The 57,671-nt window shown below is 32.5% G+C and carries 54 protein-coding genes and 1 tRNA gene (1 of these 55 running past the window's edge); 26 read left to right on the forward strand and 29 right to left on the reverse strand.

Features of this window, described 5'->3' with window-relative positions:
- Window positions 1-245: 245 nt before the first annotated feature.
- The 6 genes from OD917_RS02920 to OD917_RS02945 all read left to right on the forward strand — a co-directional run bounded on the left by OD917_RS02920 (window position 246) and on the right by OD917_RS02945 (window position 4,646).
- Window positions 246-809, forward strand: coding sequence for a Crp/Fnr family transcriptional regulator (locus tag OD917_RS02920; protein WP_263522049.1), 564 nt, complete (start codon window positions 246-248; stop codon window positions 807-809).
- Window positions 810-874: 65 nt separating this feature from the next.
- Window positions 875-1,648 carry an acyl-ACP--UDP-N-acetylglucosamine O-acyltransferase gene (gene lpxA / locus OD917_RS02925; RefSeq protein ID WP_263522050.1) on the forward strand — a complete coding sequence of 258 codons (774 nt, stop codon included), beginning with the start codon at window positions 875-877 and terminating at the stop codon, window positions 1,646-1,648.
- Between the two features lie 48 nt (window positions 1,649-1,696).
- On the forward strand, window positions 1,697-2,290 hold the full coding sequence (locus OD917_RS02930) for a YdeI/OmpD-associated family protein (protein ID WP_263522051.1): 594 nt from the start codon (window positions 1,697-1,699) through the stop codon (window positions 2,288-2,290).
- Window positions 2,291-2,391: 101 nt separating this feature from the next.
- Complete coding sequence (locus OD917_RS02935) at window positions 2,392-3,486, forward strand: acyltransferase family protein (RefSeq protein WP_263522052.1); 1,095 nt, start codon at window positions 2,392-2,394, stop codon at window positions 3,484-3,486.
- A gap of 161 nt (window positions 3,487-3,647) precedes the next feature.
- Window positions 3,648-4,067, forward strand: a complete 420-nt coding sequence (locus OD917_RS02940) for a hypothetical protein (RefSeq protein WP_263522053.1) — start codon at window positions 3,648-3,650, stop codon at window positions 4,065-4,067.
- 219 nt (window positions 4,068-4,286) lie between these two features.
- Window positions 4,287-4,646 (forward strand): MerR family transcriptional regulator, encoded by a 360-nt coding sequence (locus OD917_RS02945; protein ID WP_263522054.1) that lies wholly within the window; start codon window positions 4,287-4,289, stop codon window positions 4,644-4,646.
- A gap of 94 nt (window positions 4,647-4,740) precedes the next feature.
- Here OD917_RS02945 and OD917_RS02950 read toward each other — a convergent pair whose 3' ends face one another.
- Together OD917_RS02950 and OD917_RS02955 are read right to left on the reverse strand one after the other, a co-directional pair.
- On the reverse strand, window positions 4,741-5,619 hold the full coding sequence (locus OD917_RS02950; RefSeq protein ID WP_263522055.1) for a DUF4932 domain-containing protein: 879 nt from the start codon (window positions 5,617-5,619) through the stop codon (window positions 4,741-4,743).
- The gene (locus OD917_RS02955) at window positions 5,567-5,872 is read right to left on the reverse strand and encodes a hypothetical protein (protein ID WP_263522056.1); all 306 of its coding nucleotides are present in this window, start codon (window positions 5,870-5,872) and stop codon (window positions 5,567-5,569) included. Before OD917_RS02955 ends, OD917_RS02950 begins: the two co-directional genes overlap by 53 nt.
- Before the next feature lie 191 nt (window positions 5,873-6,063).
- On the opposite strand from OD917_RS02955, the gene OD917_RS02960 reads away from it, so the two are divergent.
- The gene (locus tag OD917_RS02960; protein WP_263522057.1) at window positions 6,064-7,182 is read left to right on the forward strand and encodes a TlpA disulfide reductase family protein; all 1,119 of its coding nucleotides are present in this window, start codon (window positions 6,064-6,066) and stop codon (window positions 7,180-7,182) included.
- A gap of 83 nt (window positions 7,183-7,265) precedes the next feature.
- On the opposite strand, the gene OD917_RS02965 is transcribed toward OD917_RS02960, so the two are convergent.
- Window positions 7,266-7,661, reverse strand: coding sequence for a helix-turn-helix domain-containing protein (locus OD917_RS02965; protein ID WP_263522058.1), 396 nt, complete (start codon window positions 7,659-7,661; stop codon window positions 7,266-7,268).
- Window positions 7,662-7,863: 202 nt separating this feature from the next.
- Here OD917_RS02965 and OD917_RS02970 point away from each other — a divergent pair, with 202 nt between their 5' ends.
- A complete protein-coding gene (locus tag OD917_RS02970) occupies window positions 7,864-8,349 on the forward strand; it encodes a hypothetical protein (protein WP_263522059.1) in 486 nt (161 codons plus the stop codon).
- Between the two features lie 38 nt (window positions 8,350-8,387).
- On the opposite strand, the gene OD917_RS02975 is transcribed toward OD917_RS02970, so the two are convergent.
- The 4 genes from OD917_RS02975 to OD917_RS02990 all read right to left on the reverse strand — a co-directional run bounded on the left by OD917_RS02975 (window position 8,388) and on the right by OD917_RS02990 (window position 11,423).
- Window positions 8,388-8,951: a hypothetical protein gene (locus tag OD917_RS02975; protein WP_263522060.1), complete on the reverse strand. Its 564-nt coding sequence runs from the start codon at window positions 8,949-8,951 to the stop codon at window positions 8,388-8,390.
- A 97-nt stretch (window positions 8,952-9,048) separates the two neighbouring features.
- A tRNA-Val gene (locus OD917_RS02980) sits at window positions 9,049-9,126 on the reverse strand.
- Between the two features lie 160 nt (window positions 9,127-9,286).
- Window positions 9,287-10,084, reverse strand: a complete 798-nt coding sequence (locus tag OD917_RS02985; RefSeq protein ID WP_263522061.1) for a hypothetical protein — start codon at window positions 10,082-10,084, stop codon at window positions 9,287-9,289.
- Between the two features lie 112 nt (window positions 10,085-10,196).
- Entirely contained in the window at window positions 10,197-11,423 is a 1,227-nt protein-coding gene (locus OD917_RS02990) for a bifunctional folylpolyglutamate synthase/dihydrofolate synthase (protein ID WP_263522062.1), read from the reverse strand.
- Window positions 11,424-11,553: 130 nt separating this feature from the next.
- Here OD917_RS02990 and OD917_RS02995 point away from each other — a divergent pair, with 130 nt between their 5' ends.
- Window positions 11,554-12,249 carry a MotA/TolQ/ExbB proton channel family protein gene (locus OD917_RS02995; RefSeq protein WP_263522063.1) on the forward strand — a complete coding sequence of 232 codons (696 nt, stop codon included), beginning with the start codon at window positions 11,554-11,556 and terminating at the stop codon, window positions 12,247-12,249.
- Window positions 12,250-12,252: 3 nt separating this feature from the next.
- Entirely contained in the window at window positions 12,253-12,648 is a 396-nt protein-coding gene (locus OD917_RS03000) for an ExbD/TolR family protein (protein ID WP_008464192.1), read from the forward strand.
- 309 nt (window positions 12,649-12,957) lie between these two features.
- Here OD917_RS03000 and OD917_RS03005 read toward each other — a convergent pair whose 3' ends face one another.
- The 3 genes from OD917_RS03005 to OD917_RS03015 all read right to left on the reverse strand — a co-directional run bounded on the left by OD917_RS03005 (window position 12,958) and on the right by OD917_RS03015 (window position 16,124).
- Window positions 12,958-13,863, reverse strand: coding sequence for an energy transducer TonB (locus OD917_RS03005; RefSeq protein ID WP_263522064.1), 906 nt, complete (start codon window positions 13,861-13,863; stop codon window positions 12,958-12,960).
- A 316-nt stretch (window positions 13,864-14,179) separates the two neighbouring features.
- Window positions 14,180-15,406 (reverse strand): Glu/Leu/Phe/Val dehydrogenase dimerization domain-containing protein, encoded by a 1,227-nt coding sequence (locus OD917_RS03010; RefSeq protein ID WP_263522065.1) that lies wholly within the window; start codon window positions 15,404-15,406, stop codon window positions 14,180-14,182.
- 142 nt (window positions 15,407-15,548) lie between these two features.
- Window positions 15,549-16,124, reverse strand: a complete 576-nt coding sequence (locus OD917_RS03015) for a chalcone isomerase family protein (RefSeq protein WP_263522066.1) — start codon at window positions 16,122-16,124, stop codon at window positions 15,549-15,551.
- 221 nt (window positions 16,125-16,345) lie between these two features.
- Here OD917_RS03015 and OD917_RS03020 point away from each other — a divergent pair, with 221 nt between their 5' ends.
- From OD917_RS03020 to OD917_RS03045, 6 genes are all read left to right on the forward strand, one after another.
- Window positions 16,346-16,606: a hypothetical protein gene (locus OD917_RS03020; protein WP_263522067.1), complete on the forward strand. Its 261-nt coding sequence runs from the start codon at window positions 16,346-16,348 to the stop codon at window positions 16,604-16,606.
- A complete protein-coding gene (locus OD917_RS03025) occupies window positions 16,596-17,738 on the forward strand; it encodes an acyl-CoA dehydrogenase (protein WP_263522068.1) in 1,143 nt (380 codons plus the stop codon). Before OD917_RS03020 ends, OD917_RS03025 begins: the two co-directional genes overlap by 11 nt.
- A 140-nt stretch (window positions 17,739-17,878) precedes the next feature.
- Window positions 17,879-18,856, forward strand: coding sequence for a M28 family peptidase (locus tag OD917_RS03030; protein WP_263522069.1), 978 nt, complete (start codon window positions 17,879-17,881; stop codon window positions 18,854-18,856).
- A 35-nt stretch (window positions 18,857-18,891) separates the two neighbouring features.
- A complete protein-coding gene (locus tag OD917_RS03035) occupies window positions 18,892-19,569 on the forward strand; it encodes an SDR family NAD(P)-dependent oxidoreductase (protein ID WP_263522070.1) in 678 nt (225 codons plus the stop codon).
- A gap of 27 nt (window positions 19,570-19,596) precedes the next feature.
- A complete protein-coding gene (locus tag OD917_RS03040) occupies window positions 19,597-19,965 on the forward strand; it encodes a four helix bundle protein (protein WP_263522071.1) in 369 nt (122 codons plus the stop codon).
- A gap of 12 nt (window positions 19,966-19,977) precedes the next feature.
- Entirely contained in the window at window positions 19,978-20,586 is a 609-nt protein-coding gene (locus OD917_RS03045) for a SprT-like domain-containing protein (protein ID WP_263522072.1), read from the forward strand.
- An 85-nt stretch (window positions 20,587-20,671) separates the two neighbouring features.
- Here OD917_RS03045 and OD917_RS03050 read toward each other — a convergent pair whose 3' ends face one another.
- The 6 genes from OD917_RS03050 to gcvP form a co-directional block, all read right to left on the reverse strand.
- Complete coding sequence (locus OD917_RS03050) at window positions 20,672-21,433, reverse strand: ABC transporter ATP-binding protein (protein WP_263522073.1); 762 nt, start codon at window positions 21,431-21,433, stop codon at window positions 20,672-20,674.
- Window positions 21,433-22,179 carry an MlaE family ABC transporter permease gene (locus OD917_RS03055; protein ID WP_263522074.1) on the reverse strand — a complete coding sequence of 249 codons (747 nt, stop codon included), beginning with the start codon at window positions 22,177-22,179 and terminating at the stop codon, window positions 21,433-21,435. Before OD917_RS03055 ends, OD917_RS03050 begins: the two co-directional genes overlap by 1 nt.
- 79 nt (window positions 22,180-22,258) lie before the next feature.
- Window positions 22,259-23,107 (reverse strand): glycosyltransferase, encoded by an 849-nt coding sequence (locus OD917_RS03060; protein WP_263522075.1) that lies wholly within the window; start codon window positions 23,105-23,107, stop codon window positions 22,259-22,261.
- Between the two features lie 85 nt (window positions 23,108-23,192).
- A complete protein-coding gene (locus OD917_RS03065) occupies window positions 23,193-23,720 on the reverse strand; it encodes a methyltransferase (RefSeq protein WP_263522076.1) in 528 nt (175 codons plus the stop codon).
- Window positions 23,721-23,877: 157 nt separating this feature from the next.
- Window positions 23,878-24,936, reverse strand: a complete 1,059-nt coding sequence (locus tag OD917_RS03070; RefSeq protein ID WP_263522077.1) for a 3-oxoacyl-ACP synthase III family protein — start codon at window positions 24,934-24,936, stop codon at window positions 23,878-23,880.
- 404 nt (window positions 24,937-25,340) lie between these two features.
- Window positions 25,341-28,190 (reverse strand): aminomethyl-transferring glycine dehydrogenase, encoded by a 2,850-nt coding sequence (gene gcvP / locus OD917_RS03075; protein WP_263522078.1) that lies wholly within the window; start codon window positions 28,188-28,190, stop codon window positions 25,341-25,343.
- A gap of 194 nt (window positions 28,191-28,384) precedes the next feature.
- On the opposite strand from gcvP, the gene OD917_RS03080 reads away from it, so the two are divergent.
- A complete protein-coding gene (locus OD917_RS03080; RefSeq protein WP_263522079.1) occupies window positions 28,385-29,197 on the forward strand; it encodes a hypothetical protein in 813 nt (270 codons plus the stop codon).
- A gap of 251 nt (window positions 29,198-29,448) precedes the next feature.
- Here the strand turns inward: OD917_RS03080 and OD917_RS03085 are convergent, their stop codons facing one another.
- From OD917_RS03085 to OD917_RS03105, 5 genes are all read right to left on the reverse strand, one after another.
- A complete protein-coding gene (locus tag OD917_RS03085; RefSeq protein ID WP_263522080.1) occupies window positions 29,449-29,904 on the reverse strand; it encodes an SRPBCC family protein in 456 nt (151 codons plus the stop codon).
- Window positions 29,905-30,038: 134 nt separating this feature from the next.
- Window positions 30,039-30,944 carry a TIGR01777 family oxidoreductase gene (locus tag OD917_RS03090; RefSeq protein ID WP_263522081.1) on the reverse strand — a complete coding sequence of 302 codons (906 nt, stop codon included), beginning with the start codon at window positions 30,942-30,944 and terminating at the stop codon, window positions 30,039-30,041.
- Between the two features lie 57 nt (window positions 30,945-31,001).
- A complete protein-coding gene (locus OD917_RS03095; protein ID WP_263522082.1) occupies window positions 31,002-31,820 on the reverse strand; it encodes a hypothetical protein in 819 nt (272 codons plus the stop codon).
- Window positions 31,821-31,847: 27 nt separating this feature from the next.
- Window positions 31,848-32,588: a YqjF family protein gene (locus OD917_RS03100; protein ID WP_263522083.1), complete on the reverse strand. Its 741-nt coding sequence runs from the start codon at window positions 32,586-32,588 to the stop codon at window positions 31,848-31,850.
- A gap of 61 nt (window positions 32,589-32,649) precedes the next feature.
- On the reverse strand, window positions 32,650-33,153 hold the full coding sequence (locus OD917_RS03105) for a GbsR/MarR family transcriptional regulator (protein ID WP_263522084.1): 504 nt from the start codon (window positions 33,151-33,153) through the stop codon (window positions 32,650-32,652).
- A gap of 510 nt (window positions 33,154-33,663) precedes the next feature.
- On the opposite strand from OD917_RS03105, the gene OD917_RS03110 reads away from it, so the two are divergent.
- From OD917_RS03110 to OD917_RS03125, 4 genes are all read left to right on the forward strand, one after another.
- Window positions 33,664-33,885, forward strand: coding sequence for a hypothetical protein (locus tag OD917_RS03110; RefSeq protein ID WP_263522085.1), 222 nt, complete (start codon window positions 33,664-33,666; stop codon window positions 33,883-33,885).
- 110 nt (window positions 33,886-33,995) lie between these two features.
- The gene (locus OD917_RS03115; protein ID WP_263522086.1) at window positions 33,996-34,709 is read left to right on the forward strand and encodes a hypothetical protein; all 714 of its coding nucleotides are present in this window, start codon (window positions 33,996-33,998) and stop codon (window positions 34,707-34,709) included.
- Between the two features lie 90 nt (window positions 34,710-34,799).
- Window positions 34,800-35,537 carry a hypothetical protein gene (locus OD917_RS03120; protein WP_263522087.1) on the forward strand — a complete coding sequence of 246 codons (738 nt, stop codon included), beginning with the start codon at window positions 34,800-34,802 and terminating at the stop codon, window positions 35,535-35,537.
- Window positions 35,538-35,671: 134 nt separating this feature from the next.
- A complete protein-coding gene (locus OD917_RS03125) occupies window positions 35,672-36,934 on the forward strand; it encodes a cation:proton antiporter (RefSeq protein ID WP_263522088.1) in 1,263 nt (420 codons plus the stop codon).
- Window positions 36,935-37,032: 98 nt separating this feature from the next.
- Here the strand turns inward: OD917_RS03125 and OD917_RS03130 are convergent, their stop codons facing one another.
- The 7 genes from OD917_RS03130 to OD917_RS03160 form a co-directional block, all read right to left on the reverse strand.
- Window positions 37,033-37,692, reverse strand: coding sequence for a vancomycin high temperature exclusion protein (locus OD917_RS03130; protein WP_263522089.1), 660 nt, complete (start codon window positions 37,690-37,692; stop codon window positions 37,033-37,035).
- A gap of 143 nt (window positions 37,693-37,835) precedes the next feature.
- The gene (locus OD917_RS03135) at window positions 37,836-39,863 is read right to left on the reverse strand and encodes a M3 family metallopeptidase (RefSeq protein WP_263522090.1); all 2,028 of its coding nucleotides are present in this window, start codon (window positions 39,861-39,863) and stop codon (window positions 37,836-37,838) included.
- A gap of 126 nt (window positions 39,864-39,989) precedes the next feature.
- Complete coding sequence (gene purE, locus OD917_RS03140; RefSeq protein WP_263522091.1) at window positions 39,990-40,472, reverse strand: 5-(carboxyamino)imidazole ribonucleotide mutase; 483 nt, start codon at window positions 40,470-40,472, stop codon at window positions 39,990-39,992.
- Between the two features lie 393 nt (window positions 40,473-40,865).
- Window positions 40,866-42,014: a 5-(carboxyamino)imidazole ribonucleotide synthase gene (locus tag OD917_RS03145; protein WP_263522092.1), complete on the reverse strand. Its 1,149-nt coding sequence runs from the start codon at window positions 42,012-42,014 to the stop codon at window positions 40,866-40,868.
- A 149-nt stretch (window positions 42,015-42,163) separates the two neighbouring features.
- Window positions 42,164-42,715, reverse strand: a complete 552-nt coding sequence (locus tag OD917_RS03150; protein ID WP_263522093.1) for a hypothetical protein — start codon at window positions 42,713-42,715, stop codon at window positions 42,164-42,166.
- 23 nt (window positions 42,716-42,738) lie between these two features.
- A complete protein-coding gene (locus OD917_RS03155) occupies window positions 42,739-44,841 on the reverse strand; it encodes a TonB-dependent receptor (RefSeq protein ID WP_263522094.1) in 2,103 nt (700 codons plus the stop codon).
- 146 nt (window positions 44,842-44,987) lie between these two features.
- Window positions 44,988-46,262, reverse strand: coding sequence for a PQQ-dependent sugar dehydrogenase (locus OD917_RS03160; protein WP_263522095.1), 1,275 nt, complete (start codon window positions 46,260-46,262; stop codon window positions 44,988-44,990).
- Window positions 46,263-46,447: 185 nt separating this feature from the next.
- On the opposite strand from OD917_RS03160, the gene hpt reads away from it, so the two are divergent.
- From hpt to OD917_RS03185, 5 genes are all read left to right on the forward strand, one after another.
- A complete protein-coding gene (gene hpt, locus OD917_RS03165) occupies window positions 46,448-46,978 on the forward strand; it encodes a hypoxanthine phosphoribosyltransferase (RefSeq protein ID WP_263522096.1) in 531 nt (176 codons plus the stop codon).
- Window positions 46,979-47,044: 66 nt separating this feature from the next.
- Window positions 47,045-47,617: an adenylate kinase gene (locus OD917_RS03170; RefSeq protein ID WP_111285025.1), complete on the forward strand. Its 573-nt coding sequence runs from the start codon at window positions 47,045-47,047 to the stop codon at window positions 47,615-47,617.
- A 197-nt stretch (window positions 47,618-47,814) separates the two neighbouring features.
- Window positions 47,815-49,089: a hemolysin family protein gene (locus OD917_RS03175; protein WP_263522098.1), complete on the forward strand. Its 1,275-nt coding sequence runs from the start codon at window positions 47,815-47,817 to the stop codon at window positions 49,087-49,089.
- A 101-nt stretch (window positions 49,090-49,190) separates the two neighbouring features.
- Complete coding sequence (obgE, locus tag OD917_RS03180; protein ID WP_263522099.1) at window positions 49,191-50,192, forward strand: GTPase ObgE; 1,002 nt, start codon at window positions 49,191-49,193, stop codon at window positions 50,190-50,192.
- Window positions 50,193-50,370: 178 nt separating this feature from the next.
- Window positions 50,371-52,515 carry a S46 family peptidase gene (locus OD917_RS03185; RefSeq protein ID WP_263522100.1) on the forward strand — a complete coding sequence of 715 codons (2,145 nt, stop codon included), beginning with the start codon at window positions 50,371-50,373 and terminating at the stop codon, window positions 52,513-52,515.
- 75 nt (window positions 52,516-52,590) lie between these two features.
- Here the strand turns inward: OD917_RS03185 and OD917_RS03190 are convergent, their stop codons facing one another.
- Window positions 52,591-57,671 carry the 3' portion of a carboxypeptidase-like regulatory domain-containing protein gene (locus OD917_RS03190; RefSeq protein ID WP_263522101.1) on the reverse strand. The gene runs 1,192 nt beyond the window's last position, so 5,081 of the gene's 6,273 nt are visible here — the last part of the coding sequence; the start codon falls outside the window, past its right edge — the gene reads right to left on this strand; the stop codon is at window positions 52,591-52,593.

Consider the following 57,671-nt stretch of genomic DNA (forward strand, 5'->3'; position numbering starts at 1 on the left):
TTTTTGTTTTTGATGGGTTTTTGGAAATGATCCTCCGGATTCTTAAAGGATTTTCTTTGAGAAAACCTCCTAAAAACGATATTTTTTTAAAGTGATATTCTGCTTTGTGATCTAAGGCTGTGTTTTTAATAATTCGGCTTTAAATCGCAAAAAAAAGGCCTTGAATGAATGTTTTATAGGATATTATTGTTTTATAATTATCAAATTAAAAACTTTAAATTTGATAATACAATAAAGAAAAATAAATGAAAGAACTAATTCAAGTCATTAATGGTTTTCAGGAATTAGATTCAGGTACAGAACTTGCGCTGAAAAAATATTTTGTTGAAGAAACTTTTACAAAGAATGATTTTATTATTAAAGGGGGTAAAATCTGTGATAAGATCTATTTTATAAAATCGGGTGCGGTAAGACGATTTTGCATTGAAGATGGTATAGAGGTTACGAAGTGGATTTATACCGATAATCAGTTTATAACTTCGTTGAGTAGTTTTTTTGAACAAAAGCCATCATTTGAGAATTTTCAAACTTGTGAAGAAACAGTTGTTTATTCGTTGTCTTATTCAGATGAACAGGCTTTGCTAGAATATCCCTTATTTGTGAAGTTTCATATTAAACAGCTTCGATATTATCTTTCCAAAATAAATGAATTCAATCATTTATTTCGTTTAATGACTGCTGAGAAAAAATATTTGTTTCTGCTGGAGTCATTTCCTCAAATTATTAAAAAAGCCAAATTGAAACACATTGCATCATTAATTGGCGTAAGCCAAGAAACATTGAGCAGAATTCGAGCATCAATTATTTGATATTACATCAAAAAAAATGATTTAAACTTTTTCAACTTTTGTGTTTTACTTTAAAATACTAAAAATTGAAAAATACTTTCATTCATAAACAAGCTATAATTGGGACCAATGTAAATATTGGGAACTGCGTTACTATAGAAGAAGATGTAATAATTGGTAAAAACACTCAAATTGGGAATAACGTTTCCATTCTAAGTGGAACAAGAATTGGAGAAAATTGCCAAATACATTCTAATGCCGTTTTAGGAGGGATTCCACAAGATTTGAAATACAAGGGAGAATGTACTTTTTTAGAAATAGGATATAACAATATAATCAGAGAATTTGTCACGATTAATAAAGGAACTATTTCCAAAGGCACAACTAGTATCGGAAATTCTAATTTGATTATGTCTAATGCTCATATTGGTCATGATTGTGTTATTGGAAATAATTGTATAATTGGTTTTAGCGTTGGAATGGCTGGAGAAGTAACTGTTGAAGATTGGTCTAATATTAGCGGATTAACAGCCATTCATCAGTTTTCATCGATTGGTGAGAATACTATGATTAGTGGTTTAAGCCGAGTTGTGAAAGATATTCCTCCTTATATCATGGTTGCACATGAACCCTTGCGTTTTGCTGGGTTAAATGCTGTAGGATTAAAAAGAAGGGAATTTGATTCTTCTAAAATAAATGAGTTAAAAGCTATTTATAAAATTATATTTCAAGAAAAGAGAAATACAAAATTTGCGCTAGAATTAGTTAAAAGCGAGTTTGAGCAGACTGTGGAAAGAGATAAAATCTTAAATTTTATTCGCAATTCAAAAAGAGGAATTCTAAAAGGTATTGAATTTTAATTAAACGATTTACTATCTTTAGTAAACCATTTTTTAATAAAATTGTATATGACAGAGTATAGTGCTAATTCTAAAGTAGATTTTTATTTTGAAAAAGTAGAAAAATGGAAATCGGAACTAGAGCAAATGCGAGCTATTGTTTTAGATTGTCATTTGTCTGAAGAATTGAAATGGGGATCTCCTTGTTATACTTTTGAAAAAACGAACATTGTATTAATTCATTACTTTAAAAAATATTGTGCTTTTTTGTTTTTCAAAGGCGCTTTAATGAAAGATCCAGATAATATTTTGATTCAACAGTCAGATAATGTGCAGGCTGCTCGTCAAATTCGATTTACTAATGTTGAAGACATTTTGGCGAAAAAAGAAATTTTAAAAAAGTATATTTTTGAAGCTGCTGAAATTGAGAAATCAGGACAAAAAGTAGAACTGAAAAAAGTCTCTGATTTTGAAATTGCTGAAGAACTTCAGAATAAATTTAATTCTGATGCTAATTTTAAAAAAGCTTTTTATGCTTTATCTCCTGGAAGACAACGAGCATATTTGCTTCATTTTTCACAACCTAAACAATCCAAAACTAGAGAAGCGAGAGTGGAAAAAAATATTTCACGAATTTTAGCTGAAAAGGGATTGAATGATTAAATAGTTAGTAGTTTTGAATAAATCTGATTTTGATTTGAATATTAATTTGTAGAACTTGCAACGTTACCAAATCACCTAAATTATAAGTTTATTATAATCTAATGAATACAAGCCAGTCAACTACAACAATTCTTGAAACAAAACAGCATTTTGAAATTTTAGACGGATTAAGAGGCGTCGCTGCTTTTGCAGTAGTTGTGTTTCATTTTATGGAATGGATTTTTAGTGATCCAAGTAAAAATTTTATCGGACACGGATTTTTAGCTGTTGATTTTTTCTTCTGTCTCTCAGGTTTCGTAATTGGGTATGCTTATGATGACCGCATTGTAAAAATGGGACTTCGCAATTTTTTTATTGCTAGAATTGTCAGACTTCATCCGTTAGTTGTTGCGGGTTCAATACTTGGTTTATTGGCTTTTTTATTTGATCCTTTTGGAGGTTATTTAGAATTGTACAGTACTGGGAAAATTATTTTGACATTTATCTGTTCAATTTTTCTTATTCCGTTTCCAGTTATTGCTGATCGCGGATTTAATTTGTTTAGTTTTAATGCACCGGCTTGGTCGCTTTTCTGGGAATACATAGCCAATATCGTTTATGCATTTGTTCTTTACAGAATTACCAGAAGTTTTTTGTTGCTGTTAACGATATTGTCTGCAATTGCGATTTGTTACGTCGGATATAATTCTGGCAATTTATTAGGAGGTTGGAGTGGCCCGACTTTTTGGGATGGATGTGCTAGAATTTCATATTCTTTTTTAGCTGGATTACTTATTTATAGATCTAGTTGGATTATTAAAAATAAACTTGGTTTTGGTGGATTAACCTTTTTATTGCTATTAGCTTTTGTTATGCCGTTTTCAGAATGGAATTGGATTTCAGAACCGTTAGTTGTTTTACTTTATTTTCCATTATTAATTTCTTTAGGAGCAGGCGCTGTCTTAAAACCTGGATTGAAAAAAGCTTGTATTTTTTCAGGAAAAATATCCTATCCATTATACATGACACATTATGCCGTTTTATGGATGTTTGGAAATTATTATACCAATTATAAACCAAATACGACACAATTGACTTTAATTGTAATAACTTCAGTTGTTTTGTTGGTCGGATTCGCTTATTTAGTAATGGTTGTTTATGATATTCCGTTAAGGAATTATTTAAATGCTAAAAGAAAAGAAAGACTGGCGAAATAAAAATCTTTAGCCTAATCATAATAAAAAACTCCATTAGAAGTAATGGAGTTTTTTATTATTTTTTGTTTTGAGTTATGATCTTCTAATGGGTATTTAATCAGAAATTGGCTTAACTTGATCTCGATTTTCCATTCGTTAAAACTATTAGAACCAAATAAACTATGAAATTTCCAATAATTACAACTTTACTGCTATTACTAAGCACAATTAATATTTACTCACAAAAACTAAATTGCCAAGATTTTCGAACGGGTAAATTTGAATTAATAGATGAATTAAATCAGCAGAAATATATTTATGAGCGATTCGAAAATTTTCAAACTGAAGAAACATTCGATATGAAAACCGGAAAAGTTTTTGAGGAAAAAGGCTATTACATTTTAACATGGATAAATGACTGTGAATATAATTTAAAATTAGATGCAACTAAAACGAAGGGAGACGATATTGCTTTAGCTGTAAATGCAAGAGGTGGTGTTAATTCCAGAATAGTATTTGTTGATGGTAGTTGCGCTATCATTGCTGTAACAATTGCAGACGAGGAAATTGAAACTGCCTATGGAATGTGTAAAATTAACTAGTGCTTCTTAAATATAAATAAGTATTCAATCTTAATAATGAGAAATAGACTTTTGATAATAAAATTTACAAAAAGAGTAAAAACATTGTGTAATGTGTCTTGTTGTAAAAATGTTTTTGTCTCATTTCTTGCGTTTTAAAAACAAAAAAATAGTATATTTGAAACCTAAAAGCATAGACTCTGCTCTATGCTTTATTGTTTTGTTAAAAAAATAAATGATATGCTTGTAAACGAATTATCAAAAAAAACGGGGTTGTCAATTCATACTATTAGATATTATGAGAATTTAGGAATCATTAAAGGATTGACTAATGAAAATGTGACATCTAATAATTATAAACATTACGATGCTAATACTATTGAACGTTTAGAAATCATTATAGAAGCAAGGGAAGTTGGTTTTACTTTAGCAGAAATAAAGAAAATATTAATCAGTTGGTTTGAAAGTACTGATTCGAAACCAGAAACGCTTGAGCTTTTTCAAGCCAAGATAAAAGAGATTGACGATAAAATGAGATATTTCAAAAAGACCAAGAGCCTTCTCGAAAAAGTATGTGAAAAAATAAAAAGTAATGATTGATAAATTATTATCAATTAATTAGTTTTAAAATTTGACTATAAAAAAAAACTCCATTAGAAATAATGGAGTTTTTTTTATGTAAATGCTTTGCAATTTATTGTAAACTACACCATTTGATTAGTTCAGGATATATTAGATCGATTTTCTTTTTTTTGTTTTTATTTCTAAGATTTTTCAATTCTTCATTGAATTCTTTCATCTTTATAAATCCTCGCTCAATCATTATGGCGTTTACTTCGTTATTGATTTCTTGAAGTAATTTTGTATCGCCTTTGTAAATTTCCTCGGCATATAAAATAAAAACACCGTAAGTCATGTATTCATTAAATACTTTATAGCCGTCCGGATAATATTCTGTTCCGTATGCTTTGGTATTAACCCATTTTTCGCGGTCTTTCAAGGCAGTATTAATTTCCGATTTAAATTTTACACTCGGTTTTTCTACATAATTGTGATCAATTTCTGTAAACATACTTCTTGTGTTAAAAGCTTCGTTGTTTTTTTCAGATCGGTCTTTTTCTTTTTGAATCGTTGGTAAAACCATTTCAATAAGATGAAAATTATTGTTTTCGTAGCCGCCAGTATAATTAAGGCCATTTATTAATGCAGAAGTATATACAATGTAACTGTTGATCTTTGTGTCAAAATTCTTTTCTAGCCAATTCCATTGTTTCTGAAGATTTGAATACTGTTTGTAATCTGAAATGATTTTGTCATAAAAAGGTTTTTCAGATTTGTAGAATTCATTGAAATTAGTTTTTTTAGCAAAAGCTTCAATTTCTTTTTTGTAAGTCGTAATCGGATTTACTTCAATTTTTACGTTTGCAACCTTATTTGCTGGTAAAATATAATTAGGGTTTGGAATTAAAATCTCATTTTTTAAAAAGTAAGTTTGAGCGTTTCCTGTAAAGAAGATATAATTAAGCGGATTCTTTGTTAAAAGAGAAATCCATTGTCTTGATAATTGGTTCATCTTTATAAAGCTTGAATTGTTTCAAAACGCGTTGGTAATAATCACCTCTTTGCTCAAACATATCATCGTTTCCTAATCCAAAATCGGTAATTGCTAACATGATCGTAAGAAGTTCTTTTACTTCATTAACTTCAACTGTCGATTTTCCTTGATTCTCTTTTTTGAATTCTTCAGAAAAATTTACTTTTTCTGATTGTGCAAATCCTGCAAATGATAATATTAAAGCGAAGGCGGATAAAATTTTTGTTTTCATGGAATTAATTTCAATTTGAATTACTTTGGCTTAATAATAATTTTTTGGAAGTGTAAATTTCTTGCAAAAATACATCGAATGCAAATTTGATTTATACTGTTTTTTTATAAATTCGATTTGGAATTCTGAATTTACTTCTGTTAAAAATGCATGTTCTATTTATAGCACATTGAAAAAAAATATAAAAATCTATGAATAAATTTGTTACGCTTCTATTGTTGATGTTTTTTATTACAATTAATGCTCAAAAAGGTTTTAAAGTATCAGGTGTTTTAGAAGGATTTAAAGAAAATACTATTGTGCAAATTGAAAAACAAGGGATAATTATTGATAGTTGTTACTTGAAAAATAAAAAGTTTCAATTGAAAGGTTTTTTAGACGATGCTCCTTCTATAGTTTATTTATATGTTGGAAAAGGAGATGAAACAAAGAATTTGTCTTTTTTTATTGGCAATGAAGATGTTGTAATAAACGCAAAAATTCAGGATTTTCCATATGATGTACAGCTTCAAGGAGCTAAATTTGATAAAGAACGCTACTTGTTTGATCAGAAGGAAAAGAGACTAATGATAGAAAGAGATCAATTGGTAAAGAATATGTTTTTACTTAGAGATCAGAAAAAATGGAATGATAGCTTGCAAAATGCATATTGGTCCCGAAAAGAGCCGTATGGAATAATTATAAAAATTGATAAGGAACTAGATTATATTCAAAATGAATTCATTCGAAATCATATTAATTCATTTTATGGATTAAGCTTGCTTAATTCTTATAAAACAGAAATTCCATTGAATGAAGTTAAGGATTTATTGGATAAAGTAAAACCTGAATTAAGAAATTCTATTTATTTTAAAACCATTGAAAGTCATGTGAAATATCCAGACTTAAAAATTGAAGATAAATTTTATGATTTTTCGGGAGTAGATCAAACTGAAAAAGCGGTAAAGTTCTCAGGCTATTTTAATGGAAAATATATTTTACTTGATTTTTCAACGCTTTACTGTAGTTGGTGTTTAAAGGCAATTCCGAAACTTGATGAATTGAAAAACAACAATTCAAACAAACTGGATATTGTCACTTTTTATGTAGACAAAAAAAGAAAAGATTTTGAAGGATTGGTTAAAAAACATTCAAAAGATTCCAACGTTGTGTGGGATCAACAAGGAAGATTTAGCGAAACTTATGCAAAATACAAAGTCTTTGGGACTCCAACATTTTATCTTTTTGCGCCAGATGGGAAACTAGTTGAAAAATTCGATGGTTATTCTGAAGAGCTTGGTGAAAAAATCCAGGAAATTATTAATAGATAATTTTCAGTGGCTATTTATGAAGGGTTCTAAAGCATAAAAAAACTCCATTAGGAATAATGGAGTTTTTTTATGCTTTAAAAAGGTTATTTTCCTTTTACTATTTTTTCGAGATATTCAACTTTGTCTTTTTCTGCTTGTACTAAACGCTCATAAAGTTCTACAATTTTATCAAGTGGATTAAAAGTAGGTTGAACATTGATTCCATTTATTGTTGAAGTGTCATGGCTATTAAATGTATTATTGATAATACTTAAAATAGTTTCATCACTATAATTCTTAATGCCTTCAGGTGTAACGCCAAGCGCTTCTGCAACTTCAGCTAGTCTTGTGTCGTCTATAGTTTCACTGTTTTCAATAGCAGAAACCGTTTGTTGACTAGTGCCTAAAGCTTGTGCCAATGCTTCTTGTTTCATATCGCGAAGTTCACGAATACGGCTAATATTTCTTCCGATGTGTTTTGGTCTTGATAGTGTGCTCATAATTCAAAGATAATAATTAAGTGAATAAACCAGAACTGTAAAAAACAGATTTTAAATGTATGTTACAGATTTTCTTGGGGAGCGGTAAACAAAAATACAATTTTTATGGTAAGAATAAGATCATGAATAGTTGTTTGTGATGCTGGATTTTATAATACTATATTAGCATTTGTAAATTTTAAAATATAAACTCATTGTAGAAATGGATTGTATTATTATTGAAAATTTAAAAGTGCTGTCAGAAAACTTCAAACACAAATTTGATACTTTTTCAAATTCAGTCCTTTTTGTTAGTGAAGTGAATAAGATAAAAATACAATTTGAGGATGATAGCTATTTTAAAGTTGCTTATAATCTATGTTTTAGTGAAAAAATAGTGTTTGTTCCAAAAGAGGCACTTTATGATTTCTGTTTTGATTTATTTAGGAGGCCAAATGACGATACAGAAGTGATTTGTAATGTGGGTAAAACAATTGAAATAGAGAAGTGGCTTGAAATCGAAAAAAATGAATCTTTGGATGTGCTTAATAATATTCAAAAAGAATTGAATTACAATTATAGAATAAAACATTTAACTCTAGAGAGTTTTCAATTTAATATATTTTATTTCAATGGATTGCTCGTTTTTGAGCACAAAAACAAAGAGTATTTGTCTAATGTTTTTGATTTTAAAAGCATAAAATATTGATAGAAGGCTCACTGTTAATTAATTATTTTTGGATTTAGTTACTCTTCTGTTTCTTTATCTTCATATTTCCAATATTCTGTTCCATATTTTTCTCTTAACAAATGATATTTTTTAAGACCATTAGCTATAGCTTCAAAATCGTTTTTGTTACAGAAACCTAGTTTTACGTAATCTTTTGGTCTAGTGTCTCCATGAGTTTCTTCCTTGTGTAATTTGAAAAGTATTTTTGGAATTTCTTTTTCAAATCTAAAAACTAATAAATTTTTGTGTCCCCTGTCAATAGTGTCCGTTGGCGCCCATCCTTCATAGACTGATTGAGTTAAAATAAATTTCTCGAAAACAAACTCATCAGGGTTGTTGATGTTGAAAATGCAATCGAATTCTTTATTTATCTTTAAGTCTTCATAAGCATAAAGTGTAAAGACAATAATTTCATTTTCTTGTCTTTTCCAGTTTATGTATCTATGATAAAACTCATCTTTATTGCGATCTGCGAATCGTTTAATTATTGCTTTTTTTGATAATTCAATCCCTTTGTCAGATAGATACATGTCAGAAAATAAATATCGATGATTTTTTGTGCAATCTTCTTCATTATTCATGTATGTTTTTTTTTGCTAGATAAAGAGTTCTTTAATTAATCCAAAAGTAGAATATTAATAGATAAAAAAAAACTCCTTAATTTCTTAAGGAGTTTCTTGGTGGGCGATGAGGGGTTCGAACCCCCGACCCCCTCGGTGTAAACGAGGTGCTCTGAACCAGCTGAGCTAATCGCCCTATTTTACTAGGTTGCTATCATTTCGTGATTGCGAGGGCAAATATACGCTAGTTTTTGAGTTCTGCAAAGAAAATAGAATAAAAAATTAAAATTTTTTTAAAGTATTTTCTATAAGGCTGAGGGATAAAATGTTATGAAAGTATATTTTTTAATCTTTTTTTACTTTGAAAGTGAAGGAATGTTCCTGTAGATATTATCGCTGTGTTTTCCGGTGAAAGATTTATCCAATTCATCAAAAAAAGCATTCGAGTCTTTTTCATTTGGCCAAGTCGATTTAATCAGTTCGTCTATTTTTTCGTTTGATTTTTCCATATCGGCTAAAGAATCATAGAAAAATGCTTCCATAAAATCGGTACTATTAGAACCCCAAGAATGACGGAACGGATAATACGCTTTTATATAAGGATCGTTAAAAGTGATTTTTTCATTGAATTCTTTCGCGTTTTTTCCGTTTCCTTTCATGCTAAGTTCAGATTTTCGGATGTAAACGATCATTGGCTTCTTTGTTTGATCTTTGTATGCTTTTTCGCCAATTGAGGTTAAACTCTGATAGATCTCATCTGAATGCATTGGAGTGTAATAAGAGTTGTATTTATCGAAGAAAGCTTTTCTAGCTTTTTCATCTGGCCAAGCTTTTTTAATTAAATCGTCGTTAATAGCATCTGCTTTTTCGATATCCTCCCAATTTTTATAAACACTCACGGCAACTACTTCCGTATTGTCATTCGTGTAATAATGAGTAAGTAATTCCGAACCAATAATAAGATCATTTTTACTAATAACTTTGTCAAAGTATTCCTGTTCTGTAGCCTTCCAGTCTTTTGCTTTTCCATCTAAACTGCGATGCAGAGTAGTCATCGTTATAAAAACTGGTTTCTCTTTCTCCTGTGCGTTACCAATAACGCACACTAGAGCCATCCATAGGAAAAGCCCTAGAAGTGTACTTCTTGTTTTCATGATTTAAATTTGTTATTGGGTTTTTAATAAATAAATTTAAGTCATTAAAAATCAAATAGTTGTGTATTTACAGGCGATTTTATCCTTATTTAGGATGTGAAATTTAATTCTCTTAATTTAAAGGTAGTTCAGCCACTACAAAAGTGCTTCCGCCTACATAAATAAAATCATTTTTTGCAGCTTTTTTCTTTGCTTCCGCGAAAGCGATTTCAACAGAATCGTATTGGTCTCCAATCAAGTCATGTTTTTTTGCTTCGTTTTGAAGAATTTCGGTGCTTAAACCTCTCGAAGAATCGGGTCTGCAGAAATAGTATTTTGCTTGTTTAGGGAATAATGGCAAAATAGAATCTAGATCTTTATCATTAACAACGCCCAAAACAATATGAAGGTTTTCAAATTTTTCGTTTTTCAGCTGATTCATTACAACCGATAATCCGTGTTTGTTGTGTGCTGTGTCGCAAATAATTTTTGGGTTTTCTCCCAATTGCTGCCATCTCCCTTGTAAACCCGTATTTTTTACAACATTCAATAAACCTTCTTTTAATTGTTCGATCGAAATCTTAAAATCGGTTTCATTATTCAAAATCGAAATCGTCTGCTGAACTGTTTTTTTATTATGAAACTGATAATCGCCAATCAAATCAGACAAATAAATTTGATCAATTAAATCTGAAGCAAAAGAAATTGGTGCGTTATTTTCTTCGGCTTTAGCCAAAAATACAGGTTTAGTTTCATCTGTATATTCGCCAATAACAACAGGAACATTTGGTTTTATAATTCCCGCTTTTTCGCCAGCGATTGCTTCTAATGTATTTCCTAAAAATTGAGTATGATCCAAACCAATATTGGTAATTACCGAAACCAAAGGCGTAATAATATTTGTTGCGTCCAATCTTCCGCCCAAACCAACTTCAATAATTGCAATATCAACTTTTTCAGCAGCAAAATAATCAAACGCCAAACCAACTGACATTTCGAAGAAACTCATATCATTAGCTTCAAAAAAATCTTTGTGTTTTGCGATGAATTCAATAACAAAATCTTCAGAGATTTCTTTACCGTTGATTTTAATTCTTTCTCTAAAATCTTTTAAATGTGGAGAAGTGTATAGTCCGACTTTATAACCCGCTTCTTGTAAAACAGATGAAAGCATATGCGAGGTAGAACCTTTTCCGTTTGTTCCAGCAACATGAATACATTTTAGCTCGTTTTGCGGATTATCAAGATGAGCTGCCAATATTCTAATATTAGTTAAATCTTCTTTGTAAGCAGAAGCACCTTGCAATTGGTACATTGGAAGTTGATTAAACATCCAATTGGTAGTCTCTTGATAGTTCATTTGTTTAGATAAAATGGTTGTTGATTGAAATAAATTTCGATTTTTGTAGTTTAATATTACAGCGAAAATTATCTTTATTGCAAATTTCAAATATTTTTTAGAATTAATTATTAAAAACCAGAATTAATATATGTTTAGTTTTATTCAGTTACAAACAGATACAATCGCAAATGCTTCAAATGTAGTGATAGAGAAGGTTGCAACACCCCAAAATGAAATTTCGATGTTTGGGTTTATCATGAAAGGAGGAGTTTTTTTAATTCCGATTGCGATTTTATTGTTTTATACGATTTACCTAATTTTTGAACGTTACATGTACATTAACCGTGCGTCTAAAATTGACAGCCGATTAATGCAAGACATTGGAGAAAAATTACATTCTGGAAATATTGAATTGGCAAGAACAATTGTAGAAAGAAATAATACTGCAGCTGGAAATATTTTGAAAGAAGGTGTTTTAGTAATCGGAAGGCCGATTTCAGAAATTGAAGCCAACATGGACCGTGCTGCCGATATTGAAATTGGCGAAATGGAAAGACATTTAGGCCATCTTGGACTTATTGCAGGTATTGCGCCAACGCTTGGTTTCATTGGAACAATTTCTGGGGTTATTAAAATTTTCTACAGTATTTCGGTTACAGAAAATATTAGTATCGGAAATATTTCTGGAGGTTTATACGAAAAAATGATCAGTTCAGGATCTGGATTAATTGTGGGTATTATTGCTTATAGCGCATACCACTTATTGAACGGAAAGATTGATAATTTTGCTTTAAAAATTCAGAAACAGATTTTAGAATTTGTCAATATAATTCAAAGAGCATAAGCCATGTCTATTAAAAGAAAAAGAAGATTTCACGCCGAAGTTGCGACTTCATCTTTGAGCGATATCATGTTTTTCCTGCTGTTGTTTTTCTTAATTATCTCAACACTGGCAAATCCGAATGTGATTAAGATGACTTTGCCAAAAGCTAAAGCGAATGAAAAGACCAATAAACAATTAATTAGTTTATCGGTTACAGAAGATAAAAAGTTCTATATCGACAAACAAGAAGTAGATTTTGAAAATCTAGAAACGAGTTTAATGTCAAAAATAGGAACAGATAAAGAGCAAACCGTTGTTGTTCGAATTCCGTTTAATCTGCAAGTTCAAGACTTAGTAGATGTTTTACAAATAGGAGTGAAGAACAACTTGAAGTTTGTAATTGCTACAAGTCCGAAGTAAAAATAATTATTAGGGCGTGACCACAATAAAAAAATGGACCAATCAACATTATGGTGATTGGTCCATTTTTTTATTGCGGTCGGGCTATCCGCGCTATTTCGGTAGCCAGCTTCTATCCCTCACGCAAACAGGACTCAGTTTTGTCATTCTGAGGAACGAAGAATCACACGAGAAACTCGCCAAAGATTGGAGATGTAGTTTGCGGAATTACTTGTGTGATTCTTCGTTCCTCAGAATGACAAACTGGGCGGAAATAAAAAAAAGCTTTCAGATATCTGAAAGCTTTTTTTGTATTTGAAATTTGTGTTTTTAATCCAAACTAAAATTATAAATAATTTTACCAACTTGTTTTGCAGGAGCATCACTATCAGATTCCCATTTGGTATTCATTGCCGCGATTCTTGCTTGGTCTAATAAGCATTTTGCTGTATTTGTTGTTCCTTTAATTCCTGCGGTTGCGCTTATCGTTTTGCCGTTTTGGTCAACGCTAACTTCAACGACTACTTTTCCTTCTTCATTACAAGTATATTTTGGTGCAGGTTTAGAAAGCGCTTTTCTGTTTCCTAAAGAATATCCAGTTCCTCCTCCAGAACCACCGCCACTTCCGGCTCCGTAACCGCTTCCGGTTCCAATGCCATTTCCGGTTCCGTTTCCGCCTCCAGTTCCTCCGCCAGAACCACCACTTCCGTAATAACCGTTAGAGTTTAGACTTCCGTTTGATTTTCCTTTATTTCCCGCTGCTTTATCATCTCCATCTCCGCCTTTGTTCGAACCTTTCATAATACTTGCTAAAGCATCATTTGTGGAGTTAGAAACTTTTGGCTTTTCTGGAACAGGTTTTTGTATCGGTTTCTCAACAGGAACAGGTTTTTTAGGTTTTTCTTTCGTCGGAATAACAACATCATTATCTGCGGTTGTATTTTCCTGAGAAATAATTGCTTCTTCCTCTGGAGTTGCTTTTGCGGGCGCTTGTTTTACATTGTTTTTTACATCCAAAACTTCGCTTTTATAATTGGCACCAGAGCCTAAATCGCTATCTCCAAAGTTCACCGTTACGCCTCCGCCGCCACCTCCGCCATCGGCAAGAGCTACATTGTTTTCAGGATTGTAAGGAGGCCAAAAACGTATAAAAAAAAGCAACGTAATAATTACCGCATATATTGCAGTAGTAAATAATAATGATTTCTTTTTATCTGAAGAATTAGACGAACTCATTTAGATTCTGAATTTTGAAATGTATTATTTTAAAAACGTTTAAAAGTAGTAAAAATTGTTTAGAATGAAAGAGAGAATTTAACCGCAAAGTACGCAATGATTACGAAAGGTTCGCAAAGGGTTTTGTTTTTAAACCTCGCAAAGTCGCGAAGTCACAAAGTTTTTCTTTTTTAAGTTTCTTTGCGACTTCGCGACTTTGCGAGAAATAAACTAGCGTTCTTTGCGTAAATCTTTGCGTTCCTTGCGTTTAAACTTAGATAGACAAAAAAACGAGCCAACAATAATGTGGCTCGTTTAGATTGAGATATAAAATAATTTACACTAATTGCTTCAATGCAATTTCAAAAGCAGTTGCACTGATATTTGTTTTTGACGAATTCAAAGCATGTGCTTTTACAATCGCGTTTTTGATAATTTCAGAAGTATCATTAAAAATTGCCTCATCTGTCATTTGAACTTTTTTCTCCATGAAATAAGCAAAAACTCTTGCCATTCCGCAGTTTGAGATAAAGTCAGGAATCAAACTTACTTTTTGGTCTACTTGTTCCATAATAGAACCAAAGAAAATTTCTTTGTCAGCAAAAGGAACATTCGCACCGCAAGAGATTACTTCCAATCCGTTTGCGATTAAACTGTCAATTTGTGCCTGAGTAACTAATCTTGAAGCGGCACAAGGAGTGAAAATTTCAGCACCAATTGTCCAAATTTTAGAATTAATTTCTTCAAACGGAATCATATTATGGGCAACCAATTTGTTTCCATCTTTATTTAAAAACAAAGTTCTGATTTCTTCAAACGAAAAACCATCTTCTTTTATTAATCCGCCATCGCGATCAATAATCCCGATAACTTTAGCTCCCATTTCGGCCAAATAAAAAGCCGCAGCAGAACCTACGTTTCCAAAACCTTGAACGATTGCTTTTTTACCTTTAATGTCTCCGCCATAAGTTGTATAAAAATGACGAACGGCTTCTGCAACGCCAAAACCAGTAATCATGTCAGCAACTGTATATTTTCTGGTTACGTCTGGAGAGAATTTAGGGTTTTCAATTACTTTAATCACACCTTGACGCAATTGCCCAATTCTATTAATTTTATCGGCTTCTGTTGGTTTAAAGTGCCCATTAAAAACTCCTTCTTGCGGATGCCAAACACCACATTCTTCAGTCATCGGAATAACTTCATGAATTTCATCAACATTTAAATCACCTCCAGTTCCGTAGTAACTTTTCAATAAAGGAGAAACAGCTTTATACCAGCGTTGCAAAACCCCTTTTTTGCGAGGATCGTTCGGGTCAAAATTTATTCCAGACTTAGCCCCGCCAATTGCTGGGCCCGAAACAGAGAATTTAACTTCCATTGTTTTGGCCAATGACAAAACTTCGTTCATGTCTAGACCTTTTCTCATTCTGGTTCCTCCACCCGCAGCTCCTCCGCGAAGTGAATTAATTACAGTCCACCCTTCGGCTTCTGTTTCTGAATCTTTCCAATTAAAAACAATTTCAGGTGCCTTGTTTTCAAATTGTTGTAATAAATCTTTCATTTTGTTGTGATATGTTTATTTTGCGTAAATGTATAAAATAGAATAATGCGAATAATGTATTTTGCAGCAAATTTATAAAACATAAAAGAAAAGCCGAAAACTATTAGGTTTTCGGCTTTTTGAATATTTAAAAAATTAAGAACTATTGTCCTAATAAATGTTTCTTTAGAGTTTCATCAACTGGTTTGTCTGAAAGCCAGATTCCGAATAAGGCTTTTTTGAAATCAAATCCTGGAACTTTTCCTTTTAAAACTTCATTTTTATAAACATAAATATTTTGATCAAAAGGACTATATGCTAAGATAAATACATCTTTTTCTGTAATTGCATCACTTAAGTAGCTTTTTAATTGCTCAATTCTTGGACGCAATTGTTCAAGTTCTGCTCCAGCAGATTTTTCAAAACCAGTATTCATGGCTTTTGTCAATTTACTAGAAGATACCATCGATGAAGTAATTTCAATTCTAACAGCCATTTCAGTATCACTGTCAATAATGAATTGTGGATCTTGAGTTAATTGTGATAGATATAATGCCTGAACATAAACTTCCAACCACATTTTTGATCTTCCGCCGGCACCATTAAGTTGTAAAGGTTTGTTTTGAAAGTCTATCTTTCTCGGAACTGTAACACCGTTAACATCTATTTGAGTTTGGGCTGAAACGACCGAAAATTGTAGGCTTAAAAGGAGTGTAAGTAATAGTAAAATCTTTTTCATGTTCTATCAATTATTTATTTTTTGGTCAAAAATAATGTTAATTTATTAATATTTGGTTCATTTTTAGCATGTTTTTTTTCTGTAAAATATACATTTAATTTTTGTATTACATTAACAATCAAATTAGTAAGAGTAAGTTTACGTACATTTACGCGCTTTAAGAATTGTTTAATGTTTGAATTTGAAAACTTAGTCACTTTTAAGCCAAAAAAGCAGAAATTATGATTCTTGAATTTTATCGAATTTCTTGCAATATTGATGCTGATTTGAATGAAAATCTAAATAATTACGAAAACGTTATCGTAATCTTTGCCGATCTATTAATTTTGTATGCGTGCATTGTAAATTACACTTTTAAAAAGTATCTTTGGAAGCCTTTGTATCAAAAAATTAAGGCATCGAAAAAACATAAAAAACAAAAAATCATCAACTATAGAAATCTGGTTGAAAAAACATTTAAAGTAAACTACTATGGATTTTAATCTTACCGAAGAACATTTAATGATTCAGCAGGCAGCAAGAGATTTTGCTCAAAATGAATTATTGCCGGGAGTTATTGAACGTGACGAAAAACAAATTTTTCCAACTGAGCAAGTCAAAAAAATGGGCGAACTTGGATTTATGGGAATGATGGTTGATCCAAAATATGGAGGAAGTGGTCTGGACGCAATTTCTTATGTTATTGCAATGGAAGAAATTTCTAAAGTAGATGCATCTGCTTCTGTTGTTATGTCAGTAAACAATTCATTAGTTTGCTGGGGATTGCAAGAATATGGTACTGAAGAACAAAAACAAAAATATTTGCCAGGTTTAGCTTCTGGAGAAATTCATGGAGCATTCTGTTTAAGTGAACCTGAAGCAGGAAGTGATGCAACTTCGCAAAAAACTACCGCAATTGATATGGGAGATCATTACTTGGTTAATGGTACAAAAAACTGGATTACAAACGGAAACACAGCTTCTGTATATTTAGTAATTGCGCAAACACACCCAGAATTAAAGCATAAAGGAATCAATGCTTTGATTATGACGAAAGACATGCCAGGTTTTTCAGTTGGTCCGAAAGAACAAAAAATGGGAATCCGTGGTTCTGATACACATTCTTTAATGTTTTCTGATGTAAAAGTTCCTAAAGAAAATAGAATTGGAGAAGATGGTTTCGGATTTAAATTTGCAATGAAAACACTTGCAGGTGGAAGAATTGGAATTGCTTCGCAAGCATTAGGAATTGCTTCTGGAGCATACGAATTGGCATTAAAATATTCTAAAGAACGTAAAGCATTTGGTACAGAAATCTGCAATCACCAAGCAATTGCTTTCAAATTGGCAGATATGGCTGTGAATATCGAGGCAGCTCGTCATTTATGTATGAAAGCGGCTTGGGATAAAGACAATCATAAAAACTACGATGTAAGTGGGGCGATGGCAAAATTATTTGCTTCACAAGTCGCAATGGACACTTCTGTAGAAGCAGTTCAAATTCACGGAGGAAACGGATATGTGAAAGAATATCATGTTGAGCGTTTAATGCGTGATGCTAAAATTACTCAAATTTACGAAGGAACTTCTGAAATTCAGAAAATCGTAATTTCAAGAGCTGTTATTGCTGGATAAAATTAGGTTACAAATAGATTTGAGACCCTTTCGACTTTTAGTTTGGAAGGGTTTTTTTATGAATATTCTATTACTTTTCATAAGTTTATAGTTCCAAGTAAAAATCATTTTTGATTATCACTAAAACAAACAAAGAAACAATGAAAAAACTATACTTTTTACTTCCGTTTATTTTTTTAGCCTGCAAGTCGGGAACTAAAACTGTCAATGAAAAAGAAACGGCTTCAGATTCTAAAACAATTGAAGTTACTTATAAAATAAATGAGACTGAAATTTCAGATTTTCTAAAATATCTTTCTTCAGATGAATTGGAAGGACGTGAAACTGGAACTAAAGGAATTGAAAAGGCAGCTGTTTTTCTAGAAGACTTTTTAAAGAAAAATAAAATCAAACCCTATTTTAAAACGTATCGAGATACTTTGACCAATTTTAAAGTTCCTGCTTTTAATATCGTTGGAGTTATTGAAGGAACAGATCCTGAACTAAAAAAAGAGTTTGTTGTGCTGAGCGCGCATTATGATCATATTGGTTTGGAGAAAAAGCAGCAGGCAGATAAAATTAACAATGGAGCAAATGACGATGCTTCGGGTGTAACTTCGGTGGCAGCGATGGCAAAATATTTTAGCGAAACAAAAGTTAATAAGCGAAGTGTTTTAATTGTTTTTTTTGCTGGAGAAGAAAAAGGTTTATTGGGATCAAAAAGTTTAGTTCAGAAATTGAAGAAACAAGATTTCAATCTTTATGCTCAATTAAATATCGAAATGATTGGTGTTCCAATGAAAAGAGATTTCCTAGCTTATATTACTGGTTTTGACAAATCGAATATGGCATCAAAAATAAATGAATATACTGGGAAAAATACAATTGGCTTTTTGCCAAAAGAGGCAGAATATCAATTGTTTTACAGGTCAGATAATTATTCTTTTTTTGAAGCTTTCGGAAAACCTTGTCAATCAATAAGTACTTTTGACTTTGAAAACTTTGATTTCTATCATCATGTTTCAGATGAATTCAAATTGATGGATATTCCTCATATTACAGCTTTCACACAAGAATTGTTGCCTGCCGTGACCAAAATTGCAATTTCTCCAACGCAGGAAATAACCATGAATAAATAAGAGGCTGTTTTACAGCATTTGATTATTTTTGTCGCATGAAAAATATTATCGTTACAGGAACAAGCAGAGGAATTGGTTATGAATTAGCTTTGAAATTTGCTGAAGCAGGCCATCAGGTTTTGGCAATTTCCAGAAAAATTCCACAAACATTATTGCAGCATCAAAACGTAACTTGCTTGTCTGTTGACTTAGCAGATGAAACGGCTTTGAATCAGGTTGAAAGTTTTCTTTCTTCAACTTGGAAAAAAGTCGATGCAGTAGTTCATAATGCGGGAGCTTTACTTTTAAAGCCTTTTTCAGAAACTACTCAGGCAGATTTTGAAAGTATTTATAAAGTGAACGTTTTTGCGGTTGCTAATTTAACTCGTATTTGTATTCCGTATTTAGAAAAGGGAAGTCATGTTGTGACTATAAGTTCAATTGGCGGAGTTCGCGGAAGTTTAAAATTTGCTGGATTAGCGGCTTACAGTTCGAGTAAAGGAGCTGTAATTACTTTAACTGAATTATTGGCTGAAGAATATAAAGAAAAAGGAATTTCATTTAATGTTTTGGCTTTGGGTTCTGTTCAAACTGAAATGCTGAATGAAGCTTTTCCAGGATATCAAGCGCCAATTTCAGCAGAAGGTATGGCAACTTATATTTATGATTTTACTCTTAACGGAAATAAATACTTTAACGGAAAGGTCTTAGAAGTCTCTTCAACGAACCCTTAGTTAATTATAAATTATGAGTTATGAATTATGAGTGAGAGTATTGTGAAAACTAAAAGTTTTGAATTAGCTGTAAGAGGAGTTAATTTTTATAAATGGCTAGTTGCGGAAAGGAAGGAATTTGTAATGAGTAAACAATTTTTACGTTCGGTTACTTCTGTTGGAGCGAATGTTCGAGAAGCTATAAATGCACAAAGCAAACCTGATTTTATTCATAAACTGTCAATTTCTCAAAAAGAATGTGACGAGTCAATGTATTGGTTAGAAATATTAATTGCAACAAATTATATTTCCAAAGCTGAATTTGAATCGATGCACAAGCAGTGTGAGGAAGTGTTAAAAATCATAAAAAGTATAATCATAACGTCAAAGAAAAAACTCATAACTCAAAACTCATAATTCATAATTAAATTGAGCGAAACTTTAGCTAAATATATTCCAGAACATGCGGTAAAACCCGTTTTCGATTTGATAGTGGCCAATCAGGTTCATTTGAAAATTGTAAACGAACGCCAGACGCGTCATGGTGATTATAGACGCGGACCAAGTGGAAAACATGAAATTACGGTTAATGCTAGTTTGAATAAATACCGATTTTTGATTACTTTGATTCATGAAATTGCACATTTGGTTGCTTTTGAGAAATTTGGACGAAATATAAAACCTCATGGAAACGAATGGAAATATACTTTTCAGCGTTTGATGGTTCCGTTTATTCGGCCAGAAATATTTCCAGGGCAGATTTTACCTTTATTAGCAAGACACTTTAAAAATCCATCTGCAAGTAGTGATACCGACACGACTTTGTCTTTGGCTTTAAAACAATACGATAAAGACAACGATAAGAACTATGTTTTCGAAATCCCATACGGTAGCGTTTTTAGAATCAAAAACGGTAAAGTTTTCAAGAAACTGGCTGTTCGTACCAAACGTTTTGAATGCATTGAAATAAGCTCAGGAAAAACATATCTTTTTAACCCGAATGCTGAAGTGGAATTGATAAATTCAATTCCAAAGTAGGAGTGAATATTCAGTAATAAAAAATCCCAAATTCCAGAGTTTACAACAATTGGAATTTGGGATTTTTAATATTGGAGTTAAAAGACTAGCCTTTCAAATATGCTTCTCTTACTTTCTTAAATAAGTTTGAAGAATAAACAAATTTCACGATGTCTTTGTTGTCTGTTCTAAAAATTTCTTCTTTAGTTCCCTGCCAAGCTTTTAATCCTTTTTTTAAGAAAACAATATTTTCACCAATTTCCATAACCGAGTTCATATCGTGAGTATTGATTACAGTTGTAATGTTGTATTCTTTTGTAATTTCCTGAATTAAATTATCAATCAATGTGGAAGTATTTGGATCTAAACCAGAGTTAGGCTCATCACAAAATAAGTACTTCGGATTGTTTACGATTGCGCGGGCAATTGCCACACGCTTTTGCATTCCTCCAGAAATCTCAGAAGGTAATTTTTTATGTGCTTCAACTAAATTTACTCTTTCTAAAACAAAATCAACGCGTTCTTTGATTTGTGCCTTAGTATTATTGGTGAACATTCTTAAAGGGAAAGCTACATTTTCTGCAACTGTCATAGAATCGAATAAAGCGCTTCCTTGAAATACCATTCCTATTTCAGTTCTTAATTCACGTTTTTCATCTGGATCTAAATCAGAATACACCCTTCCGTCAAACTCAATTGTTCCAGAGTCAGGAGCATGAATTCCTAAGAGTGTTTTTAATAAAACGGTTTTTCCAGATCCACTTTGTCCAATAATCAAGTTGGTTTTTCCAGTTTCAAAAACGGTTGAAACGCCTTTTAAAACTTTACTTTCTCCAAATGATTTTTCTATATTTTTTACTTCTATCATTATCCTAATAATAATTGAGTTAATATATAATTAAAAAGAATGATACAAACTGATGTCCATACAAACGAAATTGTACTTGCTTTTCCAACTTCTAATGCACCACCTTTCATATAATAACCATGAAAAGATGGAATCGTAGCTAATAACATTGCAAAAATTAAAGTTTTAATGAATGCATATGTAATATGAAAAGGAATAAATTCCATTTGAGCACCTTGAATAAAATCTTGGCTGGTAGAAAATCCACCATAAGCAGAAGCTAGCCATCCTCCAAAAATTCCTAAAAACATACTAATACCAATTACAAATGGATACATTAGTAAAGCGATTATTTTTGGAAACACAAGATAATTTAATGAATTTACTCCCATAACCTCAAGCGCATCAATTTGTTCTGTAACACGCATTGTTCCAATACTTGAAGTAATGTAAGATCCCATTTTTCCGGCCATAATTACCGAAATAAATGTTGGAGCAAATTCCAAAATAACAGATTGTCGTGTAGCAAAACCGATTAAATATTTTGGGATTAATGGATTAGTTAAGTTTAGCGCTGTTTGAATAGCAACAACCCCTCCGATGAAGAAAGAGATAAAGCAAACAATTCCAAGAGAGTCAATAATAAGGTCATCGATTTCTTTAAGAATTAGACTTTTCATAACAGGCCATTTGGTCTGTTTATTGAAAATTTCTTTCAGCATTAAAAAATATCTCCCGATTTGGGATAAGTAACGAATTAGCATCATAAGTTTTAAATATTTGCTAAGGTAAAAAGAAGTTATGAGTTATGAGTTATGAGTTCAGTTTTTTCGACTGTTTTGGCAATCAAATTAACTTTTGTTTCATTTTCTGTAAACGATAATTTCTAATAAACTTAGCTTGTTCAGGAGTTACTAATAAAGGAGTTTTAGCTTTTTTAGCTTTCATAAAACCTTTAATGTAATCTAAAAATAGAAATGGTCTTTTCTTCATCATGGCCAATTTTGCCGAAGCAATTGCCGTAATCCAAAAACCATAACCTAAAGTATAAAAAGCTTCGCCTTGTTTATAACGAGCTGTTTTGTTATAATTTGCACCAGTTGGTTTAAGATGTTTTACATGTAAAGATTCGTCGGTTACAATTTTCCAATCGTAATATTTACACAATAATTCATCTACAGTATCCCAACCCATTGCTGGACGTAAACCGCCAATTTGCTGATAGGTTTCTTTTCTATACGCTTTTAGTGCGCCGCGAATATGATCTTTATCGGTAAGATTTTCTAAAACCCATTCGCCATTTTTATCGATGTAACAGAATCCGCCAACCATTCCGATTCTAGGATCTGATTCGAAATGTTTGATTATTGTTTCGAAATAGTTTGGAGGAAAAATTAAATCGCCATCTATTTTTACAATAATATCATAATCTGAATCCAACGTTTCAAAACCTTTCTGAAACGCCTGAATTACTTTGCTCCCAGGTAAATGAATCGCATCTGAAGTTTTGTTTACAACAGAAATATATGGATTCTCTTTTGCAAAGTTTAAAACTACTTCTTCTGTTTTATCTGTAGAATTGTCATTGACAACCACAACTTTTGATGGCAAAACAGTCTGAGATACTAATGATTGTAAAGTTAAGCCAATTAAATCTTGTTCGTTGTGTGCGGGAATGACGATATAATATTTCATGTGAAAAATTTTAGATTTTAGATTTTAGATTTTAGACTTTTTGGAGTTGTCTAAATCAAAAATCAAAAATCGTTAATCTGCAATCTTAATTCTTAACTTTCTCTGCAACAATAATATAATATCTTGGAGTAAAATATCTCAATAATGGTCTAAGTCCGATTTTCTTTACTGGATGTGTAAATTGCAGGCGGTCTGTTATTTTCCATCCCGTTTTTTCTAATAGCCAGTCTAATTGCCAGTCTTCAAATTCGTGGTAATGTCTGTCCCACATATCAGTTTTAGAGCGATATGCTGGTGAAAACCATAAACGTAACGGAATTGAGATTAGCAATTTATCACATTTCACGTTTTGTAAAATAGTATACGGATTTAGTAAATGTTCGAAAATTTCAAATGCTGTAAAAACGCTATATTCCTCTGTTTGTAAAGCTGTATGATCGTTATCTAAATCTTCACCTTTTGTGTTTTTTACAGTATAACCATTTTCTTCCATTATTTTAGAAAATGGATTTGGAACTCCAAAATCAAAAATGATTTCTGATGTGCTAACGTGTTTTTGTAAAAACTCTAAGGTAAGTTTGAATCTTTTATTCGGAAACGTTTTTTCGTACATAGTCTTGCGAGGAACGAAACAATCTCTCGTTCTTAATTTTAATTAGGTCGCAAATATACTAAAAAAGTCCGCACTATAAGGTGCGGACTTTTTTAGTTTTCAGTCTCAGTCACAGTTTTCAGTCTATGAAACTGAAAACTGCTACTGCAAACCGGGACTAGTAACGGTAAACAAAAGCATTAATATTCATTCCAGCTCCAACCGAAGCAAAAATAAGAACATCGCCTTTATTGATTTCGTGGCCTTCGACTTTTTTCTGAAGAATTAAATCGTATAAAGTAGGGACGGTTGCAACACTGCTGTTTCCTAAATCATGAATACTCATTGGCATAATGTCTTTTGGTGACGTTTTATCGTAAAGTTTATAGAAACGCTCTATAATAGCTTCGTCCATTTTTTCGTTAGCTTGGTGAATCAGGATCTTTTTTACATCGTCGATTCCGATGCCGCTTTGATCTAAACAGCTTTTCATTGCTAAAGGAACGTTGCTTAAAGCAAATTCGTAAATTTTACGACCGTACATTTTGATGTATTTAATATCTGGATCTAACTCTGGATTGTATGATTTTCCGAAGAAAAGATAATTTGCTTCATCATTTGCGTAAGTGGCACTTTCATAAGACAATAATCCAGATTCATCAGAAGAAGCTTCTAAAATAGAAACTCCAGCTCCGTCAGAATAAATCATTGAATCACGATCGTGATCATCGACAACTCTAGATAAAGTTTCGGCTCCAATTACCATTACTCTTTTTGCCATTCCAGATTTGATGAAAGCATTGGCTTGAAGAACACCTTCGATCCATCCTGGACATCCGAAAAGAATGTCATAAGCCACACACTTGGGATTTCTGATTCCTAATTTGTTTTTAACACGTGTAGCCAAACTTGGTAAAATATCAGTTTGGTGCGTTCCTGTTTTTACATCGCCAAAGTTGTGAGCGAAAATAATATAGTCTAAAGTTTCGGCATCGATTCCTGCATTTGCAATTGCTTTTTGAGCAGCAAAAAAAGCTAGATCGGATGCTGTGTATTGTGGTTCGGCATAACGGCGATTTTCAATTCCAGTAATACCTTTAAATTTTTTAATAACGACTTCGTTCGGATAACCAAAAGGAGTTCCATCCTCATTTAAAAAAACATGTTTGTCAAAATCTGTGTTTTTTACTTCTAAATTAGGAATATAACTCCCAATACCAATAATTTTTATTTTCATTTTTCCCTTAATTATCCGATAAATTTAGCGCTAATGTATAAATAATATTATGATAACTATCATAAAAAATAGTATGCATGCATATAATTATGAAATAACTATTTTTCGGTTGATATATTGTTTTTTTTCTAATGATTTTTTAATATTTACTAGATTTCAAACGATTGAAGGAGATTCCGAGAGTAAAGTTTTTTTGCTTTTATTTCAAATTTATGACGATAATTTCACAAAAGATTATCAGAAAGTTATGTTTCTTTAAATCAGATTTCTTCTTTGTTGTTTTGTTCAAAAAGTTTCAAGTTTCAGGTTATGCTAAAACCTGACACACGAAACTTGAAACAAAAATAAACCCGACAGATTTTTGTAATCTGTCGGGTTTGAATATGTATAAGAAAACTTATTTCTTAGTTTTCTATATAAGCTTCAATAGGAGCACAGCTACATACTAAATTTCTGTCACCATAAGCGTCATCTACACGACGAACAGATGGCCAGAATTTATTTTCAGCAATGTATGCTAATGGGTAAGCCGCTTTTTCTCTAGTATAAGGGAAATCCCAAGAATCTGTAGTTAACATTGCTAATGTGTGAGGTGCATTTTTCAATACATTGTTTTTATCATCAGCAGTTGCAGCTTCAATTTCTTTTCTGATTGAGATAAGCGCATCACAAAAACGATCTAACTCCGCTAAATCTTCAGATTCTGTAGGTTCGATCATTAAAGTTCCCGCAACTGGGAAAGAAACCGTAGGAGCGTGGAAACCGTAATCCATTAAACGTTTTGCGATATCACCAACTTCGATTCCGTTTTCTTTAAATGCACGGCAATCTAAGATCATTTCGTGAGCTGCTCTTCCGCATTCTCCAGTATAAAGAATTGGATAGTGTCCTTCGAAACGTGCTTTCATGTAGTTTGCGTTTAAGATCGCGTGCTCTGTAGCGCTTTTTAATCCTTCAGCTCCCATCATTGTGATGTAACCGTAAGAAATTAAACAAACTAAAGCAGATCCGTAAGGCGCAGATGAAATAGCAGTAATTGCTTGTTCACCACCAACTTTTAAGATTGGGTTTGTTGGTAAGAACGGAACTAATTTTTCGTTTACACAAATTGGTCCAACACCAGGTCCACCACCACCGTGAGGAATAGCGAATGTTTTGTGTAAGTTTAAGTGGCAAACGTCAGCACCAATTGTAGCAGGATTTGTTAATCCAACTTGCGCGTTCATGTTTGCACCATCCATATATACTAACCCGCCATTATCGTGGATTAATTTTGTGATTTCAATAATTGAAGATTCGAAAACCCCGTGAGTAGAAGGATACGTTACCATTAAGCAAGATAAGTCATCTTTGTGCTCAATCGCTTTTTCTCTTAAATCTTCTACGTCAATATTTCCTTCTGGAGTAGTTTTCGTAACAATGATTTTCATTCCTGCCATCGCAGCAGAAGCAGGGTTTGTTCCGTGAGCTGATGAAGGAATCAAACATACATTACGGTGACCTTCGTTTCTTGACATATGGTAAGCACGAATCGCCATTAAACCAGCATATTCTCCTTGAGCACCTGAGTTTGGCTGTAAAGTAGTTCCAGCAAATCCAGTAATTACATTTAATTGTTGCTCTAATTTTTTAAGCATTGTAAGGTAACCTTCTACTTGGTCAACTGGAGCAAACGGGTGAATGCTGTTCCAGTTTGGCATAGAAAGAGGCAACATTTCTGAAGCTGCGTTTAATTTCATTGTACAAGAACCTAATGAGATCATTGAGTGATTCAATGATAAATCTTTACGCTCTAATTTTTTAATGTAACGCATCAACTGACTTTCTGAATGATGATTGTTGAAAACATCATGCGTTAAGAAAGATGACGTTCTTTCTAATGAAGCTGGTAATTGACTAGCTTCACTTAATTCAGAAACCTTAACAGTTTCTTTTCCTAAAGCTTCAGCAAAAATCGCAACGATTTGATTGATATCAGCAACAGAAGTTGTTTCGTTTAACGAAATCGAAACTGAATCAGCATCAGGATAGAAGAAGTTTACTTTGCTTTTCTCAGCAACTGCTTTTACTTTTTGAGCATCAGCTTTTACTAAAATAGTATCAAAGTAAGCAGTGTTGGTTTGGTAAACTCCTAATTTATTTAAAGCTTCAGCAGTAGTAACTGCAGAGGCGTGAACTTTATTTGCAATGTATTTTAATCCTTCTGGTCCGTGGTAAACTGCGTACATTCCAGCCATAACTGCCAATAAAACTTGAGCAGTACAGATGTTTGAAGTCGCTTTTTCACGTTTGATGTGTTGCTCACGAGTTCCTAAAGCCATACGTAAAGCACGGTTTCCATTTGCATCAACAGAAACACCAATGATACGGCCCGGCATAGAACGCTTGTATTCGTCTTTAGTTGCAAAATAAGCAGCATGAGGACCACCGTAACCCATTGGTACACCAAAACGTTGTGTAGTTCCAACAACAACTGCAGCACCCATTTCTCCTGGAGAAGTTAAAGTTGCTAATGATAAAATATCAGCAGCAAAGGCAACTTTGATTTCGTTTTCTTTTGCTTTAGCAACAAAAGCACTATAATCGTTTACTTGACCGTATTTTCCTGGATATTGTAAAATCGCTCCGAAAAATTCATTTGAAAAATCAAATGTTTCGTGGTTTCCAACAACTAATTCAATTCCGATTGGAGTTGAACGTGTTTGTAAAACTGATAAAGTTTGAGGTAAAATTTCTTCAGAAACGAAGAATTTGTGTGTATTGTTTTTCTTTTGATCTCTTGTACGAACGTCAAATAATAACGCCATAGCTTCTGCAGCAGCAGTTCCTTCATCAAGTAAAGAAGCGTTTGCAATTTCCATTCCAGTTAACTCGATAACAGTAGTTTGGAAATTTAAAATAGCTTCCAAACGACCTTGAGCAATTTCTGCTTGGTAAGGTGTGTAAGCTGTGTACCATCCTGGGTTTTCGAAGATATTTCTCTGAATTGGAGCCGGAACGATAGTTGGGTGATAACCTAAACCAATGTATGATTTAAATGTTTTGTTTTTCTTTCCTAATTCGCGAATATGATTTGCAAATTCGAATTCTGTCATTGCAGGATCTAAATTCAAAGGTGCTTTTAAACGAATATCGTCCGGAAGGGTTTCATAAACAAGTTGTTCAATCGAATCAACTCCAATAGTTTTCAGCATGTGCTGAAGATCAGTTTCTCTTGGACCAATGTGTCTTAAAGCAAAAGCATCTGTTTTCATGTAGCTATCTAATGTTTTAAATAATGTGATTCTGCTCGATTATAGTGCGCGAATAACATTTAAAAGTAAATGTGTTGTTTTTTTGTGGCGCAAAATTAAGTATTATTAATAATTTAATGGGTATTTTTAACTTCAATTTTTATCAAATTTCTAACTAAAGAGTTGATTTGTTACCAATTGATTAGATTTGAGGCATGAAACTTCTAAAACAAATTTTCGATTTTTATTTAAACAGCAGTATTCACGTGGCTTTGTCATGCTATGCATTGGTGCATATTACATTTCATGTGTTTCATATTCAGTATGATGAGCCAATGGCGCTTTTTGTTTTTTTTGGAACAATTGTAGGATATAATTTCGTAAAATATGATGCGCTGGTTCGCGTAAAGAAAAATCCGATTGGTACTCAGCTAAAAATTATTGCTGTTTTAAGTTTTATTTCGGTCGTTTTAGTCGGTTATTATTTTTTCCATTTAAAGAGAATTACGCAAATAGTCTCAGTCGGAATTTTTGCCATAACGGCGCTTTATACTTTACCTTTTTTTCCAAACAGAAAAAATGCCCGAAACTGGGCAGGTGTAAAAATTTATATTGTCGCACTTTGTTGGGTTGGAGCAACTTTAGTTTTACCATTAATAAATGCTGAAATTCCGTTTACCACAGATTTTTTCATTAAATGCATTCAGCGTTTTGTACTGGTTTTTGTTTTGATTTTAGTTTTCGAAATCATCGATTTAGCCAACGACGATCCACATTTACAAACCGTTCCGCAGACGATTGGAGTAAAAAGAACTAAGATTTTAGGACTTTCGCTTTTAGTTCCGTTTTGGTTTCTGGAAGTTTTTATTTCAACTTTCAATTTTCATGATGCGATCATAAATCTGATTATGGTCATTATGCTAATGTTATTCATCATTTTTGCCAATCCAAACCGTTCCAAATATTATACTTCTTTTTGGGTAGAAAGCGTTCCGATTTTTTGGTGGCTGATGGTTATGTTTTTATGATATCTTTTATTAAGCTCCAGATTCCTACACAACGTTTCCCGCGGTTGAAACCGCGGGCTATATTTGAAATTAGAATTTAAAAAAAAGTATCCAATTAGGGCTTTAGCTAAACTTTGTCTTTTGGTTAAAGCCAGCAATATTCTATTCTATTTCTCCTCCGGCTAAAGCTGGAGGCAAATTAATTTCAAAATTATCTTTTTTGAGATCTGCTCAAATCTACGGAATCTGCATGAAATAAATTCAAAGAACTATCAATTGTTGTTTTCCGAAACCTCTTTCAAAACTTTATTTCTTTCTAAAAGAAAATTAGTAAGATGCTTTTCTAAAAACAAAATATCAAAAAGTTCCCCGAATATTCCAAACGGAGTTTCATATTGCAATTTGTCTTTCATAATTGTAACGCCATTTTCTTCTTCAAAAAAATGTTTATGTTTGAATGATTTGAATTTTCCTTTTTCCATTTCATCTACAAAATAATCATAGAGATTCATTGCTGTAATTCGGCTTTTGTGAGTGATGTAAAATCCGAAATGTTTGCCACGCCAAGTCACCGTTTCATTTAAATTTATTAAACCAGAAGTTACGCCGTCAATTGCTTTTTCTTTTATAGGACTTGCTGATTGTTGGTGAATATCGATGTTTCTTGAAGCGTCGAAAACGATTTGTTTTGGTGCGTTTATTTTTGTTGTAAGGTTTATTGTTGCCATAATTTGGATTCAGTTTACTACAATCTTGTCATTTCGACTAAGGAGAAATCACACACAGAATTCGACAAAGATTAGCGATTTTGATTGCGGAGTTTCTACTGTGATTTCTCCTTCGTCGAAATGACACAAAATGCTTAAATTAAAATTTTTAGAGCTTTTTCTAAAGTGGCAAACTTAAACTGAAACCCATTTTCCAAAAGTCGTTTCGGAACTACGTTTCGGCTTTTTAAAACCAATTCCGTTTCTGTACGAATAAAGAAAGATCCAATTTCTAGAAAGAATTTATTCAATGGAATTCCGAAGGGAAAGCCAACAGTTTTTCTAAGTTTTTGCATAAAATCTGTATTTCGAATTGGTTCTGGAGAAACAATATTGATAACGCCAGTAATTTCTCTTTCAATAATAAAATCAATCGCATTGGCAAAATCTTCTTCATGAATCCAACTTATAAACTGATTTCCTTTTCCTTGTTTTCCGCCAAAACCAATTTTTGCCAAAGTCTTTAACGGAATTAAAGCACCGCCGTTTTTTCCTAAAACGATAGAAGTTCTCAAAGCCGTTTTTATTGTCTTTGGAGTTTCGGTTTTAAAGAATGCTTTTTCCCAAGAAAGAGCGACATTTATAGAAAAGTCATTTCCAATTTCGCCATCGACTTCGTCCATTTGTTTGTCTAAAGAAAAGCGGTAAATAGTTGCTGTAGATGAATTCAGCCAATGTTTTGGCGGATTTTGACAATTTAAAACCGCTTTGTTTAGAATTTTTGTGCTTTCAATTCTAGACCAAAGAATTTCTTTTTTGTTCTTTTTCGTATAACGACAATCAACCGACTTTCCTGCCAGATTAATTAGAACTGTCGCATTTTCTAATTCCTTTTCCCAACCCGAAAAAGTTCTGGCATTCCAGTTTACATATTTAATTCCGTCAATTGTTTGTGATTTTCCTCGAGTCAGAATTAAAATTTCTTCGAATTTGTTTTTGAAATGATGGATTAAAACTTGTCCTAAAAAACCAGTTCCGGCAGCGATTATGAGTTTTTTCATTTTGTTGTTGAGTGTTAAACCTAACAGGTTTTTAAAACCTGTTAGGTTTCCGAGAGATTAATTAAGAATAAAAATTAAAGCAAGAATTCTGTATAGAATCCAAGTGAAAGATAGATAAAGTGGAAGTTTTAAAATTTTAATTCTTCTAAAATGTTCTAAAAACATAATGAAAACCGTTAGTCCAAACCATCCTAAAATAATCATTTGCGGAAGCTGAACAATCTGACTTAGAATTAAAATCGGGGTTAAAATTAAACTTCCCATCAAAGAAACCGTCATTAAATTTCCAGCATAATTAAGTATAGTCTTTTTATTAAATTTGTAAAGAAATAAACTCTGAAAAACAATTTGTCCAAAAGCTAAAATAAGTTCTCTTGTAATTGTACCTTTTGGAAAATTCAAAATCAAATTAGAATATCCAACTAAAACGAAAGTGGTTATCGTCAAAGTAAATCCGATGAACAGGAAACGATATTTGTAATTGAAATCTGGAATGCATTGCAATTTGTTTTCTTCTTTTACATTTCCTGGAATAATTACTTTTCGATTATAAGAAACAAAAGAATAGAGCTTTTTTAGAATAAAATGAATTGGTTTTATGGTTGTCACTTTTTCAATTAAGGGAAAAGAAAAACCAACGACTTTTATCAAACTATCTATTCCGTAAATTACAGTTTTGTTTTTATTATCTACTAAAGCAATTTCGTTTGGAGCGCGTTTTAAGTCTACAAAATCTTGCTCTTCTGTAGATAATTGGCAATAAGATTTTCTTCCGTTTTCATCAAGCATTCCGCTTTTTACAAATCCAGTTGTGTACAAACTGCAAAGCGGACAATCTTCATCATAAAGTAAAGTTTGGTTTTCTAGCGTTTTCATGATTTTTGGTTTTATGGATGAATAGTTTTAAGCGTATAATTTTTCTTCGACAGGAATCAACTCAATTTTTCTTTTGTTTTTAACGGTAATATCTGAACCTTTTGCAAGGAAAACTGAAGTTGGTTTTTGAGTTTGAAGAAATCCAAAATCGAGTCCATAATTTTTTTCGAAATCAATATCAATTCGATGATTTAAAACCTCAAATTGTTCCCATCTCGGATGTGTCACTTCATATTCAAAAGTCGTCTCTTCGTTTATTTTTGTGTAGCCGAAATAATGCTCGGTAATAAATTCTGCCTCAGAATCAATCTCGATTTTGCTTAAATCTTTTTTGGTTTCAATTTCAATTGTGTTCCATTCTTTGTTGTTTTTCCATTGATAAATGAAAGTATTGCTGTTTTGGTTATCAATAATTTCATGAGTCATTTTCTGAGTTTCATAATGTTCTTGATACAGAGTGTTTGCAATAAAAGTAATTGCTTTTTTAGGAACAATTTCTTTAATGAAAACGACACCGCGCTTCCATTCGCCATTTTCAAAACGTTTCACATAAAATCGTAGATTCACTTCTTCAAAATTGATATGAAACGGAACTTTCAATCCTAAAACCTTGGTGTTTTTAAACATAAATCCAACTAAACTGACATAACATTTGTTGTTCCAAATATCAATCTCAGTTCCTGCGGGAAGATATTTTTCTAATATTCTAGCATCGATTTCATAATTGAAAAGTGCTAGATTTTTCCATTCTGCTTTTAAGAAATCCATGATAATTGTTTTTTAAAGTTTTAAACTTTCAGAAAAAAATGAAAGTTTTGATTAAAATTTTTTATTTCATCATTTTTATAACCAGTTTTCCGAGCCAATTATCATTAAATTCAGTCATTTTATCCAACATATTGTCGGCTTTTAAAACGAAGTCATATAATTTAGTAGTCTGATCTACAAAGTGTTTTTCCTCTACAGATTCATTAGCTTCTATTGTCGAAACTTCTTTTAAGATTTTAAGAGCTGGTTTAATTTCTCTTTTGCTTCTTTCTCTGGAAATTTTTACAGCCAATTCGTCTAAATCTTTTTCTGCTGTAAAGAATTCTTTTCTTTCTCCAGCTTTAAATTCTTTATAAACAATTCCCCAATCCATTAAAGCTCTTAGGTTCATGCTTGCGTTTCCGCGGGAAATTTGTAATTCTTCCATAATGTCTTCCATAGAAACTGGTTCGTTCGAAACCATTAACAAAGCATGGATTTGCGCCATAGTTTTATTAATGCCCCATTGAGAACCTAATGCTCCCCAAGTTTGAACGAATTTATTTTTTGCTTCTCTGAATTCCATGTAACAAATGTATATAAAAGTTTTTAAACTTTCAAAAAAAAATGAAAGTTTGTTTTGAGGGTGTTGATTCTGTTGATGAAAAATATCTTGTAACATGGTTTATCTATTTCATAACCAAATATTTCCATTTCATGACATATTATCAAAAATAGCTTTAAACAAGATATAATTTTGAAATGAAAATAGTTCGCAAAACTATTTTTCATAACATTAAAAAAACTCAAATGGTAAGATGATACAAATCATTGATTTGTCGATTGAACGATTTGAATTTGAAAACTCTAAAACTGATACTGCAGATCAGAAAATGAGAAAAGCATTAACAATGAAAATATAATCTGATTCAAGAATGTAAATGAGATTTTTATCTCAATAATAAAAAAAGCACAGTTGCTTGGCACAGATTATCTGCTCGATTGTTAATTCTTAGAAAACTAAACCGCAATTTGAGGTTTTATAGTAGAAATAAGATAGCCTCACAATTATTGTCTAACGTAAAAATCTAAAGTTATGAGTGATTTATTAATTAAAAATGAAGCAGGTACAAGACCAGTAGCAACTGCAAGAAGTAATGATCCTATTGGAGCTCAAAATTTGAGAGTAACCAATCTTGATCCAGCAAATTTAATTGTTGTTGGTAACGATTATCAAGTAGGGTATGATGATGGTACAAACATGAGAGGTCGTACTTGTACTGCAAAAGCAGGAAACACTGCAACATTTGTATTGTAATTGATAGTGGAGCACCACTTAAAAAACGAATTGTCTGTATTCAGAAAATAATACAGAGCGAAAACCGAAAAGCTTAAGAGTAGGAACAAACAAATCAAAAAATATAAATTATGGCAACTTTTAAAACCACAATCAACATTAGTCCAGAAGATGTAAAAATTTTAAAATCTCAAGGATATTCTTTATACGGATTTAAATCTGTAGCAGCTTCAGGAGATGGTTCTCCTACAGTTTGGTTCAATCTTCCGGCTGAAAAATTATTAGGAAAAACAGTAATTACTTGGGAGGAAGAATTTCAAGGATACAATTCGACTACTACAATTCTTCCAAAAACAGTTATCGAAGCAAGTAATACTATCGATACAGACTTAGGACAGCTGATCACTATAGAACAAGGATCAGGAAATTTAGATTCTAGTTCAGATGGAGTTGATGGAGCAGTAGCTTTTCTTAACAACGACACGCAGCAGTTTACAGTTGGAATCAATCAGTTGGTAAATGGGAAATCTAATATTTTATGTGCATTCCCTATTTTAGGAGCAGGCTCAGCTAGAGTAATCACTCCAATAACAAAAATTGCATTGATTTTCTCTACAGAGCAAATATTAACTGCTACTGTAATAACTAAAGCAATGTCTGCTGGTGCATTTATTAATCTTACAGGTGTTACCTCAAGAGAAACAGATTATTCTGTAAATGCTGGATGGAGTGCTGGAGGTGCAACATGGTTGAAAAACTTTAATGCGCTTACTGACTTAAAAAAGTTATTGATTGAGAATACTAATAAGTTGGAAAAATCAATCAGCGAAAAATTTGCTGTTTAATTTTAGGGGATTTGAATTACTCTTCATCAATTTTTGGTGAGGAGTAATTCTTTTAATATTAAAAAACGATATTTAACTTAAATAAAGGAAATGAAAAGTTCATTAACTATAAATTTGTCACAAGAAACTGTTGAGAAATTAAATCAAGGAAATTTTACTTTATGTTGTTTTCTTGCTTCTAAATCTGATAATGCTTTGTCATGTTTTCCTTTATGTTGGAATACCGTTACTAAGAATTTTTTAAAATCGATATTAATAGAATGGGAATTTGATCTTTCGGCTTATTTGTCAACCAGTCCCATTTCAGACAATGCTGTGATCTACATTCCACAGCCACAAAATTCAATACCTAAACAATCTGCTAGATTTACGGTCAAAAAAAGCGTATCGGGGTCTAATGACAAAATTGAATTAAACCAACGAATGCTTATCGAAAATTATGGCAAAGTTACAATTGATACAAATAACACTTCTCCAAATGTGTTAATTCAAAATAATTCTACTGACTCTTATTCTACTGGTATTTGTGTTTATAGCAGTGATGACGATCAATATTACGGCACTTGTGCTTTTAATTTATATAATGGAAACACGATTTCTGTTGTTCCTGTGAATAAGGTCTTTGTAATGTTTAGCAACAAAAATATTCAAAATAACACTGTAATTTTTTTATCAGAAAATCAAGGACTTTTAATTGATTTTAGCGAAAGCAATGATAATTCAAGAACAGTTTCTTATGATATTAATTTAGGATGGAATTCTAATAATCAACCTTGGGGGACCAAAATTCCTGCCAGAACATACCTTAGCAATATTTTGGTAAGTTGAGGTATAATTTTCGAGATCAAAATATATCCAAGATCAATTTTTCAGGATTTTAAGAATTATAAAGTTATGTTAATTCAACCCTTGAAATTTTCGATTAAATAAGGAGAAAGATATTTTTGTAAAAATCACTTTTTATGGAATTATACTACACTTTTTCAGTACTTATCGTGCTGGCTTCTTTCTTCGCCTATTTGAATTTAAGATTTTTGAAACTTCCAGGAACCATCGGAATCATGATTATTGCGATGCTAGTTTCGGTTGGAATTCGTCTTTTGGGAGATTCTTATTTTCCTTCAACTACCAAACATTTTTTTGATTTAATAAAAGAATTTGATTTCAATGAAATCCTAATGGGAGCAATGTTGAACTTTCTTTTATTCGCTGGTGCGTTACATGTAAATATGGCCGACTTAAAAGAACAAAAAGTGCCAATTATGATTTACTCTACGGTAAGCGTTGTATTATCTGCACTAATTATTTCGATGCTGTTATATTATATCGCACCGCTTTTAGGAATCCATATTCCGTATATATTTTGTTTAGTTTTCGGGACCTTGATTTCTCCAACAGATCCCATTGTGGTTTTGGGAGTTTTAAAAGAAGCTAAAGTTCCAAAAAGAATAGAAACCAAAATTGTTGGTGAATCGCTATTTAATGATGGAGTAGCGGTAGTAATGTTTGCTGTTGTTTTGAAAATGGCAACCGATCCAACTTTTGATGTAAGTTTTAGTTCGATCGCTTGGCTTTTTGCAAAAGAAGGAATCGGCGGACTTTTATTAGGAGCTGTTTTCGGATTTACAGCATCAAAAGTCATGAAGAAAATCGACGATTATAAAGTTTCTGTTTTAATTACGCTTTCTATAGTAACAGGAGGTTTTCTAGTGGCTCAAAGTTTACACGTTTCTAGTCCGCTGGCAATGGTTGTTGCTGGATTGATTATTGGAAATTATGGCAAAAAAGTCGCGATGAGCGAAGTGACAAAAGATTATTTAGGTAAATTTTGGGAACTTATCGATGAAATCTTAAATGCAGTTTTATTCCTTTTTATTGGTTTCGAATTGTTGTTATTGCCAGACTTGAATAAACAATTATTGACAGGTTTTGTAGCTATTTTTATTGTACTTTTTTCAAGACTTACCTCTATAGTTTTACCGTGGAAATTCTTTGACATCTTTAAGTTTTTTGGAATTAAATCGGCGTACAACAAAGGTTCTTTGATGGTTTTGGTTTGGGGAGGAATTCGCGGTGGAGTTTCAATTGCATTAGTTCTTTCTATGCCTGAAGGAGAATATAAAAACTTGCTGCTTGAAGTTACTTATATTGTGGTCTTATTTTCAATTGTTGTACAAGGGCTGACAGTTGGAAAATTAGCAAAAAGAGTTTTAGAGAAAGAGTAAAGATTTAATAGAGTTAAGAGTAAAGAAGCAAGATGCTTTTCTTTGTCTAAACATTATGAAAAACAAAAATCCTGTAAGTTCTTTTACAGGATTTTTCTTTATCGCTTATCATCTTTAGAATAATTCGATTCTCCGTTAATGTTGATTTCTCCACCTAAAAACTTCGGTTCGCGATTTCGTAAAATATCAAAAAAAGATTTACATCTCGAAAGACATTCTCTAAAACGAACATAATTGTAACCTAAATATTCTCCTTGATTTGCTGAATAACCAGCTGATTTTATTCCCAATTTATTTCCGATGTAAATCGCGCGATTTAAATGATATTCCTGAGAAATTAAAGTTGCTCTCTTTATTTTGAAAATATACTTCGCGCGATACATTGTTGAATAGGTATCAAAACCTGCATAATCGATAAATATTTTGGTTGTATCAACGCCATGATTGAAGCAATAGTTTTTCATAACCGTTAATTCATCATATTCTTCACGGCCGTTATCACCAGAAAGCAGAATTTTATTAATTCGTTTTGCTTTCCAAAGCATAATTCCTGCATCAAGTCGGTCCTTTAAATATTTGCTTGGCTGATTCCCATTAATTCCCGCTCCAAAAATAATTCCCACATCATTTTTAGGAAACTTCTTTATTGAATAATAAATGTTCTTTTTGGTCGAAGATTTCACATAATAATTTACTGAAACAATAGAAATCAATCCGATAATGGCAAGATAAAGTGCTATTTTAAAATATTTTTTCACGGCTTGTATTTGTAAGATTAAGATTTAAAAATGCGAAGATAGTTAAAGTAAAACCAAATAAAAAACCGAAGTATTTCTACCTCGGTTTAATCTAAAATTTATTAAAGATTGAGATTAAAAAATCTAAAATCAGAAATCTGCAATTATAAAAGTCCTGCTCTTTTCAACAAAGCTTCTGGTTTAGGTTCTTGTCCTCTAAAACGTTTGTATAAAGTCATCGGATGTTCTGTTCCACCTTTAGAAAGAACATTATCTTTAAATTTCTTCGCAATTTCTTCATTGAAGATTCCATTTTCATGGAAATATTCAAAAGCATCAGCATCCAGAACTTCCGCCCATTTGTAGCTATAATATCCAGAAGAATAACCGCCTTGGAAAATATGAGAGAATGCTGTACTCATCGCATTTTCTTTTACGTCTGGATACAATTGCGTATTAGCAAATTGTTCTGTTTCGAAAGTTTTTAAATCCGTAATATTAGTTGGATCTTGTCCGTGCCAAGCCATATCTAATAATCCAAAACTTAGTTGACGTAAAGTTGCCAAACCTTCCTGGAAACTTGCACTTTCTTTAATTTTCTGAACATATTCAATCGGAATAATTTCTCCCGTTTCATAATGATTCGCAAACAAAGCCAAAGCTTCTGGTTCGTAACACCAGTTTTCCATAATCTGACTTGGTAATTCTACAAAATCCCAATAAACAGAGGTTCCAGATAAACTTGGATAAACCGTATCGGCTAACATTCCGTGCAATCCGTGACCAAATTCGTGGAATAATGTTGTTACTTCATTAAAAGTCAATAACGAAGGTTTTGTTTCTGTCGGTTTTGTAAAATTACAAACGTTAGAAATATGCGGTCTTTCGTTTACGCCGTCTTTTACATATTGTGATTTAAATGAAGTCATCCAAGCGCCGTTTCTTTTTCCTTTTCTTGGGAAGAAATCAGCATAGAAAATCGAAACTAAATTGTCGTTAGCATCTTTCACTTCGTAAGTCGTAACTTCTTCATGGTATTTATCGATATCAAAAACTTCTGTAAAAGTTAACCCGTATAATTTTTTGGCAACCGTAAACGCGCCGTCTAAAACTTTTTCTAATTGAAAATAGGGTTTCAGCTTTTCATCATCTAAATTAAAAAGCTGTTGTTTTAATTTTTCAGAATAATACGCGCCGTCCCATTTTTCTAATTGTTCGATTCCGTCTAACTCTTTTGCGAAAGCGGTTAACTCAGCAAATTCTTTTTGAGCCGCTGGTTTCGCTTTTGCTAATAAATCATTTAAGAAAGAGAAAACTTTTTCTGGGCTTTCAGCCATTCTTTCTTCCAGAACAAAATGTGCGTGTGTTTTGTAACCTAATAAATTAGCTCTTTCAAAACGAAGTTTAGCAATTTTTAAAACATTTTCCTGATTGTCGAATTCGTTATTCTGAAAAGCTTTTGCACCAAAAGCAATCGCCATTTTTTTACGTAATTCGCGATTATCAGCATAAGTCAAAAACGGAACATAACTTGGATGATCTAAAGTAAAAATCCAGCCTTCTTTTTCCTGATTTTTGGCTAATAACCTTGCTGCTTCGATTGTACCTTCTGGTAAACCTGATAAATCTTTTTCATCAGTCAAATGCAATTCGAAGTTGTTGGTTTCTGCCAAAACATTTTCACCAAATTGCAAACTCAATTTAGATAATTCTTTGTCGATTTCTCTTAATTGATTTTTCTTGTCCTCAGGTAAATTGGCTCCGTTTCTTGAAAAGCTTTTGTATTTTTTGTCTAATAAAGTTGTTTGTTCTGGATTCAGATTTAAACTTTCTTTCTGATCGTAAACCGCTTTTACTTTCGCAAATAAATCAGCATTTAAGCGAATGTCATTTCCAAATTCTGAAAGCAAAGGCGAAACTTCCTGAGCAATTTTCTGCATTTCATCATTCGTTTCTGCCGAATTCAAATTGAAGAAAATACTTGAAAGACGATCTAGAATATCCCCAGAATAATCCATTGCTACGATTGTGTTTTCAAAAGTCGCCGCATCTGGATTATTTACAATTGCATCAATTTCGGCTTTAGCCAAAGCAATTCCTTCGTTGAAAGCAGGAACATAATCTTCGATTTTAATTTGCGAAAAAGGTGCAGTGTTATGTTTGGTATTGAAATATTGTGTTAATACGCTCATATTTTTTAGTTTTCAGTCGCAGTCTCAGGTTTCAGTGTTAACTAGAGACTAAAGAGTTTTTTTTTTAGTTTTCAGTCTCAGTCTCAGTTTTCAGTGCTCACTGAGACTGAAAACTGAGACTCTGAACTATTTTAAACTTTCAGCCGCTTTATTCACTGCAGCTTTCAATTCTTCTTTATAAGCAATAATCGTATCCAAGACTTTTTTATCGTGGCTTCCGATGATTTGTGCTGCTAAAATTCCAGCATTTTTTGCTCCGTTCAAAGCTACAGTTGCAACTGGAACTCCGCCCGGCATTTGCAGAATCGATAATACAGAATCCCAGCCATCAATTGAATTGCTTGATTTTACAGGAACACCAATTACAGGAAGCGGAGACATTGAAGCTACCATTCCAGGTAAATGTGCCGCACCGCCTGCACCGGCAATGATTACCGAAATACCACGAGTATGTGCGTTTTTGCTGAAATCGAATAATTTCTCTGGCGTTCTGTGTGCCGAAACGATATCTACTTCAACTTCTACATTAAATTGTTTTAATATGTCGATTGCATCTTGCATAACTGGCATGTCTGAGATGCTTCCCATTATAATAGCTACTTTGCTCATGTTTTTTGTTGTATTTGTTTACTTCGTCCGTTCGGCTAAAGCCTCGGATCAGGTTTAAAGTTTCAAGTTTTGTTGAGACTGAAAACTGTCATTTAGTTTGGTTATTTTAAACTTTCCTACTTATAGGATTTTTTTAATCTGTTTTTGATTAGGTTGCCCAAAAAATAAACTACAAGTAAAATAATTGTAACTATAATGAAATTTATAATCAAAAATTCTGGATAAAAATAGTTGCTAACGTAACATTCCGCATCAACTCTTCTATATGCCTGAAATGGAAAACCTATAGAAAAACCTCTGCCATGTTTAGTTATAGGTATAGTTATTAATTGTATTGCGAAATAAATTAAGATTGTTAATCCAGAGATTTTTAATGCTTTTTTCATTTCATTGTTAAGCGCTAATCACTTTAATAGTTTCTTTCACTTCCTGTGCAATTCTTCTCGCTTCAGCCATATTTTCGTTCACAATCGTAACGTGACCCATTTTTCTAAAAGGGCGAGTTTGTTTTTTTCCGTAAATATGTGGTGTAACGCCGTCCCATCCTAAAATGGTTTCGATGTTTTCATAAACGACATTTCCAGAATGACCTTCGGCTCCGACTAAATTTACCATAATTCCGGCAACTTTACTGTCTGTGTTTCCTAACGGAAGATCTAAAATTGCACGTAGATGATTTTCGAATTGTGAGGTATAACTTGCTTCAATAGAATAATGTCCAGAATTATGCGGACGTGGTGCAACTTCGTTTACCAAAATTTCGTCGTCCTGAGTTTGAAACATTTCAACTGCTAAAAGACCAACGTGATTAAAATTTTCTGAAACTTTTAAAGCAACAGCTCTTGCCTTTTCAGCCACTTTATCGTCGATTCTGGCTGGGCAGATTACGTATTCCACTTGATTGGCTTCTGGATGAAATTCCATTTCTACAACTGGATACGTTTTCATTTCTCCTGAAGGATTTCTAACCACAATTACTGCCAATTCGTTTTTGAACGGAACCATAGTTTCTGCAATGCATTCTACATTCGGAAGCGTATCTAAATCGGATGCTTGGCGAACTATTTTTACACCATTTCCGTCATAACCAAATTCGGTGCATTTCCACACAAATGGTAATTTTAGATCGTTGATTTTAGATTTTAGTTGATCTAAATTTTCAAATCTTTCGAAAGGTGCGGTTGGGATATTATTTTTAGCGTAAAAATCTTTTTGAACACCTTTATTCTGAATTCCTTTTAAAGTTTTTGGAGATGGATATACTTTTAGGCCTTCGTTTTCTAATTGCGTTAAAGCTTCAAGGTTTACCAATTCGATTTCGAAGGTCAAAACATCGACTTGTTTCCCGAAATTATAAACCGTTTCATAATCCATTAAATCGCCTTGAAAAAACTTGTTGCAGGCAATTTTACTCGGCGCTTCGTCACTTGGATCTAGAACGTAAGTTTGTATATCAAATTTTCTGGTGTCAAACAAAAGCATTTTACCTAATTGTCCGCCACCTAATATTCCTAATTTAAAATCAGAAGAAAAATAATTCATTTTGTGTTGTGTTTTTGCAAAGATACTTTTTAATCTTTTTTTAGCCAAAATTTCGTTGAGTACAAGTTTTTTCCGCCACGAATTCACGAATTTTTTCTTTTCTTGCATTAAGTATAAAAAAATAATTCGTGAATTCGTGGCGGAAAAAACTATTTAATTTTCTTCAAAACTTCTTTGGCTACAGCTTTGTATGCCGCTGAGTGATCTCCGAAATCTTTATCAATAATAACTTTTAGTTCAGGGTGAATCCAATCGTAATAATTTCCTAAGATATATAAAGTACGAATTGAGTACGCTTTTGTAGCAACTTTAGTATCATTTATTAGCCAATCAAAAGAAGCTTCAATACAATCTTGAAGGTTTTCTTCTGAGAGTTTTATGCCGTTTTCGTTTTTCTTGTAATGCGATTTTACTAAAAGCTGAGTAACTTTTGCAATTGGTCGAAGTGAACTTTCATCTTTTAGAATTTTCAAATTCGAACAGAAGAAATCAAGATGAGGTTGAAGCCAATGTAATTCTTCGTATGAAACAAACTCTAAAATCCAGCAAGCTTTATGATTGTTTTTGTCTTCGGGCGAAAAGCAAATCGAAACCAATTCACTAAAAAGCGAAGGATTTTCTAAGACATCTTGCGCAGCTTTTAGACGGTTTTCTCTATAAGCATTTACGTAATCCAATTTTTTTTGCAGTTCAGACAGCATTGTTTTTAATATTTAATACAATGCTAAAATAAGTAATTTAGTGCGATAATTCCGTAATAGTTTATAGGCAAACCTGGATAATAAAATCTTGGTTGCGCATTTCCAACTCCTGTTGCATTGGTTAAAATCATCGAAGCATATTTTTCATTTGTAACATTGTTTATTCCTGCGTCAAAATGTGCTTTTAAACCTGATAAAATCTCAAATTGATAACCTGTTTTTAAATTCAGTAAAGAATAAGAATCTGAAAAATTGGCGTTAGAATCATTCATTGGAATTTTATCTGTGAATTGGAAATCGGCTGAAAAATAAAATCCAGAAGTTGTATTTAAAGTAAAGCCAGCGCTTGCAGTTTTTGCAGGAACTCCAGTTAGTTTGTTTCCAGAAAAATCATTTCCGTTATCGATAAATTCTTTGAATTCATAATTCCCGATTGATGTTCCGATGTAAGAATTTAAAGTGAAAGTCCGATTTATTGGCCAATTATGATTTAACGAAATTTCAATTCCTTCATGAAAAGTTTTCCCCGCATTTACGCCTTCATATTGATCGTCTCCGATTCTTTTTGCCACCAATAAATCTTTTATTTCCATTCTATAAATGGCAATTTGAGTATATAATTTTTTATTGAAGAAATGCAATTTTCCGCCCAATTCAAAATTGTAACCCGTTTCTGGTTTAATGTTTTGATTAATATTTCCTGTAGAAGTTAAAGTTTCTTCGGTGGCAGGAAGAGAAAATCCTCGGCTTGCAGAAAAGTAAAAAGTCTGAACTTCATTTGGTTTGAATAAAAAAGAAAGTTGAGGTGAAAAAATACCATCATAACTGTATTTCTCCTTCGGATTATTCGCGGAAGCGGGAAAATCATTCTGCAATTCAAATTTGGTTTTGTTGTAATTTAAACCCGCCTGAATTTCAAATCGATCAGAAAGTAAAGTTCTGATTTGCGAAAAAATATTATAAAAATGCCTTTTCTGATTGGTTGCTGTAAGCTGATTGCCTTGCAGACTTCCGTTTCCGTTATTTTGCTGATATAAGTTTTGAAAAGTATTTCCGCTATAATTATCTCTGAAATATTCCAGACCGGCAATAAACTGATTTTTGATTTTTCCGATATTAAAATCTCCCGAAAACTGAGTTCGCACGCCCGAAGCAAAAGTATATTGACGTAAAATATCAAACGGACGCGGTTCGTTGCTGTCTTTGTAATTGATGAAAACTGAAGTTGAATTTTTTAAATTTTCATTAATTGAAAAATCATAAGCCAATCCGCCCAAAGTCGATTTGTATTCTTTAAAACCTTGTGATGCAACCCAAGTCGGCGCACCTGCCTGTGGATTATTTTCGAAAGCTGTTTTGTTGATCGAGCTCGGAATGTACGCTTTTAAATAAGTATAATTCGAAAAGTAAGTCAGTTTGCTGTTTTTCTTTCTGAATAATTCTCCGCCAAGCGTAATTCCTTCGCGATTGTAAGCGCTGTTTTCGCGCCAGCCGTCGGTTTTTAAATTGTGATAACTCAGATTTAAAGAAGCATTTTTTTCATTCAAATTAAAAGAAACTCTATTTTTCAATAATCCAAAAGATCCAAAAACAGAACTGACTTCAGTTTGATAATTTCCTTTATTGAATGTTTGGGGCGAAATCAAAATCGCTCCGCCCAATCCAGCACCATAAATACTCGAAAGCGGACCTTTTATCACTTCAACTTGATTGATGTTTTGAAGATCAATATCATCAATTACAGTTTCGCTGTTTCCAGAAGTCAACGGAATGCTTCCATAAAAAGCTCTGATTTTATTAGTTCCGTACGGAGTTCTTGCGCCAATTCCGCGAATTGAAATTCGGGTTGTGGTGATATTCGACGATTGCATAAAAACACCTGGAATCGTATTGATGACATTGCTGATATCTGTAGTGTTATTTCGTAGCAATTCTTTTTCAGATAAAATGCCAATCGAAGCGGGGCTATTCTGCAAATCACGATTGATGTGAAGTGGACTTATTAAAACTTCGTTTAGTTTTTGAGTTTTTGTAGAATCAATATTTTGAACTTCTTTTTCTTGTGCGTAAATATTTTTAGAAATGAAAAGAACAAAAAGAAGCGAAAAATATTTTTTAAAAGGCATAAAAAGAGCAGATTTAAAATGCAGTTTTATTTTAACACATAGAAACATAGTATTGATTGAGGCAAAAAAGGTGTTTCGAGTTTTCAAGTCACTTCTTTTTAAACAAAATCTATGTCTCTATGTGTTTAAATATTTGTGTTTAAAATTTATTTTTTTGCTGTAACTTTCCAAATTGTATTACTGCTGTCGTCGTTTACCAAAAGGGATCCGTCATTTGTAACGGTTACTGCAACTGGACGTCCGTAAACTTCGGCTTTATCATTGTCAGAAATAAAACCAGTTAAAAAATCTTCTGGTTTTCCTGAGGGTTTTCCGTCTTTAAAAGGAACGAACAGCACTTTATAACCCGAAATTTTAGAACGGTTCCAAGAACCATGCTGACCAACAAATGCTCCGTTTTTATATTTTGAAGGAAAAGCATCTTTTGTGTAAAAAGCCAATCCAAGTGAAGCTGTGTGAGCACCGACTGGAACATCGGGAACAATTGCTTTTTCGACTAAATCTTTTCTTTCGCCTTTCATTCTTGGATCAGGAATATTTCCAAAATAAGAGTAAGGCCATCCGTAAAAACCGTCTTTTTTTACACTTGTAATATAATCTGGAACTAAGTCATCTCCTAAATCATCGCGCTCGTTTACAGCCGTCCAAAGTTCTTTATTGACAGGATTCCAATCCATTCCGACGGGATTTCTTAAACCCGAAGCATAGATTTTTTCACCAGTTCCGTCAGGATTAATTTCTAGAATTCCCGCGCGGCGAACTTCTTTGTCAACTCCATGTTCGGCATTATTACTTCCTGAACCTACAGAAACGTAAATTTTGCTTCCGTCTGGACTTGCTAATAAATTTCTTGTCCAGTGATTGTTGTAACCTCCAGCTGGAAGTTCTAGGATTTTTTCGCCTTTTGTTTCCAGTTTCAGTGGATTATTTTTATAGGGATAACGATATAAACCATCTGTATTGGCAATGTAGAAAAAGTCTTTAAGAACCAACATTCCGAAAGGTTTATTCAAACCAGAAATAAAAACTTCTCGAGTTTCGAATTTTCCATCTTTGTCTTTATCTCTTAAAACTGTTATTTGATTTTTGCTCGTACGCGTTCCGCTTTCTACAATAAAAATATCTTGATTTGGCGCAATGTAAGTCCAGCGCGGATTTTCAAATCCGTCTGCAAATTTTGTAACTGTAAAACCTTCTGGCGCTTTTGGCGTTTTACCCACTGGCCAGCCAATCACTTTACTATTGTTGGTTTTAGATTCTGTGGCATAAGGTGGAGGAAGCGTAATATCGCCAATGGCAGTTTTTACAACATTGCTAGGTCGTTTGGCAAGAGCTTCTTTTTCTTCTTTTTTGACTTGTCCGTTACAGGCAGTCATTAAGGCTAATAGTGGTATAGAAAACAGGGTTAAGGATTTTTTCATCGGTTTTTGGAGTTAAATAATTATATCACAACAATTTACTGAAAATTCCTATAGCGTCAAAAAATGATTTGTAAACATTAACTGATATTTAACATTCGTAAAAAATATCTTGATACAGTACATTTTGATAGAAGCAGTTAAGTTCTAATTCTTTATCTTTGTCCATTATTTTAAAAAGAAAAATAATGATACAACTTCACGATAAACAATTTGTTCCGTTTATTTCGGCTAAAGAAATTGATTTTGCTTTAACTAAAATAGTGGCTCAGGTCGAAGATGATTTTGGAGATGATACGCCAATTTTTATTGGAGTTTTGAATGGCGCTTTTATGGTAGTGTCAGATTTTTTAAAAAAATATAAAAAACCGTGTGAAGTTTCATTTATCAAAATGGCATCATACGAAGGTACTGAAAGTACAAATTCGGTTAAAGAATTAATTGGAATTAATCAGGATCTTTCGGGAAGAACGGTAATTATTATTGAAGATATTATCGATACAGGAAACACAATTGAAGAATTAAAGCATTTATTTAAAGCGCAAAATGTAAAGCATTTTAAGATTGCAACATTATTCTTTAAGCCAGAAGCGTATAAAAAAGACATTAAAATAGATTATGTCGGAATCAGAATTCCGAACAAATTTATTGTAGGTTATGGTTTAGACTATGATGGTCTAGGAAGAAACTTAACCGAGATTTACAAGTTAGCAGAATAACAAAACACAACTATATATTCATTTTAAAACTTCTGAAAGACAGAAGTAACAACACTCATTTCAATTATGATTAACATCGTTTTATTTGGAAAGCCTGGAGCAGGAAAAGGAACTCAGGCAGAATTTTTAAAAGAGAAATACAATTTAACACACCTTTCAACTGGAGATATTTTTCGTTTCAATTTAAAAAATGATACTGAACTAGGAAAAAAAGCAAGAGTTTTTATGGACAATGGAGAATTAGTTCCTTGCGAAGTAACAACTGCAATGTTAATTGATGAGGTGAAAAAACACCCAGATACAGCAGGATTTTTGTTCGACGGTTATCCAAGAACAATCAACCAAGCTGAGGCTTTAGATAAATTTTTACCAACAATCGGGTCAAGCGTAACAGCAACAATCGCTTTAGAAGCTGACGATGAGATTTTGGTAGCACGTTTATTAGAAAGAGGAAAAACAAGTGGAAGAGCTGATGATCAAGACGAAGAAAAAATTCGTGTAAGATATCAAGAATACAATGAGAAAACAGCTCCACTTATTGGATATTACAAAGAACAAAATAAATTTTATGCCGTAGACGGTATAGGAACTATTGAACAAATTACAGAGCGATTAACGTCAGTTATAGATAATTTGTAGAAGCTTATTCCAGCTGTACGTTACACCCCGATGTTATCGGGCGCAAAGAACTATTTTTCTAACCATAAAACTAGCTTCTTAAGATATTTTAAGAATCACTGTTTTAGGGTTAGAAAAATTAGTTTTTTAAGTAACGGCTAAAATCAAGATTGCAAATTACATTTAACAAGACCATTTTATAACGAATCCACTATCAATTGGAAATACTAATTATATTTTTTCTAATTCTATTAAACGGAGTTTTCTCCATGTCTGAAATCGCTTTGATTTCGGCCCGTAAAAACAGGCTTGAAACTGCTGCGAAAAAAGGCAATAAAAGTGCTAAAACGGCACTCGATTTAGCCAATTCCCCAAATAAGTTTTTATCTACAGTACAAATCGGAATTACCTTAATCGGAATTTTGACGGGTATTTATTCTGGTGACAAAATCACTGCCGATGTAGAACTTTTTGTGGCAGGATTTGCCGTTCTCAAACCTTATGCTCATTCAATCGCGGTTGGAATTGTAGTTGTGGTTTTAACTTTTTTCTCATTGGTTTTAGGAGAATTGCTTCCAAAACGAATCGGATTAAATTATCCAGAAGCAATTGCAAAAATGGTGGCAATGCCAATGAAAGTAATTTCAATTATTACGGCGCCATTTATTTGGTTACTAACTTCATCGACAGATTTTTTACTGAATGTTTTTCAAATAAAACCAACTGCTGACGGAAAAGTTACTGAAGAAGAAATTAAAGCCATCATTAAAGAAGGAACTGAAGTTGGTGAAGTTCAAGAAATTGAACAAGATATTGTGGAGCGTGTTTTCCATATTGGAGACAGAAAAGTAAATTCTTTAATGACACATCGCAAGTCGGTTGATATGTTGCCATTAAAAGCTGATAAAGAAAAAATCAAAGAATTAGTAGTTCAGGATCTTCATGCAGTTTATCCTGTTTACAATGATAATTACGATGATATTGTGGGAGTCGTAACGCTGAAAAACATCTTCGCAAATATCGAAAAAGATAATTTCGATTTATCTGCAATAATGTCTGACGCGCCTTATTTAATGGAACAAACTACGGCTTATAAAGCATTAGAAAATTTCAAAAAAACAGGTGTTCATTACGCTTTAGTTTCAGATGAATATGGTGTTTTTCAAGGTATGATTACATTGAATGACATTTTAGAAGCTTTGGTTGGTGATGCATCAGAATTTTATAAAGACGAATTCCAATTAATCGAAAGAGAAGATGGTTCGTGGCTAGTTGACGGACATTATTCGTTGCACGACTTCTTGACTTATTTCGAATTGGATGAGTTGACAAACGATTACGAAGTAAACACCGTAAGCGGAATGATTATGACCGAGCTTTCGCATATTCCAAAGGAAGGAGAAAAATTAGTTTGGCAGAAATTCGTCCTAGAAGTTATTGACATGGACGGTGTTAAGATTGATAAAGTTTTAGTAAGAGCTTTAAAAGAGTAAAGGAAAATTTGTTTCAGGTTTCAGGTTTCAAGTTTCAGGTTATGCGTTGCGCAACTTGAAACTTGAAACCTGAAACTTGAAACTTTACATAAACAAAGAAAATGACAGAAGGAAATTTTGTAGATTACGTTAAGATATATGTCTCTTCCGGAAAAGGAGGGAAAGGTTCGACGCATTTACATAGAGAGAAATTTATTGAAAAAGGTGGTCCAGATGGAGGTGACGGTGGTCGCGGTGGGCATGTGTATTTAGTTGGGAATAAAGGACTCTGGACATTATTTCATTTAAAGTTTGCACGTCACATTAAAGCTGGTCACGGTGGAGATGGAGGTTCTGATAGAAGTACGGGAGCAGACGGAGAAGATAAAATCATTGAAGTGCCACTAGGAACTGTTGTAAAAGACAAAGAAACGGGTGAAACACTTTTTGAAATTACCGAAGACGGAGAAAAAAGAATCCTTGCAAAAGGAGGAAAGGGAGGTTTAGGAAACTGGCATTTTAGAAGTTCTACAAACCAAACGCCTCGTTATGCACAGCCAGGTTTGCTTGGTGTGGAAATGGATGTTATTCTGGAACTTAAAGTTTTGGCTGATGTTGGATTGGTTGGTTTTCCTAATGCAGGAAAATCTACTTTATTGTCTGTATTGACTTCTGCAAAACCAAAAATTGCCGATTATCCGTTTACGACTTTAAAACCAAATTTAGGAATCGTAGCTTACAGAGATTTTCAGTCTTTTGTGATTGCCGATATTCCTGGAATTATTGAAGGTGCTGCTGAAGGAAAAGGTCTTGGACATTATTTCTTGCGTCATATTGAACGTAACTCAACTTTGTTATTTTTAATTCCAGTTGATACTGCAGATATTAAAGCAGAATATGATATTTTGGTCAATGAATTAACGAAATATAATCCTGAAATGCTAGACAAAGAACGTTTGGTTGTAATTTCAAAATGCGATATGTTAGACGATGAACTAAAAGCAGAATTGAAAGCGGAGTTAGATGTTTCTTTCAAAGGTGTTCCTTATATGTTTATCTCTTCTGTTGCTCAGCAAGGTTTAACAGATTTAAAAGATAGACTTTGGAAAATGCTTAACGAATAAAAAATAACAAGTTTGATATTATAAAGGTGTTCTGAAAATCAGAGCACCTTTTTTGTTTATAGGAATATTAAATTCGTAATAAAGAGTTAAAAAATCATTCTCATATTTAATTTTAGAATCGTTTAAGATAAAATAATTATCAAAATGGCTTATATTCGCATCACTTAAACAAAATAACATGAAAAAAGTAATTTTATTCTTGACCATGTCACTTATGGCTTTCCCAATGAGAGCAGATGAAGGAATGTGGTTTTTGATGTTTATCGAAAGATTGAACCATAGGGATATGGAAAAAATGGGCTTGCAATTGACAGCCGAAGAAATTTACAGCATTAACCATCATAGTTTAAAAGATGCGATTGTACAGTTTAACGGAGGTTGTACTGCAGAAATCGTTTCAAATAGCGGTTTGGTTCTTACTAATCACCACTGTGGTTATAGTGCGATTGCAGAACTTTCAACTGCAGAACAAAATCATTTGAAAGATGGTTTTTGGGCAAAAAGTCGTTCAGAAGAACTAAAGCCTAAATCTTTATATGTTCGTTTCTTCGTGCGTATGGATGATGTTTCGAAAAGAATTTTGTCAAAAGTAAATGATACCATGACAGAAACGGAAAGAAACAAAGTTATTCAGCAAGAGATCGCTCTGATCGAAAAAGAAAACAGCGAAAACGGAAAATACACTGTTTCTGTTCGTCCTTTCTTTCAAGGAAATGAATATTACTATTTTGTTTACCAAGATTATACAGACGTTCGTTTAGTAGGAACTCCGCCTGAAAGCGTTGGTAAATTTGGTGGAGATACAGACAACTGGGAGTGGCCTCGTCAAACGGGAGATTTCTCTATGTTTAGAGTTTATGCAGATAAAGACGGAAATCCAGCAGCATATTCTAAAGACAATGTGCCGTTACAGCCAAAACACCACTTACCTGTAAGTTTAAAAGGAGTAAAAGAGAATGATTTTGCAATGATCCTAGGTTATCCAGGAAGAACAAACCGTTGGATGCCAGCTGGAGGAATTGAGCAAAACATTAAATATGCTTATCCTGCTTGGGTTGAAGGTGCAAAAACCGGAATGGATGTAATGAAAAAGTATATGGATAAAGATGCAACTGTTCGTTTAGACTATGCTTCTAAATATGCTTCGACAGCAAACTACTGGAAAAATCGTCAAGGTATGATTGATGCTTTAACAAAAGCAGGAACTGTTGATACAAAAGCAGAACAAGAAGATAAATTCTACGAGTGGGCAAGCAAACCTGCAAACAAAGAAAAATACGAGAATGTAATTCCGACTATCAACGATTATTACAGAGAAACAAACTTAAAAGCGCGTCACGATAATTATTTGACACAACTTTTGCGTACTTCTGCTTATGCAACTGCTCCAGCTAATTTAGGAAATGCATTAATTGCTTATTACAAAGAAAATGATGCAAAGAAAGCAGAAATGCTTCCTAAGATCAATGCGATGATTGAAAACATTTATGGTGAATTTTATGCGCCATTAGAAAAAGATGTTTTAACAGCACAATTGAATTTATATGCTGAAAAAGCTGCTGAGTACGGACTTGCTCCAGAAATTGCAAAAATGAAAACAGCTAACAATGGTGATTTTACTGCTGATGTAGCAAAAGCAACTGAAATTAGTTATTTTACAACTAAAGAAAAAATATTAGCATTTTTAGCTGATCCAAAGCCATTGGCAATTGTACACGATCCATTGTATATTATTTCTAATGATTTATTGACAAAATACCGTTCTAAAACTGACGATCAAGCAAAAGCTGATGATGGTTTTGCAACTGCTTACCGCAAATTGGTTGAAGGTTTAAGAGAGTCTAAATTGAACGCAATTAAATATCCTGATGCAAACTCTACGTTGAGGTTAACTTACGGAAAAGTTCGTGCTTTACCTGCTGATCCTCGCAACGATGCTAAAATCAATAACTATACTACAATGGAAAGTATGGTTAAAAAATACAAAGCAGGAGATCAGGAATTTGACTTGCCAGCTCGTTTATTAGAATTAAACAAGAAAAAAGATTACGGGCAATATGCTGATAAAGCAGGATATATGCCTGTAAACTTCTTAACTGATAACGATATTACAGGAGGAAACTCTGGTTCGCCAGTTCTTAATGGAAAAGGAGAATTAATCGGAATTGCTTTTGACGGAAACATCGAAGCTATGGCTGGAGACGTCATTTTTGATCCTAAATTACAAAGAACTATCAACGTCGATATTCGTTATGTACTTTGGATTATCGACAAATACGCTGGGGCTAAAAACATTATCGACGAATTGACGATTACTAAATAATCTTCATTTCTGATTTAAATATCAAACCTAACAGGTTTTTTAAAACCTGTTAGGTTTTTTTATGTCTAAATTTTATTAATTCACTTTCACTCGAATTCCCTTTGTATGACTTGCAAACTCCGGCGCATACATACTTTGAATAGTCGTAATTCCGTTTGAGAATTCCCCACTGTTATTTACTCTTATATCATATTCTAAAACATAAGTTCCTTTATTGATTTGGTCAAAGAAGAAATGAGTTGCCGCATCTTTTGTACTCATATAATATCCCAATCTAGAATATTGATATTGTGAAAGAACATTTACAGGCTCAAAACAAGAAGCGCGCATATCTTTTAAGTGAATGTATTCCACATCTTCTTTGGAAGTAATAACCAATCGGACTGTAACCAAATCTCCAATTTTTAAAGAATTTTCAGTTGTTATTTTTTGTAATTCGTCACCTTTAAGCGTGTTTTTCTTTAGATATAATTCTTTCGAGACAGATAAAACGGATCCAGTGTTATTTTTAATTTTATCCAAATCTTCAAAATACTGCCAATAAACACCACCAAAGCCTGGGATTCTAGATTTGTTTTGAACGCTAATCGAAGCCATTTCTTTTTTTACTTCTTCAGCTTTCCAGTTTAGTTTGATGTAACCTGTTTCAGCTTCTTTTTCATTTTCTGATAATTTTTTGGTCATGATTTTTTCATCTCCCAATTTTATAACTGTATTGTCTTTTACAGAAAGCCAATCGCTGCCTTGGAGTAATAAGGCATAAATTGCTTCACTAGTTGATCTTGTTGTTGGCCAGTTTTTAGCTTGTTTATTTTTTAACAGCCAGACTTTCATTGCATCAACAGATTTGGTGTCTTGAGTAACTTCGGCGAAAGCCTCAATTAAAAGAGCTTGAGTTTCTATAGGCGCTTGATACCAGTACCAACCAGGTTTATTAGCAATCCAATACATTCCCCAATCTTCATTGTTAGATGAATTTTCTTTTAAACTTTCAATGATTTTTTTAGCACTTTCCTTTTCTCCAAAACGATTTAATACTAAAGCTGTTAATCCTTTTTCATAAATAGAATAATTTAACCAATCTTTTTTTGCTGTTTCGAGATATAATTTGGTTACTTTTTTTAAAGTGTCCGAAAGCGAATATTGTTCTAAATAAAAACTTCTGCTATATAAATAATGCAAATTAGAATATGGCCATCTCCAAATTAAACTGTTCGTTTCTTTATTGAATTTTGCCCTTTTTTGGTGTTCTTGTAAAAACTTGCCATCTATAAAAGGAATTGCGCTTTTAGTAATTTCATCAATTTTAAGATTTTGATTTTTAACCAATTTTGACAAATGGCCTAATCCTGCTAAAATATGTCTAGTAATGTAGTCGTCCCCAGTACCGCCTTCAAACCATGAAAAACTACCATACGAATTTTGTTTCTTTTTTAATTTTTCGAAAGTGGCTTCTTGCGAAGTTTTCATTTTTTCCAAATCAAATAAAACTGCAAGACTTTTTCTCTTCTCATCTTCATTTTGATTATCATTTAACCACGGTGTTTCTGCCAGGATAATTGATTTTAGCTTTTCATTTTCTTCTAATTTTGGATTGATTTTTCCTTTTTTTCTCCATTCATCAAAAACGACAGCAATTTTCGGATTGCTTGAAATTACTTCTGTAGCAAGTGCATTAGAATAAAATCGGGCAAAGGTTTGTTCTGCACATTCGTGTTCATATTCCATTAAATAAGGCAAAGATTGAATTGCGATCCATGCGGGATTGGAAGTGTACTCAAATGTAAATTGATGATTTTTTAAAGTTGTCGAATTATTGTTTTTTAAGTTTTCAAAAGTGTATTCTTTCGTCGAATTTTCACGAACCCAAATCGGAATACTTTCTGTAACAAGCATATTGTTGGTTAAAACAGGAATAATATTTTCTTCTCCATCTGAGAAATCACCTGATTTTGCTACGATTTTATATTGAACACCCTGTAAACCTTCAGGAATTGTAACGGTCCAACTTGCTATAGTATTTCCATAAGCCGGAATTGTGAAATTTTTAATGTTATCTGCATTTAGCATTTTGGCATCAATTGGTTCCATTGTTACTGCATCGAAAAGCTGTAAAGCAGCAATTCCAGTTTTCGCTTCGGCGGTAATATTTGAAATTTTTGTAGTGATAACAATCGTATCTTTTTCCCTAAAGAAACGCGGGAAATTTGGCAAAAGCATTAATTCTTTTTGAGTCACAACGTTTTTCTGCAAATAACCAGAAACGGCTTCTTTGTTGTGTGCAAATAAGCGAAGTTTCCAAGCCGTTAAAGCTTCTGGAGATGTAAAAGAGAAACTCACTTTTCCTTGTGAATCTGTTTTTAAATTTGGTAAAAAGAAAGCAGTTTCAGATAAATTTTTTCTTGCTTTCACTTGATTTAATTCTTCTAATGCTTTTTTGTTTACAGAATTTATATCATAAACAGTATTATCTTCTTCATAAATAACATTTGAGCTAACTGTGGTAATAGCGGCAGATAAGTTTGCTTTTTTCTGAATGCCGTATGCTGTAGTTACAACAACTTGTTCTAAAGTACTTGAATCATTGGTTAATATGACATCAATAAAATTTCGATTTGCAATTTTTATAGATTGGGTTTTCATACCAATGTAACTAAAATCAAGTTGTTCTTTCCCAAGAGCTTGTATTTCATAATAACCGTCAAAATCAGTTTGAGTTCCTCGTGTAGTTCCTTTTACTACAACAGATACTCCAGGTAAAGGGAGTTCAGAATCATCAGTTACAATTCCTGAAATTACTTTAGCATTAATAGGCTTATTAGCTTTTTTTGCTAGTTCTAATTGATATCGTCTTCGTGTATAAAAATCATTTCTATAGATAAAATCAAATCCAAACGACATTAATTTAATGCCTTCATTAGATAAATCAATTCGATTTAATGGTAAATTCAAATACATTAGATTAGCGGAAGTTTCGTCAAAACCTAAAGCCGATTTTTTATTGCTTCCATTATAATGGTAATTGTTTATAGATAATGTGTACCAGTTTCTAGTAGCAAATTGATCTAGTGAAATGTCATACATCGAGGCTAAAACTTCGGCTTCGTTTTTAGTATCGTTAGATTTTAAATTAAATATCCAGTTTTCGGTGCTTCCAGGCTGTATTTTACTTCTGAATGTCTCGACTGTAAAATCTAATTTCGGAGTAATTGATTTTAATATAACGTCTATATCTTTTGAAAAAACTTCATTGTCGAAAATGCTTTGAAAGCCAATTTTTAAGATCTGATCAAATTCTTTTTTCAATGGAATTTTAACTGTTGTCTCGTTGTTTTCTAAATGAATCATTTTCTCATAAAAGATCATGCCGTTATAATTTCCTGTTGTTGAAACATATATATTAGGAATTACAGAGGTCAATTTTATCAATATAAAACCGTCTTTTTTAGGATCTTCATTTATTTGTTCGGCTGAAAATAATGTGCTCGGATTGAATTTGTCTTTGCTTTGTTTGAGTTTGAAATTTGCTTTAGTTTCTATTATGTTGTCAAAACTATCTTTTGCAGAAAAGACAATTTTGTAATTTCCTGATTGGTAATCTGAAATAAAATCCAATGCAATTTTTTTGTCATTTTCAGTATCAACTTTTTTAGAATAAACTAGAATTTCATTTTCAATATTATCAAGTTCGTTTTGTTCATACGGAAATAATTTCTCAAAATCTTCATTTGTTATAGACTGAATTTCTGGTTTCTGCCAGACTCTTCTTTTGAATTTATTTGAAAGCGGATTTACAAAATAGATCTTGATTTCACCTTTTGCTGCTAAAAATTCGTCATTTAAATTAGTGCTTTTTAGCGTGATTTCGTTTTTGTCTTTTGTTTCAATTTCTCTTTTTATTGTGGCTTCCAAAACTAAATCGTGATACCCAACTTTTACATTTGTCTGCGATTCGTGCGTTTCTCCGTTTATATCAGTAACGGTCGCTTTTATAATATAATTAAAGATTGGCAAATCTTCCTTGGAACTGTTTTCAGAAGGTAATGCAATAAAATCGATTGCAAATTTGCCGTTGTTGTCTGTTTTAGTTTCTCCTATAATTATATTTTTATTATCTTCTTCTGAGTAGTTGTTTGTCCAATAGCTGGTATAACGTGTAATGGTATAACTGACTTTAGCATCAGATATGGAACTTCCTGCAAATGCTGTCGCAGTACCTTTTACTTTTATAGATTGGTTTAATTGAAAAGTTTCTTTTTTTGGCTCAAAAACAACTTCAAATTTTGGGCGTTTATATTCTTCGACCCTAAAATCGGTATAAGAGTTTTCTAATCTCACATGATCCCAAAATGGATGATCAACCTTTTTTTTATTATAGATAATATCTTTGTCAGAATTAGTCGATTCTTCAGCGCGCATTGTAAAAGTTCCTGTTAAACCAATTTTTGGTAAAAGGAGTTCACCAGAAAAAGAACCAAATTCATTGGTAGTTACTTCAAATTCCTTAAAAGTATTATAAGATGGGTCGTTAACAGTTATTTTAAAAGAAGTATTAGCTACAATGCTTGTTTTGTTTTTCTTTTTTTGAATAGCGATTCCTTTATAGTAAACAATTTGTCCAGGACGATAAATAGCGCGATCTAAATAGAATTCGACTTTTCCCTGAAGATAATAATCATCGTAATCATCATCATTTTTATTAGAAAAAATAGCGTTATAATTGATGCTTTCGGGCTTAATTATTATGCTATCATTTGAGGTAAATATCTCGAGTATGTTTCTTCTGAACTTTTCGTTTTTTGGATGGTAAACTGCAATTCCGTTATTATTAGTTCGTATTTTATAATCTGAAATTTTTATAATAGCGTTGCTTATCGTTTTTCCTGTTTTTCTATCCAAGACCTGATATTTTTCGCCTTTGTCTTCGTTTGAAGCAAGTACACTAATATTTGATGAAGTTACAGTTTGGTAAGTATATGCTTTTGTGTTTTTTATGTCAGAATCACTTTCAAAATAGGCTAAATAAGATCCTGTGTTTAAATTCGGCAGAAGAATTTCTGTTGAGTATTCAAAATAGTCCTTTTTGTTTAAAAGCGAATAATCTTTTGTATAAGACGGCTGTTTTTTTGAGATAATTGAATTGACAATACTGTCTT

This window comes from Flavobacterium sp. SH_e (assembly GCF_025717045.1).
Taxonomy (GTDB): Bacteria; Bacteroidota; Bacteroidia; order Flavobacteriales; family Flavobacteriaceae; genus Flavobacterium.

Excerpts from the sequence above, each read along its gene's own strand:
- OD917_RS02920 (WP_263522049.1), top strand. The coding sequence starts at position 246 with ATGAAAGAACTAATTCAAGTCATTAATGGTTTTCAGGAATTAGATTCA.
- OD917_RS02930 (WP_263522051.1), top strand. The coding sequence starts at position 1,697 with ATGACAGAGTATAGTGCTAATTCTAAAGTAGATTTTTATTTTGAAAAA.
- OD917_RS02935 (WP_263522052.1), top strand. The coding sequence starts at position 2,392 with ATGAATACAAGCCAGTCAACTACAACAATTCTTGAAACAAAACAGCAT.
- OD917_RS02940 (WP_263522053.1), top strand. The coding sequence starts at position 3,648 with ATGAAATTTCCAATAATTACAACTTTACTGCTATTACTAAGCACAATT.
- OD917_RS02945 (WP_263522054.1), top strand. The coding sequence starts at position 4,287 with ATGCTTGTAAACGAATTATCAAAAAAAACGGGGTTGTCAATTCATACT.
- OD917_RS02950 (WP_263522055.1), bottom strand. The coding sequence starts at position 5,619 with ATGAACCAATTATCAAGACAATGGATTTCTCTTTTAACAAAGAATCCG.
- OD917_RS02955 (WP_263522056.1), bottom strand. The coding sequence starts at position 5,872 with ATGAAAACAAAAATTTTATCCGCCTTCGCTTTAATATTATCATTTGCA.
- OD917_RS02960 (WP_263522057.1), top strand. The coding sequence starts at position 6,064 with ATGAATAAATTTGTTACGCTTCTATTGTTGATGTTTTTTATTACAATT.
- OD917_RS02965 (WP_263522058.1), bottom strand. The coding sequence starts at position 7,661 with ATGAGCACACTATCAAGACCAAAACACATCGGAAGAAATATTAGCCGT.
- OD917_RS02970 (WP_263522059.1), top strand. The coding sequence starts at position 7,864 with ATGGATTGTATTATTATTGAAAATTTAAAAGTGCTGTCAGAAAACTTC.
- OD917_RS02975 (WP_263522060.1), bottom strand. The coding sequence starts at position 8,951 with ATGAATAATGAAGAAGATTGCACAAAAAATCATCGATATTTATTTTCT.
- OD917_RS02985 (WP_263522061.1), bottom strand. The coding sequence starts at position 10,084 with ATGAAAACAAGAAGTACACTTCTAGGGCTTTTCCTATGGATGGCTCTA.
- OD917_RS02990 (WP_263522062.1), bottom strand. The coding sequence starts at position 11,423 with ATGAACTATCAAGAGACTACCAATTGGATGTTTAATCAACTTCCAATG.
- OD917_RS02995 (WP_263522063.1), top strand. The coding sequence starts at position 11,554 with ATGTTTAGTTTTATTCAGTTACAAACAGATACAATCGCAAATGCTTCA.
- OD917_RS03000 (WP_008464192.1), top strand. The coding sequence starts at position 12,253 with ATGTCTATTAAAAGAAAAAGAAGATTTCACGCCGAAGTTGCGACTTCA.
- OD917_RS03005 (WP_263522064.1), bottom strand. The coding sequence starts at position 13,863 with ATGAGTTCGTCTAATTCTTCAGATAAAAAGAAATCATTATTATTTACT.
- OD917_RS03010 (WP_263522065.1), bottom strand. The coding sequence starts at position 15,406 with ATGAAAGATTTATTACAACAATTTGAAAACAAGGCACCTGAAATTGTT.
- OD917_RS03015 (WP_263522066.1), bottom strand. The coding sequence starts at position 16,124 with ATGAAAAAGATTTTACTATTACTTACACTCCTTTTAAGCCTACAATTT.
- OD917_RS03020 (WP_263522067.1), top strand. The coding sequence starts at position 16,346 with ATGATTCTTGAATTTTATCGAATTTCTTGCAATATTGATGCTGATTTG.
- OD917_RS03025 (WP_263522068.1), top strand. The coding sequence starts at position 16,596 with ATGGATTTTAATCTTACCGAAGAACATTTAATGATTCAGCAGGCAGCA.
- OD917_RS03030 (WP_263522069.1), top strand. The coding sequence starts at position 17,879 with ATGAAAAAACTATACTTTTTACTTCCGTTTATTTTTTTAGCCTGCAAG.
- OD917_RS03035 (WP_263522070.1), top strand. The coding sequence starts at position 18,892 with ATGAAAAATATTATCGTTACAGGAACAAGCAGAGGAATTGGTTATGAA.
- OD917_RS03040 (WP_263522071.1), top strand. The coding sequence starts at position 19,597 with ATGAGTGAGAGTATTGTGAAAACTAAAAGTTTTGAATTAGCTGTAAGA.
- OD917_RS03050 (WP_263522073.1), bottom strand. The coding sequence starts at position 21,433 with ATGATAGAAGTAAAAAATATAGAAAAATCATTTGGAGAAAGTAAAGTT.
- OD917_RS03055 (WP_263522074.1), bottom strand. The coding sequence starts at position 22,179 with ATGATGCTAATTCGTTACTTATCCCAAATCGGGAGATATTTTTTAATG.
- OD917_RS03060 (WP_263522075.1), bottom strand. The coding sequence starts at position 23,107 with ATGAAATATTATATCGTCATTCCCGCACACAACGAACAAGATTTAATT.
- OD917_RS03065 (WP_263522076.1), bottom strand. The coding sequence starts at position 23,720 with ATGTACGAAAAAACGTTTCCGAATAAAAGATTCAAACTTACCTTAGAG.
- OD917_RS03070 (WP_263522077.1), bottom strand. The coding sequence starts at position 24,936 with ATGAAAATAAAAATTATTGGTATTGGGAGTTATATTCCTAATTTAGAA.
- gcvP (WP_263522078.1), bottom strand. The coding sequence starts at position 28,190 with ATGAAAACAGATGCTTTTGCTTTAAGACACATTGGTCCAAGAGAAACT.
- OD917_RS03080 (WP_263522079.1), top strand. The coding sequence starts at position 28,385 with ATGAAACTTCTAAAACAAATTTTCGATTTTTATTTAAACAGCAGTATT.
- OD917_RS03085 (WP_263522080.1), bottom strand. The coding sequence starts at position 29,904 with ATGGCAACAATAAACCTTACAACAAAAATAAACGCACCAAAACAAATC.
- OD917_RS03090 (WP_263522081.1), bottom strand. The coding sequence starts at position 30,944 with ATGAAAAAACTCATAATCGCTGCCGGAACTGGTTTTTTAGGACAAGTT.
- OD917_RS03095 (WP_263522082.1), bottom strand. The coding sequence starts at position 31,820 with ATGAAAACGCTAGAAAACCAAACTTTACTTTATGATGAAGATTGTCCG.
- OD917_RS03100 (WP_263522083.1), bottom strand. The coding sequence starts at position 32,588 with ATGGATTTCTTAAAAGCAGAATGGAAAAATCTAGCACTTTTCAATTAT.
- OD917_RS03105 (WP_263522084.1), bottom strand. The coding sequence starts at position 33,153 with ATGGAATTCAGAGAAGCAAAAAATAAATTCGTTCAAACTTGGGGAGCA.
- OD917_RS03110 (WP_263522085.1), top strand. The coding sequence starts at position 33,664 with ATGAGTGATTTATTAATTAAAAATGAAGCAGGTACAAGACCAGTAGCA.
- OD917_RS03115 (WP_263522086.1), top strand. The coding sequence starts at position 33,996 with ATGGCAACTTTTAAAACCACAATCAACATTAGTCCAGAAGATGTAAAA.
- OD917_RS03120 (WP_263522087.1), top strand. The coding sequence starts at position 34,800 with ATGAAAAGTTCATTAACTATAAATTTGTCACAAGAAACTGTTGAGAAA.
- OD917_RS03125 (WP_263522088.1), top strand. The coding sequence starts at position 35,672 with ATGGAATTATACTACACTTTTTCAGTACTTATCGTGCTGGCTTCTTTC.
- OD917_RS03135 (WP_263522090.1), bottom strand. The coding sequence starts at position 39,863 with ATGAGCGTATTAACACAATATTTCAATACCAAACATAACACTGCACCT.
- purE (WP_263522091.1), bottom strand. The coding sequence starts at position 40,472 with ATGAGCAAAGTAGCTATTATAATGGGAAGCATCTCAGACATGCCAGTT.
- OD917_RS03145 (WP_263522092.1), bottom strand. The coding sequence starts at position 42,014 with ATGAATTATTTTTCTTCTGATTTTAAATTAGGAATATTAGGTGGCGGA.
- OD917_RS03150 (WP_263522093.1), bottom strand. The coding sequence starts at position 42,715 with ATGCTGTCTGAACTGCAAAAAAAATTGGATTACGTAAATGCTTATAGA.
- OD917_RS03155 (WP_263522094.1), bottom strand. The coding sequence starts at position 44,841 with ATGCCTTTTAAAAAATATTTTTCGCTTCTTTTTGTTCTTTTCATTTCT.
- OD917_RS03160 (WP_263522095.1), bottom strand. The coding sequence starts at position 46,262 with ATGAAAAAATCCTTAACCCTGTTTTCTATACCACTATTAGCCTTAATG.
- hpt (WP_263522096.1), top strand. The coding sequence starts at position 46,448 with ATGATACAACTTCACGATAAACAATTTGTTCCGTTTATTTCGGCTAAA.
- OD917_RS03170 (WP_111285025.1), top strand. The coding sequence starts at position 47,045 with ATGATTAACATCGTTTTATTTGGAAAGCCTGGAGCAGGAAAAGGAACT.
- obgE (WP_263522099.1), top strand. The coding sequence starts at position 49,191 with ATGACAGAAGGAAATTTTGTAGATTACGTTAAGATATATGTCTCTTCC.
- OD917_RS03185 (WP_263522100.1), top strand. The coding sequence starts at position 50,371 with ATGAAAAAAGTAATTTTATTCTTGACCATGTCACTTATGGCTTTCCCA.